Origin of the sequence: Polaromonas sp. YR568, assembly GCF_943369675.1 — a bacterium.
Taxonomy (GTDB): Bacteria; Pseudomonadota; Gammaproteobacteria; order Burkholderiales; family Burkholderiaceae_C; genus Polaromonas.
In genome coordinates, this window is record NZ_CALROB020000007.1 from 1 (window position 1) to 57671 (window position 57671).

The window sequence follows — 57671 nt, forward strand, 5'->3', positions numbered from 1 at the left end:
GCCGTCGCCGCTCTTGATCTGCTCCACATGGTAGGCGGCGCCCAGGTACCAGCTACTCACCGTCACCTTGTCGGCCGTGCCGATGACGCTGACTTCCAGGTCGTTGCCGGCCTTGCGCAACCACAGCTGGTTGGCATCGACACCAGACAGGAACTGCAGCACGTCGGTGTTGCCGGCTGTGGCGTCGTTTTCCTGGATGGTGTCCACCCCGCCGCCGCGCCGGAAGATGTAGGTGTCCGAGCCCGTCTCACCTATCAGCGTGTCATTGCCGGCACCGCCGTCCAGCGTGTCCTTGCCCGCCCCGCCCCACAGCGTGTCGTTGTTGTTCTGCCCGCTGAGCTTGTCGTCATTGTCGTAGCCATAAAGTGCATCGTCGCCGTCCCCGCCTTCCAGCGTGTCGTTGCCCGCCATGCCCCTGAGGGTGTCCTGGTCGAGTCCACCGTACAGCAGGTCGTCGCCGATGTCGCCATCCAGCTGATCATTGCCGGCGCCGCCTTCCAGCGTGTCATTGCCCGTTTCGCCGTACAAGGTGTCGTTTCCGTCATTTCCATACAGCAGGTCTTTGCCGGCCCCGCCCCACAGCGTGTCGTTGTCGTTCTGCCCGCTGAGCTTGTCGTCATCGTCATAGCCATAAAGCGCGTCGTCGCCGTCCCCGCCTTCCAGCGTGTCGTTGCCGGCCCTGCCTCTGAGGGTGTCCTGCCCGCCCGCGCCAAACAGCTGGTCGTCACCAGCATTGCCGTCCAGTTCGTTGCTGCCGGCATTGCCCGTCAGGCTGTCGTTGTACGCGGTGCCTATGAGGTTCTCAATGCCCACCAGCGTGTCGGTGAAGCTGGCCGTGGCGAGGCCTGCCTTGAGAAACTTTTCCACCTTGCCGGTAAGCAGGTTGGCCTTGATGCCGCCAGCCATGCCGCTGTCGCTGTAGTCCGCGGTGTCTATGCCGCTTCCGCCATCGAGTTTGTCGTTGCCGGTACTGCCCCACAGCCTGTCGTTGTCCGCTTCGCCGTACAAGGTGTCGTTCCCGTCATTGCCATACAGGTTGTCATTGCCGGTCCCGCCCCACAACGTGTCGCTGCCGGCCCCGCCGTTCAAGGCGTCAGTGCCGCCTGCGCCCCACAGCATGTCATCGTCCGCTTCCCCGTAGAGCACGTCATTGCCGGCGCCGCCGTCCAAGGTGTCATTGCCGATTCCACCCCACAGCACGTCGTTGTCCGCTTCGCCGTACAGCTCGTCATTGCCGGCACCGCCGTCCAAAGTGTCATTGCCCATTCCACCCCACAGCGCGTCGTTGTCCGCCTCGCCGTACAAGGTGTCGCTCCCGTCATCTGCATACAGCCGGTCGTTGCCGGTCCCTCCCAGCAGCATATCGTCGCCGTCGCCACCGTTCAGCAAGTCATTGTCGGCCCCGCCCCTGAGGGTGTCCTTGCCGCCTGCGCCGTCCAGCACGTCGTCGCCGGCGCCGCCTTCCAGGCTGTTGTCGTTTGCGTCGCCCGTAAGAATATCGGCCAGCGCCGTGCCCACCAGATTTTCCACACTGATCAGCGTGTCGACGAAGCTCTCGCCGACATTCATGTCCACCGACCCCACGTCGACAGACTTCACGCCGGCCTTGGCCGCCAGGTCGGCATAGGCCGTGGCCGACGAGGTGAAGGGCGTGGTGGAGAAGTACACCCGCAGTTCGCTGCCGCGGCTCGTGCTGGAGAAGCTGCCGCCTTCTTCCCACAACGAGATCGAATCGATGGCCTGCCGGCTGCTCAGGTCCAACTCGATGTAGGTCTTGTACGCGGTCGTGCTGCTACTGCTAAACACCCAGGCCATATTGCTGGCCGCTCCCAATTGGCGGTTCCATGCCTCGCCTACGTAGGCATCGGTCAGCGCGGCCAGGTTGTGGTAGGAGTCATCGATGGTGTCCATGCCGCTGTCGGCGCCGATCGCGGCCGTTTTTCCGGCGGCGACGTCCTTCCCGCCCGCGTACACTTTGAGCCCCGTCAGCGCCAGGCTCGTATTCCTGTTCGAGTGGTAGATGCGGATGTACTGGGCGCTCGCGCCGACGGCAACACTGGTGCCGTAAGCGACGCCGGCCCGCACCTTGGCAACCGTGCCGGTGGCCAGGTTGGCCTTGATGCCCGCCGTGGTCTTGCCGGCCAGGCTGGTGATGCTGTAGTCCACGGTGTCCACGCCGGTCCCGCCATTGATCAGGTCACCGGCCCAGTCTATGGTCTGCCTGATCAGGTCGGCGCCGCCCAGCGCTTCGATCTGGTCGCTGCCGGCGGTGCCGGTCAGCGTGTCGTTGCCGTTGGTGCCGATAATCCAGTTGGCCCCCACGAGGACGGCGACACTGGTCACGCTTTCCAGCTTCCCCGCGCCGTCGGTGTAGCTGGCCCTGACGCTCATGACCTTGCGCGACTGGGCCTCGCCCAGGATGAATGTGGCGCCGGTGGCCCCGGCGATCGCCTCGCCGCCGGCCAGCCACTGGTAGCTCACCGTCCCCAGTCCGTCCGCATCGGCCAGGTTGTGGCTGGCGGTCAGGGTGTCGCCCTGCTTGACGGCGGAGGTGGGCGTCAGGGTTTCGTTGCCCCGCTTGAGAGCGACCGTGCCGATGGGCGCGTCGTTGACAGCCATGACCTTCACCTTGACCAGGACGGCCGTGGCCGATTCAAGCCCGCCGCCGTCCTTCGCCACGGCGGTAAATGCGCCGAGTTCGCCATTGGCGTTGGCGTCCGGCGTCCAGTAAGCGTTGTGCGTCGCATCCACCGTGTTATTGCCGGCGGCATCCCAGCCTGTGGCCGTGGCTTCCGTAGCGCCCAGGCGCAGGCTGCCGCTGTTCACCGCCTTGATGACAAAGGCCTCCACCGTGCTTTCCGCATCGGCCTCGTCACCCTGGGTTTTCATATGCACGAGCGTGATGGTGGTGACCTTGTCTTCGTCCACAGTCGTCACGGCATTCGCAAACTTCGACAGCGTGGGCGCATCATTGACGGCCTTGACCACCACCTGGGCCTGGATGGCCTTGGCCGCTTCGGTGCCTCCCGCGTCCTTGGCCACGGCGGTGAACGCACCGAGCGTGCCGTTGGCATTGGCCGCGGCAAGCCAATAGGCGTTGCGCTTGGCGTCCACCGTGTTGTTGCTCACCAGGTCCCAGGGCGTGGCGGTCTCCTGCGTCTTGCCTATCCACAGGAAGCCGCTGCTCACGGACTTGATGACGAAGCGGAAGGACGCGGCGCCTGCGGCGTCGCGGTCGGCCTGATCGCCCCGGGCCAGCAGGTTATCCAGCGTGATGGTGGCCAGCTGGTCTTCGTCCACGCTCGCCACGGCCGCGGCAAACTTCGACAGCGTGGGCGCCTCGTTGACGTTCGTAACGTTGAACGTCAGCGTGTTGGGCGCGGCGTCATAGCCGCCGTACTGGTCCTTGACCGAGAAGGTGACGCGCGCATAGCCGTTGCCGTTGGCATCGGCGGCGGGGCTGAACACCAGCAGGCCGGCGGCCAGGTCGGCGGCGCTGATCTCCTGCGTGGCCGCGACGTTGACGCCCTTGAGCTTGAGGGTCCCGGTCTTGGCCACGGGCAGGCTGTCGATGCGCACGAAACTCAGGCTGTCGCCCGCATTGGCGTCGGCATAGCCCAGGTCGGCGGCGGTGATCGCATAGCTGCCGTCTTCGAGCAAAGTCAGGGTTTTGTCGGCGCCAGTGGGCGCCTTGTTGGCCAGGCCGTTGAGCCAGGCAATGTCTTTCACCTTGCCGTCCGCGAACACGAACTGCTCGATCGCGTAGCTGAAGGAGTTCGGTGCGGCAAAGCCCATGCTCTCACCCGTGGCCAAAGACAGCGTGACCTGCCCGTTGGCCAGGCTGGCCTTGACATCGGCAACGTTGATGCCCGCGCCGAAAACGATGCGGTCGGCGCCGCTGATGTCCGTGATGGTGTCCTGCCCGCCGCCCCGGTTGAAGCGGTAACTGTCGTCGCCGGTGCCGCCATCGAGTGCGTCGTTGCCGGCCCCACCGTCCAGGATGTCGTTTTTTGCACTGCCATAGAGGAAGTCATTGCCGCCCAGGCCGAACAGCGTGTCGTCATCGTCACCGCCGTCGAGCACGTCGTTGCCGGCACCGCCGGTCAGGACGTCGTTGCCGGCCCGCCCGTTCAGGCGGCCCGCGAAAATGCCCGGCCCAGCCCAGCTGTCGGAGCTTGCCGTGCCGTTCGAGGGCGTCAGATTCAAAGCCGCCATGACATTGGCATAAGCCCATTCGGTGTTGTCGCTAAAGACGATTTTTTCGATCAGGTCGCCGGCGTTGCCGCTGAAGTAGTTTTTAAGCGTGACCGAGTCGGTGCTGTTGCCCACCCACGTGAGCTTGAGGTCCTTGCCGACCTGGCTGAACAGCGTGTCGCTCATGGCCAGGCCCGCACCCAGCCTGAGGACGTCCACCGGGCCGCTGCTTTGCTCGAAGTCCAGCACGGTGTCGGCGCCCCAGCCCAGGTTAAAAAGGTAAGTGTCCGCGCCAGCGCCGCCGTCCAGCGTGTCGTTGCCCTTGCCGCCGTCCAGCGTGTCGTTACCGCCACCGCCGCTCAGCGCATTGGCGGCGTCGCTGCCGGTGAGCCTGTCGGCCATCGCCGTGCCGACCAGGTTCTCTATGGAGATCAGCGTGTCGGTGAAAGCGGTATTGACGCTGGCCGTATCCACGGCCGCCACGTCCACCTGCGCCACGTCCGGATTTCCCGCCAGGCTGAGGTAGCTGCTGGCGGCATCGAAGGCAGTGCTGGAGACGTACACCCGCAGGTTGTTGCCCTCGGCAGGCACGCCGTTGCGCCCCCACAGGACGATCGAGTCCATGCTCCACAATTTCGTGGCGTCGCCGGCGTTCTCTCCCAGGTCCAGCTCGAAATAAGCCTTGCTGCCGGTGACCCAGGCCAGGTTGCTGGCGTCGCCTTTCTCGTTGTTCCACGCGACGCCTACCGCGGCATCGGTCAGTGCCTTTTTGTTGAAGTAGAGGCGGTCCGCGCTCTCGGCATCATCGGCGCCGGCCTTGCTCAACAAGCCGGCGGCAACATCGACACCGCCCACGTACACCTTCATTCCCGTCAGCGTCAGGATGCTGGTCTCGGCCACGGCATCGGTGTGGTAGATGCGGATGTAGCGCCCCGTGGTTCCACCCATGCTGGTGGAGGTGCCGGCCAGGTTCTTGACGGCCTTGCCGGTGAGCAGGTTGGCGTCGACGCCGCCGGCCATGGCGCTGTCCATGTAGCTGACGGTGTCGATGTCGGCCCCCCCGTCCAGCACGTCGGCCCCACCTTCCAGGTCCTGCTGGATAAGGTCGTCGCCAATACCGCCCTTGATGCTGTCCGCGCCGGCGCCGCCGGCCAGGGTGTCGTTGCCTTTGCCGCCGTCCAGCGTGTCGTTGCCGGCGCCGCCGCGCAGCACGTTGCCGACGTCGCTGCCGGTGAGGCGGTCGTCCATGGCCGTGCCGGTGAGGCTCTCGATACTGACCAGCATGTCGGTAAACGCCGTGACCGTGTTGGCATCGACCGTGCCGACGTCTATCCAGCCCACAGCGGAGTTGTCCACCAGATCGTCGTAGCCCAGGCTTTCGCTGCGCGCCGACACCATGGGATCTTCCGAGATGAAGATGCGCAGGTTGCTGCTGTCGGCGGGCTTGGTGCCGGCCAGGACGACCAGCGAGCTGATGTCGCGCACGCCGCCCAGGTCCAGCGTGAGGTATTTTCTTCCGGCGCTGCCGAAGCTGACGTCGGTGCCGCCAATCAATTTCTTGCCGCTCGCCACGTCCATGCCGCCTGCATACACCTTCAGCCCGGCCAGCGAAACGTTGAGCGTGTCGTCGCCGTGGTAGATGCGGATAAAGCGCCCCCGGGCATTGATGCTCATGGCGGTGCCGGCCATGAGTTTCTCAACGATGCCGGTGGCCAGGTTGCCGTTGATGCCGCCTGCCATGTCGGCGTCACTGAGGCTGTAGTTCAGCAGGTCGATGCCTGTGCCGCCGTCCAGCGTCTCGTTGAGGCGCTCCATGACCTGCAGGATGATGTCGTCTTCGCCGCCGCCCCGGACGATGTCTTTGCCCAGGCCGCCGGACAGCACGTCCTTGCCGGCGCCGCCATCAATCGTGTCGTTGCCGAGGTCGCCGGCCAGGAAGTCGTCGCCGCCCATGCCCCAGAGCGTGTCGTCGCCCTCATTGCCGAACAGGGCGTTGTTGTTGCCGTCGCCCTTGAGGCTGTCGGCCAGCGCGGTGCCTATGAGGTTCTCGATGTTGTTGAGCCTGTCGGCCATGCTGACGTTGGCCGTCACGTCCACCGCCCCCACCTCCATCAGCGCCACGGCAGGGTCGGCCAGCAGGCTGGCATAGGTCGCGGAAGCGCCAAACGCGCTGTCCGACACATAGATGCGCAGGTTGTCGCTCTCGCTGGCGCCGTCCGCGCGTCCCCACAGCGCGAGCGTGTCAATGGCCTGGGCACTGCCCAGGTCCAGCTCGATGTAGCCCTTGTTGCCCGATACCCAGGCCAGGTTGCTTTCCTGGCCGTTTTTCCCGTTCCAGCTTCCTCCCAGCACCGCGTCCGTCAGCGCCGACTTGCTGTGCGCGTAGTTCTGCAGCGCACCGCTGTCCGCGTTAACCACGGCCTTAAGCCCCGCGGCGATGTCCACCCCGTCCCGGCTAAACACCTTCAGACCGGTCAGCGCGAGTTCTTTCGTGGCCTCCGCATCGTCATTGTGGTAGATGCGGATGTAGCGTCCCCACACCGAGGTGCCGGCCGCCGCGACGGTGCCGGCAAAATATTTGATGACCAGCTGGATGCCTTCCGGGTTGAGGGTCAGGTCGGCCGTGATGCCCTGGCTGGCGATGCCGGTCAAATCGGTGACGCTGTAGTCCACAGTGTCGTTGTCGGCCTGGCCGTCGATGGCGTCGCTGACGCCGCGCTCGATGTCCTGCAGGATACGGTCGTCGCCACTGCCGCCCTTGATGTTGTCGCTGCCGGCGCCGCCGGCCAGCATGTCCTTGCCGGCGCCGCCGTCCAGGCTGTCGTTGCCCAGGTCGCCCATCAGGCTGTCGTCGCCGCCCATCCCCTTCAGCCTGTCATTGCCGATTCCGCCGGACAGTGCATTGGCATTGCCGTCGCCCGTCAGGCTGTCGGCCAGCGCCGTGCCCACCAGGTTCTCTATGTTTTTCAGCACGTCATAAACACTCGTGGTGTCCATGACCTCTACCGTGCGCAGGTCCACATGGCCGATGGACGCCGCGTCGTACGGGTCGGCCGCTTTGGCGGCCAGGCTGGCATAGGTGGCGGAGGCTTCGAAGGCCGTGTCCGATATATAGACCCTGAGGTTGTTGCCGTGGCCAAAGCCGTCCGGAACTCCCCACAAGGCGAACGAGTCAATGCTCCACAAGGCCTTGGGGTCGCTGGCGCTTGCGCTGCCCAGGTCCAGTTCGATATAGGGCTTGGTCCCCACTGCCTTGGCAATCAAGCCGCCGTTACTACCCACGTTCTTATCAGTCAATGCGGTCGGGTTGTATGCTTCTCCACCATAAGTTCCGGCCTGGCTTGATTTTCCCGCGGCAATATCCTCCCCGCCCGAAAACACCTTGAGTCCCGTCAACGCCAGGGTCGTTTTCGCGTCCACCGCATCGTTGTGGTAGATGCGGATGTAGCGGCCCTGCATGCCGACGCCGACGGACGTACCGGCAAAGTACTTGATGACCTGCTGGACGCCCATCGTGTTGAGGTTCAGGTCGGCCTCAATGCCCCTGTTTGCCTGGCCGATCAGGTTGGTGTTGCTGTAATCCACGGTGTCGATTCCGGCGCCGCCGTCCAGCGTGTCGGTGGTCTTTTTCACGCGTTGCAGGATCTGGTCGTCACCGCCGCCGCCGCGGACCTGGTCGGCGCCGGTCCCGCCGGACAGCACGTCGTTACCGGCGGCACCGTCGACGATGTCGTCACCATCGCCGCCTGACAGTGTGTTGGCATTGCCGTCACCGATTAGGGTGTCGTTCAGTTCGGTGCCGATCAGGTTTTCGATGCTGGTCAGGACGTCGGTGAAAGCCGAGTTGGGGGTCGTCGCCACCTTCTGGACATCAACACTCGTCACATCGCCGTTGCCCGCCAGGTCGTCGTAGGACGGATTGAATTCTTCGTTCAGGCCCAGCGGGGCCAGAGACACCTTGAAGGACGTTTCCGACACGTACACGCGCAGGTTGCTGCTCAGCGCCTCGGTCCCGTAGTGCAGCGCACCCCACAGTGCGATCGAGTCGATGTCCTGCACGCTCCCCAGGTTCAGTTCGAAATAGGGCGAAGCGTAAAAACCCGGGTCTCCTGCAGGGGGGTCGACCTGCACAATGGCATAGTCGCCGGAAGCGGTATCGTTGTCGGTCAACCGTTGCAGGTGCTGGTCGGGATCGAGCGGCTTGCTTTTGTCATTGCCGCCCGTGGGGACCACACCCCTGGCTATATTTTTCCCGCCGGAAAACACCTTCAGCTCGGTGAGGGCGAGGAACAGGTCGCCACTCCTGGCATCCCCCAGTGCGTAGATGCGGATGTACTGGCCCTTGGCCCCGACGGCCGCATAGGTGCCGTCCAGGGTCTTGACGGCGGTACCATTGCCTTGGCCGGTGCCGTCGGCGTCCAGTTTGACCACGATGCCGGTCGTGGCCAGCCCGCCCAGGCCGGTGACACTGTAGTCCAGCGTGTCGTTGCCGTCGCCACCGTCCAGCGTGTCGCTGGCCGCCTCGATATCCTGCAGGATCAAATCGTTGCCGCCACCGGCATAAACGCCGTCCGTGCCCGCTTCGCCGGCCAGGATGTCCTGGCCGGCGCCGCCGGTGATGGTGTCGTTGCCGTCGCCCCCAAACAGCGTATCGTCGCCACCGTTGCCTGCCAGCGCATCCCTGCCGTCGCCGCCGTCCATCGTGTTCGCGGCCTTGTCTCCGGTAAGGCTGTCGTTGAGATTGGTGCCGACCAGGTTCTCAATGCCGATCAGCGTGTCATAGACGCTGAAACCAACCCCGTTTTTCGTCCCCCGGTACTTGACGGCCTGGCCGGTCAGCAGGTTGGCGTCAATGCCGACATCCGTGCTCTTGCCGTCCGCCCCTTCACGCACCGAGTCCGGAAACACGGTAAAGCTGTAGTCCGCCATGTCGGTGCCGTCGCCGCCGTCCAGGATGTCCCAGAGGCCGGAAGTCCCGGATACATAAGCCTCGATGTCCTGCTGGATCACGTCGTTTCCGTCGCCCCCGCGCACGGTGTCCCGGCCCTCCTCGCCGAACAAGGTGTCGTCGCCGGCGCCGCCGTCCAGCGCATCCTGGCCATAGCCCGCATACAACACATCGGTGCCGCCCTTGCCGATGAGCACGTCGTCACCTTCGAGACCTTCGAGCTGGTTGTCCCTGTCGTCACCTATCAAGGTGTCGCTGAACCTCGTGCCGATCACGTTCTCGATGCCGATGAGCGTATCGACGATTGTTGTGGTGGCGGTCAGGGCCGCCGTCGGCATGTCGATTTGCACCACGTCGGGATCGGCCTCCATGTCGGCATAGGCGGTGGGTGAATACACGGCCGGCTTGGTGTTTGACACGTAGACCCGCAGGTTGTCGTTCGTGCCGGTGTAGCCGGAGACGGAGCCCCCCCACAAGGAGATCGCGTCGATGGCATAGGCGTTGCCCAGGTCCACGTCGATATAGGCCTTGACGCCGGCCTTCAGGCTTGTGACGAAGGTGACGGGCGCCGATCCCCCTGCCTTGCCATCCGTCAGCGCTGACGGATTGAAAGCGCCGCCGCCGAAGGGAGAGCCACCTGTCCCGACGTCGTTGAACAGGCTGTCGCCGCCAAACCAGCTGGCCTTGCCCGCGGCCACGTTGTCCCCGTTCGAAAACACCTTCAACTCGGTCAGGGCAAGGGCCGGCGTCGTGTCCGAGTGGTAGATGCGGATGTACCGGTAGCGGGGGGGATTTGTGACCGGCATCGCCAAATTGACGGACGTTCCCTCGAAGACCTTGGACGCCGTCCCCGCGCCCAGGTCGACCGTCAGCGTCATGGCGACACCTGTCAGGTCCTTGATGCTGTAGTCCACCGTGTCGGTGCCGGCGCCGCCATCCACTGTCTCGCTGGCCGCCTCCAGGTCCTGGCCTATCCTGTCGTCACCATCCCCACCGCTCACGTAATCGCGGCCTGTGCCGCCGGACAGGAGGTCTTCTCCGTCCCCGCCCTCCAGGCGGTCATCGCCGGCGTCGCCCAGCAAGGTGTCGTCGCCGCCAAGGCCGCGGATCCAGTCGTTGCCGGCGCCGCCGAGCAGCACGTTGGCCTGTTCGTTGCCCGTGAGGGTGTTGTCGTAGGTGCCGGATGACGACAGGCTCGCGGTGGAAAGGCGCCGGTATTTCCCGCCGCCCGCGCCGCTGCTTGTGCCGCTGCTCATGTCGTCGATAGCACCGCCGTTGATCAGCACATTCCCGATGCCGACCAAAGTGTCGGTGAACGTCGTGCTGGGGCTTGTGTCCACCACCGCCACATCGATGGTTGTCACGGCGGGATTCGCTGCCAGGCCGGCATAGGTGTTGGAAGAACCGAACGGCGTGTCGGACAGGTACACCCGCAGGTTGTTGCTCTCGGCGGCCGCGCCCGCGCGGGCCCACAGCGAGATCGAGTCGATGATCCGCCCCTCGGGCTGCGCTCCCAGGTCCAATTCGATGAAAGGCCTGTTGCCGGCCGCGTAGGCCAGATTGCTTTTCCCATTGACAGATTCGTAGGCGCCGCCCAGGCTGCCGTCGGTCAGGGCCGCAGGGTTGTTCAGGGCGCTGAAAATGGCCCCGCTGTCGGCGCCCGACCCGCTTGTGAGCCCGCCCGTGGCAGTTTGGGTGATGTCCACCCCGCCAGCAAACACTTTCAGCCCCGTCAGCGAAAGCGCCTGTGTCACGGCTGCCGCGTCGTTGTGGTAAATCCGGATGTAGCGGGCTGACTTGCCCACCCTGAGGTTGGTCCCGTTAAAGATCTTGAAGACCTTCTGCCCCGGCAGATCGACATTGATGCTGTAGACCAGCTTGTCGATGGCGAGGATCTGGTAGTCCGCGGTGTTGTTGCCGGACCCGCCATCGAGGGTTTCCTCGAGCCGCTCCATGATCTGCACGATTTTGTCGTTGCCCGCGCCGGCACGCACCACGTCCAGGCCCCTGCCGCCCGTCAGGACATTGTCTTTGTCATCCCCCAGCAACACGTCGGCCATGGCCGTGCCCACCAGGTTCTCAAAGCGCCTGGCGATGTCGTTGAGGCTCGTGCTGGCTTTGGTGTCCACTTGGGCCACGTCGATGCTTGTCACGCCCAGATTGGACTCCAGGGTGGCATAGGCCGTGACCGAACTCGCGAACGGCTCGTTCGACACATACAGCCGCAGGTTGTTGCTTTCGGCCATTTCGGCCGGCGTTCCGTCGCGCCCCCACAGGGCGATGGAATCAATGTCCTGCACACTGCCCAGGTCCAATTCGATGTAGGGCTTGAGGCCGAAAGCCTTCACCCAGGCCAGATTACTGAGCGCCCCTTGCAGTCCGTTCCAGGCACCGCCCACGACCGTATCGGTTAACGCCGCCGGACTGTTGGAGTACTCATTCTTCCCTCCGGTGTCCGTGCCTGTCACGCTGGACTTGCCGGCCGCCAGGTCCTTCCCGTCGGCGTAGACCTTCAGTCCGGTGAGGGAGAGGATTTGCGTCGCATCCGTGTGATAGATGCGGATATAACGCCCCCTCGCCCCCACCCTGACCGACGTGCCGGCCAATACCTTGGTGACCGTACCCCCCGCGAGGCTGGCTACAACGCCGCCGAACATGGCGTCCATGCCGTAGTCCAGCGTGTCGCCGCCGTACATCGGGTTCAGCAAAAGATTGTCGGCGCCGCCATCGAGCGTGTCCTGGCTGCGCCCCATGTCCTGCAGGACAAGGTCGTCGCCGTCGCCGCCCTCGATGCTGTCCGCCCCCTCGCCCCCCTGCAGAATGTCGTTGTCCTCGTCACCGCTGATGCGGTCCGTGCCCGCGCCTCCGATCAGCAGGTCGCGGCCCCCGGCTCCGTACAGGCCGTCATCACCCGCGCCGCCACTGAAGGTTTCATCGCGGGCGCCGCCCTTTATGGTGTCATCGCCGTTTCCCCCGTAGATGCGCTCTACGTTGATCAGGACATCCGGATTCCCCCTCGAATACGTGACGAGTGTGGCAGCCCGGGTCATGATGGTCTCGATCCGGGTGCCGACGTCGAACTCCTTCGGGGCATCCACCTCGGCGTAAGCCTGGACGTTGTACATGTTCTTGACGACTTTCGCCTCATCCGCATTTGCGCCCTGCTCGACGAAGATGGACACACGGCCGCTCATTTGCCCATAATCGATGGTGTCGCTTCCAGACCCCCCATCGAAGCGGAGATCGTTCACGCCGGCAATGACCGTGTCGTCCCCGCCGTTGCCATTGACCGCCACTTTCACCTGGAGCCTGGACATGGAACCCGCGAGGTCGGGATTCTTGTCATCCACATAGGCGACCACATTTCGCAGATCCATGGTGCTTGACGCATCTCCATCGTTGATGGTCCAGGTGGTGAACGGAGGTGTCGTACCGGTGAGGCCGAAGCCGGTGAAATAATTGCTGGCCTTCTTCTCTACGCGGTACAGGGTTTCTTTGCCAGCCGCAAGGAGCGGGAGCATGAACGTCACAAGCTGGGTTTTCCCCGCCTCGCCGCCAACGGTGATCAGGCCCTTGTCCTGGTCAATGACCGGTTCGTCACCCGGCAGCGCCTTGCCGTCTTTGCCGAAGCGGTTGCCGTAGGTTTTTGCGAGCACCATCGACGTGGTTTGCTGGGTGGTCGCCGCCAGGGCCAGGGCCTGGTCGGTGGCGGAATACGAGGCGATGCCCACGACGCTGTCCACGTTGAAGTAGGCCCGCAGCTGCTTGATGTAGTCCTGGGCCTCCTTGTTGGCGATCAGCATCGAGCGCTGCCCGGACAGGTTCTTCTCAAAAAAAGCCTGGAGGTTGCCCCCCGCTTCGGTGATCAGCTTGTTTCTCACATCCTTCGCGGATTTTTCAATCATGGCCTGCATCGAAGCATAGAGAGCGAGGTTGACGATTGACAACGCAATGCCGACAACAAGGGCAATCGGGGCCAGCACACCGCCGCTGGCGATCGCAACGCCCGCGAGCACGAGGCCGGCAATATCCAGTGCGGAGGAAACCGCGAAGACCACCGCCTCCGTGATCATTTTTTTCCGGTAGAAGTCCGCCAGCAGGCTGTTGCCCTGGTAGCCGTGCAGTGCCGTCTCCTTGTGCAGGTCTTCGAGCTGGCCGACATACTTGCCTTGCTGGACCAGGCCGTATATCTGCAGCGGGCTGGACAACAACAGGGCCGCCGACCCTATGGCAAGCCCCGCCGGGCCGGCCAGGCGCGCGAACCTGGCGAATTTGCCGACGCCTTGGGCCGCCTGCGCCACATACCTGGGATTGGCCACCGCGCGCGCAAGCCAGACCTCGGCGCCAAATTGTCCAAGCCCGCTCAGCAGCTGCACGCTCATTTCCGCGGCGATCAACCCTTTTTGTTCACCGCTCAGCTTGCTGCTGAACAGATAGGGGGCCAGCGACGCCATGCCGGCTATCCCGTTGACCAGGCCGAAGGTGCTGCCTGTATAGCCCAGCCGCTTGCTGGTGTCGCGACCCTCCCACCGGGCTACCTTTAAGGGGGGGGCCGGGCGTGTCTTTCCGTAGAATTGGGCATCAAGGGTACGTTCGCTGTGCAACTGGTTCCCGTTCAACACGGCGCCACGTGGAAGATGAGCAAAGTCGGCGTCAAGGTCGGCAGCAGCGAGCTGCCCCACAGGGTTCTTCACCAGGATCTTCCCCCAACTGTCAGCGGCCTTGGTGGCATTGGCCAGGACGTTGAAGATGGCGCCCGTCAGCGAAATAGAGGCCGCGAGGATGTTGGCGGCAGCGTCACTCCCGTCTTTGTAGGGTCCGTCGTTGGCATAAATGGCGTTGTGCAGGTTGTGTGCCTGCACGGCCACCGACGCCATGGCGTTCAAGGCAAAGCCGGTACTGCCCGCGACACCGCCGTAGGTACGCAAATTTTTGATGAGGGGGCGAAATCTCACAAAATGCTGGGCGAACCTGCCCGCATGTGGATTGAGCGCTGAGCCCTGCGTCGCGGCGCTTACATAGCTGTCCACATCGCCCGCCCGGGTTGATGGCACGGGGTCACTGGGGGCGGGTGCGTCAAGGTGGTCTACTATCACTCCATCCCCTGCATTCCCCGGCAAATAGTACTGGATGTTGTCACCCGTATCTACCAATGCGTCAAGCGGAGCCATCCCTATGTCGGGCGCCAGCGCCGAGCGAAAGGGATCGCCCGGGTCGTCAAACATTTGGTTCGCCCGATGATCACCCGGAACCCTGGGCGTATAAGTCCCGGTTCCAAACAAAGGTTTATTCCATCGGGGGATGTTTGCGATCAGCAGTGACGTTTCGATGATGGCATTGATGATCGAGCGGGCCAAAACGACTTTGGCCCAGTCGCTTGTATCGGATGAGGTGGCATTCAGGCTGGCCCGGTTCAGGTTGTAGCCCATACCGAGAAGAGACCGGGTGGCCCAGAAGTATTGGGACAGGTTGTTGGTTTGGGCATCGAACTGGAATTCAGTCCGCAGCCTCAGGTGCAGCTGGTTGTTGTTTCTGTAGAGCGCCTCCAGGTGTCCCGTGGTGTACCAGCGGTACGCTATGTTCAAAAAGCGGTCCGTGTTGTTATAGGCCGGGTAGGGATCCAGCGGCTCCATGAACTTTTTGTACTGCTCGATTCCGGCGGCTTTTTGGCTGTTGTAGTTGAGGTTGGTTGTGGGGCTGGTCGTGGGCATTTTTGTCTCCTGCTGTGTGTGGGGTGCGGGGGTCTCAGGCGGCTATGCGGCCATGCCGCTTGCCTGGGCCGTCTCGGCGGTATGCCCGGCTTTTTTCTCGCCATCGCCAGGCGAGGTTTCCGGGCACGGTGAAGTTGCCGGCGGCATGGCGGTGCTGTCCTGCGTTATGGCTGGTTTCCTTGGGGAGTTTTGGAGCCCTTGATGGGCGGGGCGCGCACTGGCGCTGCAAGCGTGGCAAGCGTGGCGGGCATCAGGCCGGGCGGCCTGTGCCAAATGGCTTGCGGGGTGGGAGCCGCCCCGCGGCGGGATCGATGCCAAAGCTTGCACGCCGGTTCACTCGCTGCTTCATCGGTGGCGCCTCGTGGTGCAAGCCCGGCGCTGTGAACCCGCCGTGTTTGCCTGCACCTTGTCTCTGCTTCAACTTTTTACTTAAGTTGTATATTTTTTGAAATACGAGACGCCTTTTGAATTAATAGTCCCCTGGACATGCACGAATTTGTAATCTCTTGGTGCTACATGTCTTGGGTCTGAGCTTAGGCAAGCCCTGCAAAAACAGCGAGTTCACATTGTCTTTTGGCGGGCATTTATGTGACGATTTATTGAAAATAGTTGGCCGTTGCTTCGGGAATCGTGGTGGGTTGTCATGGGTTTGTGAGAAGGCTCATGAGGGCTGGCGGCGACTGATGTTTCGCTGTGCGTGCTCGACGGCCGCTAGCCCCCACCCCACCCTCCCCAGCGGGGGAGGGAGTTAAAACAGAAAGGGGCGGTTAAAAAGCGGCCATTGTTTCCATGGGTAAATCAGGGTGGATAACTGTATGAATACACAGTAGCATTGCCTCACCCAAATACCCAAACCCATGAGAACAAAGGACCGAGATGCAGCTGTCAAACCACCCCTCTCCGCCCCGGGCGCGCGTCACGCCGCAAACCCGGCCGCAACCGGCGCGCGTGTCTGCGCCCTGGCCTTTTTATGTGCAGGCGCCGCGCCGGCCCTGCGGTGATATGGAGATGAATGCGCGGCGTGTGCTGGAGGTTTCGGCGCGTTATTTTTCGGCGCCTATGGCTGAGCCGGTAGTTCTTGCTCCTTCTCCCTCTGGGAGATGAAGCTAAATCGGAAGCGGGTTTTGCTCCTTCCCCCGCTGGGGGGAAGGTTGGGATGGGGGCTGGCGGCGCTTGATGTGTCGCTGCGCCTGTTCGAAGGCTGCTGGCCCCGTCTTGCAGACCGCAGCCCAGGCTGAGCCTGGGCTTCTTCGCGCTGTCCAGATGCGCGCAGGCGCATCTGGAGCCGCAGCACTCAGCCCCTACCCTCCCCCAGCGGGGGAGGGAGTTATGTCAGAAAGCGACCGACGCCTGCATCCACAGCGTGGGCCGTTTGGCCGCCGATGCCGGGATGGACGTCGGCAAACCGCCGTCGGTGCGCCAGGCCAGCGACGAGCGCAGTTGCACCGGGCCCAGGCTGGCGTTGACGCCCACGCCCACACCGGCCAGGTTGCGGCTGTTCGAGGCCGCGGCACCAAAGGGCTTGCGGTTGATGGTGACCTTGCCCACGTCGTAAAACACCGTGGCCTGCACGTTGGGGATCACGTTGTGGCGCAGTTCCACGGTGGCGCGGTAGCCCTCGTCGCCGCTGGCCTCGCCTTGCGGGTAGGCGCGCACGCCGTTGATGCCGCCCAGCGAAAACTTCTCGGACGAGTCCAGGTTCTTGCTGGCGGTCTGGCCGCTTACTGAAAGCGCCAGGAAGGTGCTGTCGGTGAAACGCTGCAGGCGATTCGCGCCATAGCTGAAGCGCGTGTAGCTGCCGTTGGACTGGGCCGAGGCATTGTCGATGGCCAGCGCCGTGGGCGAGTTGATGCTCAGGCTGCCGAAGGCCACCGACAGATCAAGGCCGGTGATGCCGCCGCCGCCCAGCGCGTCCTGCAGGCTGCCCGACAAGCCAAGGGTGGTGACGCCGACTTTTTTGGGCGTGTAGGTGTTCGTGCCGTCCACATAGTCCTTCAGGTTCTTGTCTTCGTACGAGACCGTTCCGCTGAGGTTCTTGAACTGGCTGCGAATGAAGGGGTAGGCGGCGAACACGCTGGCGCTGGTGGCGGTGCCGTGGGCCTGCAGCACTTCAAACTCCTTGCCGAGCTTGTAGTGGATGTCGGAATAGGCGGCGCCCAGGCGCAGGCCGTCGCTGCCTATGGGCAACTGGTAGGCCAGGCGGGCAAAGCTCAGGTTGTCGCCGGAGGTCAGCAGGTTGGCGGTGACCTGGTCGCCGATTTTCAGCGGGCTGGCCACGTTGAAGGTGCCGGCCAGGCGGTATTCGCCGGTGTAGCGGCTGCCGTAGTTGTCGGCCACCACGCTGGCGCTGTAGGGCTTGGCGGGGTTCACTTCTATCAGCAGCTCGGAGGTACCCACGCTGGCGCCAGGCTGCAGCGTGGCGCGCGAGCTGCTCACGCCGGGCGTGTCCTGCAGCAGCAGCAGGCCGCGGTCTATCTGCTCGCTCTTGATGACGTCGCCGTCCTTGACCTGGCCCAGGTAGGCCTGGGCGCGCTCGTCGCTGAGCAGCGACTGGTTGTTGATCTTGTGGCTGGAGATGCGGCCTTCGATGATGCTGATGGTGACGGCGCCGTCGGTGATGTCTTGCGCGGGCAGGTAGGCGCGGGCCACCGCAAAACCCTGGCGGCGGTAATAGGCAGTGATGCGCCGGGCGGCGGCGTTGAGCTGGCTCAGCGACTGCTGGTCGCCTATGAGGCCAGCGACCAGGGGTTGCAGTTCAGCGCTGGGGATTTCCTGGTTGCCGGTGATGGCGATGGACTTCACCAGCACACTGGCCTCGCCCTTCTGGCTCAGGTCGGCCGATTCCTCGATGCGCTGCAGCGGCGCGGCTTGCGGCGGCACGGGCCGCGCCTGGCGCAGGTCGCGCAGCACCTGGCCGGCGTCGGGCACGGGCGGCGTCTGGGCCCAGGCGCCGCCGTGGATGGCCAGCAACAGCGCCGAAGTCAGGGTGGAAAGGGGCAAGGAATTGAATTTCATTGTTCTCATTTCGGTGGTACCGGCTGGTACTTTTCAGGCGGCAAAGCGATTGGCTCTGCCGGTTTTCTGGTTCACGTGATTGTCTGTATCTGTCGGTTACCTGCCCATACTACAAATGTACTAGGCCGAAAGTTTGGCAATGGCAGGAATGTCGCAGAGGCTGATGGGCTTGTATGTCCCTAGTTTTAGGGACAGTTCCGGGGGCAATCCACTTCATGCCACTCGCCTAGTTACCGCCGTCCTGCCCGGCCGCCTCCGCCGCCGCGTTGAGGGCCCCTGCTGCGGCATCGCCATCACCTTTGCCTTTGCTGTCGTCCAGCGACACGCGAGACAGAACGCCGTCGCTGGAAAGACTGTTGAGGGAGCCTTGGTAGGCACCCACCAGCGCCGCGCCGCCCAACGCAACCGAAGCGGCGTCCCCACCGCTCAAGGTCAGCCGGCCCTGCACAAAGCGCAGGCTGTAGTTGCCATTGGCCAGCAGCCCGCCCGGGGTGATGTCGTATTCACCGGCCAGGTACGCGCCCTGCGCGCTCCCGCCGTAGGCCAGGTTGCCGGCCAGCACCGCAGTGGCCGTGTCGCCGGTCACGAGGCCGTTGTAACTGACGCCGTTGCCGCCGCTGTAGGGCGCGCCGCTCATCTGCGTGTCGTTGTTGGCCGTCACGGTCAACTGTTTCGGTGTGATGTCCGCCGTGGTGGCGGCCGTGCTGCCGCTGATGAGGTTGTAGTTGCCGGCATCCGCGCCGCCGACGGCAATGCCGGTGACGCTGACGGTTTTGTTGAGGCCGGCGTTGCTGTCGGCAAAGCTGGCGCTGCTGCTCACGTTGAGCACGTCGCCCGCCAGCGCGTTGTTGCTGAACGCGACGTTAGCCACCGTGGTGCCGTCATAGACCTTGCTGGTGCCTGTTGCCTGAACCGTGAGGTCGGCCTTGTTGATGGTGGCCGTCGTGCCGGTCTGGCTGCTGATGGCGTAGTTGCCTGCATCGGCGCCGCTGTAGCTGCTGCTCAGGTTGACTGTCTTGCCGGTGCCGGCGTTCTTGTCGCTGAACACACCGGTGGCCGACACGTTCACCGCGTCGCCGGCAAACAGGCCGGTATAGCTGGCGCCCGACGTGTTGACGGTGGCGGCCGTGCCGGCGTCATAAGTCTTGTCGGCAGCGGTGATGCCCGTGATGGTCAACGCAGCCTGGCTGATGCTGGCGGTCGTTGTCGCCTGGCCGGTGATTACATAGTTGCCCGCATCAGCGCCGCTGTAGCTGCTGCTCAGGTTGACGGTTTTATTGACGCCGGCATTCTTGTCGCTGAACAGGCCGGTGGCCGCCACGCTCACCACATCGCCGGCGACCAGGCCGCTGTAGCTGGCACTCGCTGTGTTGACAGTCGCCGCATCGCTGGCGTTGTAGGTCTTGTCGCTCGCCGTGATGCCGCTGATGCTCAGGGCCGCCCGGTTGATGTCGGCCGTGGTGGTGCCGCCGGCCGATGCCAGCACGTAATTGCCCGCGTCGGCGCCCGAAAGGCTGTTGGTGTAGCTCACGGTCTTGCCGGCGGCGGCGTTCTTGTCGCTAAAGCTGCCGCTCTGGCTGAGTGCCACGGTGTCGCCGCTGACCAGGCCGCTCAAGCTGCCGCTGAGGGTGGCAGTTGCCGTGCCGTCGTAGGTCTTGTTCGAGGCCGCGGTGCCGCTCACCGTCAGTGTGGCTGCGGTGATGTCGGCGGTGCCGCCCACATAGCTGATGTCGTAGCCCCGTTGGCCGGAGTACAGGCCGCTGGTGCTCACGGCGTAGCTGCCCACGTTCTTGCTGCTGGTGCTGTAGGCGGCGGTGCCCAGGATCAGGCTGGTGTCGGCGCTGCTGTCGCTCAAGCTGTAGCCAATGTTACTGAGGACGGTGTTGCCGTCGTAGGTTTTACTGACGTTGTTGCTGGTGACCGTCAGCGCGGTCATGAAGCTGCGCAGCAGCGGCGTGGTGGAGCCTTCGTAAATGCGCCAGATTGAGGAGGAGCCGCCGGTGCTGGCCACATCCCAGCCCGCAGCGGTATAGATGCTTGCCGTGCTGGCCTCGATGTCGGTCAGGCCTCGGGTGTAGCTATCCACCAGACCACTTCCACCACCGATGCCTGTGGTGCTGACGCTGTTCAACCAGAAGGAGGCCTTCACCCCGCCGGCGTCGGATTCCGTCACCGTGCCGGTGACGTTGTCGCCGGCCAACGCACCGACGTTGCGACTTCCCGAAACGCGGCCTGTGGCATAGGTGGTGTCGATGATGCCCCAGAAGTTGCTGCCCACCAGCCCGCCGACATAGATGTTGCCGGTTACTGCGCCGGTGGCATAGGCATTGGTGATGCTGCCGGCGTACTGGTTGTAGCCCACCAGCCCACCGACGGCGTTATTGCCCGTTACTGCGCCTGTGGCATAGGAGTTGGTGATGTTGGCGTGGTAGTTGGTGCCCACCAGCCCGCCGACAGAGTTGCTACTGCTACTGCCCGTTACCGTGCCTGTGGCATAGGAGTTGGTGATGCTGCCTTGGTAGTTGGTTCCTACCAGCCCGCCGAGATAATAGCCACTTCCCGAAACGCTGACGGTGGCATAGGAGTTGGTGATGCTGCCTTGGTAGCTGCTGCCCACCAGTCCGCCGATGTTAAAGCCACTTCCTCCCGAAACGCTGCCGGTGGCATAGGCGTTGCTGATGCTGCCGCCAATGTTGAAGCCCACCAGCCCGCCGATATGAAAGCCACTTCCCGAAACGCTGCCGCCCACCAGACCCAGGTCACGGATCGTCCCGCTGTTCCGGCTGAACAGACCAACGCTGTATTGCGAGCCGGCATTGATAGTCAGATGCGAGACCGTATGCCCCAGCCCGGCAAAGGTGCCGGCGAAGGCGTTGTTGCTGTCGCCCACCAGCGCACCGGTGTAGGTGGTGCCACTGGCATCCAGATCCCCGGCCAGCGCGTAGCGGCCGCTCAGCCCCGTGCTGTCGATCGCGTCCAGCTCGGCCATGCTGTGGATCAGCGTGTAGCTGGTGCCGTTGATGGCCAGCGTGGCGTTGGCACCGCTGAGCGTGATCGGGGCCTTGACCTTGTAGTCACCGCCGTAGTTGAGCACCAGGCCGCCGCTCGCACCCGTTGCGGTAATGGCCCGGCTGATGTTGATGTCGCGGCCTGCCGCCAAGGTCAGCACGCTGTTGGAACTCCAGCTCACGGCGTCGTTGACGTTGATGTCTCCGGCGGTGCCGCTCGCGCCCTGGGTGTTCAGGATGGTGACCGTGCCGTTGTTGGCCAGCTGCGCGGAGAGCGCCGCACCCGTCATGTCGCCGCCGCTGGCGGCAATCGTGAAATCGGTCGGGTCTATCAGCCAACTGCCGCTCTGCCCGCCCAGGCCGTCGGCCGCCTTGGTGGTGATCACCGCGCTGTCGGCGATCTTGACGTGGGCCGCGCTGGTTTCGATGAAGCCGCCGTCACCACCGGTCGGCGCGCTGGCATCCAGCGTGCCCGCGACGTTCACCGTGCCATAACTCATGTCGCCCATCAGCAAGATCCGGCCGGCTTTATTCTGCAGGGTCTTCGCTTCAATGACACCCGTGTTGTTGACGGTGGCCGTGGTCAGGCTGTCCAGTGCTTTTGCGCCCAGCAGCACCTGGCCGCCATCGGCTTTGATCAGCTGCTTGTTCTCGGCCAGGGCGTTGATCGCGCCCTGGTCGATGCTGTAGCCCAGCAGGCTGCCGTTGTCGAGGTTGAGCGTGACCTTGTTGCCGGCTGCGAGAAGTGCGGTCCCCAGCGAGGCCGTCATCACACCTTCGTTACGCACTTCGGGCGCCAGCAGCGCGAGATAACCGCCCTGCCCTGCATTCAGCGTTCCCTGGTTCACCACGGAGCCGCTGCCGGAACCCGTGAACTTGTAGTTGCCCGCTTCAAAGTCCGCATTGCTCATGCTGAGCGTCGAAGCGACCAAGCCGCCTACGTTGACCTGCGACCCAGCGCCAAACAGCACGCCATTCGGGTTCAGAATAAAAACCTGGCCGTTGGCCGTCAGGCTGCCCAGCAGTTCACTCGGGCTGGAGCCCGTGATCCGGTTCAGCGCAATCGCCTGCGCGTTGGGCTGGTTGAAGATAAGCGCCTCGTTGGCACGCGTGGACAAACTGGTCCAGTCGATCGCCGCGCGCTGGCTGCTCTGGTTGACGGTGGTGGTGTTGCCCACGGTCGTTACGCCAGCGGCACCGGCGGACACCGTCGCATTCGCCGCGTCGGCCGCCCTGGCCTGATGCATCAACCCCGCCAGCGGCACCAGCATCAGCAGCGCTGCCTTGTTGCGTGCCGAACCGCCTTTACCCTGCCCTTTGGCGTTTTCCGCCACCGCGACCCACAGGTTTAAAGCGACATTCCACACCAGCCGGTAGATGCGGTTCATGCTGGCGTGGCTTTTCATATCGGGCTTTAGAGGATGGTGAGTTGGCGACGGATAAAACAGGCAGCTGTTTGCCCGGTTTTTCAGTCAATTGAAATCACAGAATTCGCTGTAGAAATCTTTGCCGCGATCGTACGAATTGCAGGCGCCCATGTCTGTAGCGCATATGCGCTACAGACATGGGCCTAGTTGCCGCCGTCTTGCCCGCCTGAGTCCTCCGCCGCCGCGGCATTGAGAGCCGCAGCCGCGGCGTCGCCATCCCCCGTCCCCTTGCTATCGCCCAGGAACACGCTGGACACCAAGCCGTCGCCGGAAACGCTGTTGAGCGAGGTCTCGTAGGCGCCAACCAGCGCCGTTCCGCCCAGCGCAACTGAGGCCGCGTCTCCGCCGCTCAAGGTCAGCTTGCCCTGCACAAAGCGCAGGCTGTAGTTGCCATTGGCCAGCAGGCCGCCCGGAGTGATGTCGTAGTCACCTGCCAGGTACGCGCCCTGCGCGCTCCCGCCGTAGGCTACATGGCCGGCCAGCACCGTGGCAGCCGCGTCACCGGTGACCAGGCCGTTGTAGCTCAAGCCGTTGCCGCCGCTGTAGGGCGCGCCGCTCATCTGCGTGTCGTTGTTGGCCGTCACGGTCAGCTGTTTTGGTGTAATGTCTGCCGTGGTGCTGGCCGTGCTGCCGCTGATGAGGTTGTAGTTGCCGGCATCCGCGCCGCCGACGGCAATGCCACGGACGCTGACGGCCTTGTTCAGCCCTGCGTTCGCGTCGGCAAAGCTGGCATTGCCCGTCAGGGTGAGCACATCGCCCGCCATGCCGTTGGCGCTGAGCGCAACGGTGGCGGCCGTGCTGCCGTCATAGACCTTGCTGCCGCCTGCGGCCTGCACCGTCAGGTCCGCCTTGTTGATGGTGGCGGTGGTGCTTGCCTGGCTGGTGATGGCGTAGTTGCCCACGTCGGCGCCGCTGTAGCTGCTGCCCAGGGTGACGGTTTTTCCGGCGCCCGCGTTTTTGTCGCTGAAGACGCCCGCGACGTTCACATTCACCACGTCACCCGCAAACAGGCCGCTGTGGCTGGCGCCCGCCGTGTTGACGGTGGCCGCCGTGCCGGCATCGTAGGTCTTGTCGCTGGCCGTGATGCCACTGATGGTCAGCGTCGCCTGACTGATGCTGGCGGTCGTTGTCGCCTGGCCGGTGATGGCGTAGTTGCCCACGTCAGCGCCGCTGTAGCTGCTGCTCAGGTTCACGGTCTTGTTGGTACCGGCGTTTTTGTCGCTGAACAAACCGGTCGCCGCCACGGTCACCACATCACCTGCAAACAATCCGTTATAACTCGCACTCGCTGTGTTCACGGTGGCTGCGTCGCTGGCGTTGTAGGTCTTGTCGCTCGCCGTGATGCCGCTGATGCTCAGGGCCGCCCGGTTGATGTCGGCCGTGGTGGTACCGCCGGCCGATGCCAGCACGTAATTGCCCGCGTCGCTGCCCGAGAGGCTGTTGGTGTAGCTCACGGTCTTGCCGGTGGCGGCGTTCTTGTCGCTGAAGCTGCCGCTCTGGCCCAGCGCCACGCTGTCACCGCTGACCAGGCCGTTCAGGTTGCCGCTGAGGGTGGCGCTGGCCGTGCCGTCGTAAGTCTTGTTCGCGGCAGTGGTGCCGCTGACTGTCAGCGTGGCCGCCGCGATGTCGGCCGTGGCGCTGCCCGCGGCCACGACGTAGTTGCCCGCGTCAATGCCGCTCAGGCTGTTGGTGATCGTCACCGCCTTGCCGGTGGCTGCATTCCTGTCACTGAAGGCGCCGCTCTGGCCCAAAGCCACGACGTCGCCGCTGACCACGCCGCCCAGTGCGCCGCCGGTGACGGTGGCGGAGGCCGTGCCATCGTAGGTCTTGTTCGCGGCGCTGCTGCCGCTCACCGTCAAGATCGCGGCCGTGATGTCGGCCGTGGTCGTGCCGCCGGCCGATGCCAGCACGTAGTTGCCCGCATCGCCGCCCGAGATGCTGCTGGTGTAGCTGACGGTCTTGCCGGTGCCGGCGTTCTTGTCGCTGAAGCTGCCGCTCTGGCTCAGTGTCACGTTTTCGCCGCTGACCACACCGCTCAGGCTGTCGACCAGCGTGGCGGCCGTCGTGCCGTCGTACACCTTGCCAGCGGCGGTGGTGCCGCTTGTCGTCAGCACGGCGGCCGTGACCGTGGCGGTACCGCCGGCAAAACTCAGGTCATAGCCCTGCTGGCCCGTGTACAAGCCGCTGATGCCGATGCTGTAGCTGCCCACGTTCTTGCTGCTGGTGCTGGCGGCGGCGGTGCCCAGAATCAGGCTGCCGTTGGCGCTGCTGCTGCTCAGGGTATAGCTGCCGGCCAGGGTCGTGCTGCCGTCGTAAGTCTTGTTGACGTTGCTGGCCGTCACCGTCAACGCGCCCATAAAGCTGCGCAGCAGCGGCGCGGTGTAGCCCTCATAGATGCGCCATACCGCGGTGCTGCCGCCGCTGCCGGCGATGCTCCAGCCCGCGCCGCTGAAGGTGCCGGCCTGCAGCATCTGCGCCGTGCCGACACCGCTGCCGCCGTCGCTGCCGGGCTGGCCCGAGGTATCGGTGTTCCAGAAGCTGTTGCCGACCGTGCCACCGCTGTTGAAGCCCACCAGGCCGCCGGCGTTGCTCCCGCCGCTGACGCTGCCGCCCGCGTAACTGCCGTTGATGCTGCCGGTGTCGTTGTAGCCGACCAGCCCGCCCGCATACGCACCCGTGGCCGACACCGCGCCGCTTGCATAGCTGTCGGCAATACTTCCCAGGTTGTCGCCCGCCAGGCCGCCCACCCTGCCGGCGCCCGCCACCGCCGCACTGGCGTAGCTGTTGCTGATGCTGCCGCCGTTCTCGCCCGCCAGCGCGCCCACATGGTTGCCGCCCGACACACTGCCGCCGGCCAGGCCGAGGTTGCTGATCACGCTGGTGCTGCCGGTGCGGCCGAACAAGCCGACGTAGTCCGTGCCCGGGCGGTTGATGTTCAGGTCCGAGATGCTGTGGCTCTGGCCGTCCAGGCTGCCGGTGAACGCGGCCGTGCCGTTGCCCACCGGCACAAAGCCGGCAGTGCCCCACATGCCGCCGGCGTTGCCGCTACTGGTTTCGCCGGCATTGATGTTGGCGGCCAGCGTGTAGCTCGCGCTGGTGTCCAGGGCCATCAGCTGCAGTTGATGCGCATTCTGGATGTTGGTGCTGTACTCGCTGTACAGGAAGGGCCGGGTGCTGCCTTCAATCATCACCCAAGTCTTTGCGCCGGTGCCGGTGTCGGTGACCATCCAGATACCCGAGCCGGTGGCGGTCTCGCTCCAGGTGCCCAGGTAGGCGTAGCGGTTGTGGCTGAAGACGCTGGCAAGCGTGGTGGGAAAGACGAAGGTGGGGCCGCTGCCCTCGTAAACGCCGACCCCGCGGGTCTGGCCCGTGCCGTTGAGATCCCAGAGGCCTTCTGCGGAACTTTGGCCGTTAAAGTAGCCCACGAAGCCGCCTACGCGGCTGACACCACTGACACGCCCCGAGGCGTAGCCCTTGGCGACATAGCCGGTCTCATTGGCGCCCAGCAGTCCGCCCACGGCATCATTGCCGGTCACACTGCCGCTGGCATTGGCGTTGGTGATGGTGGCCTGGTTGTTGTTGCCCACCAGTCCGCCCACATAGTTACGGCCGCTCACGCTGCCGCTGGCATTGGCGTTGCTGATGGTGGCCGTGGAGTTGCCGCCCGCCAGCCCCCCCACATAGTCGACGCCGCTCACGTTGCCGGTGGCATAGGCGTTGCTGATGGTGGAGCCCCCGAAGTTGTAGCCCACCAGGCCGCCCGCATAGTTGCCCGTTGCTGTCACGGAACCACCGGCATAGCTGTTGCTGATGCTGCCGGCATTCCATCCCACCAGTCCGCCAACGGTGCCAGGCCCCGAAATGCTGCCGGTCGCATAAGAGTTGCCGATGCTGCCGCTGTTCAAGCCCGCCAGCCCGCCGGCGGGGCCTCCCGAAACGCTGCCTGTGGCATAGGCCTTGTCAATGTTGGCGGAGTTCCATCCCACCAGCCCGCCGGCGTAGAGGACGCTCGAAACGGTGCCCATGGCATAGCTGCCGCTGATGAGGGCGTTGCCGCTGTTCTCGCCCACCAGCCCGCCCGCATAGTTCACCGTGGCCGCCACCGCGCCGCTGGCGTAGCTGTTGCCAATGCTGCCGGCGTTGAGGCCCACCAGCCCGCCCACGTCGGTGCCGCCGTTGACACTGCCGCTGGCATAGGCGTTGCTGATATTGCCGCCACTGCTGCCCACCAGCCCGCCCACATAGGTACGGCCGCTCACGCTGCCGGTGGCATAGGCATTGCTGATGCTGCCGCTGTTGCCGCCCACCAGCCCACCAACGCCAATGCCATCGATGGGCTGGCCGGTGTCGATGCCGGTAACGGCGCCCGTGGCGTAGCTGCCGCTGATGCTGCCGGCGTTGGAACCGGCCAGCCCGCCGACGTTGCGCAGTGCCGAGACACTGCCGGTGGTATAGGCATTGCTGATGCTGCCGGCGTTGCTGCCAACCAGCCCGCCGACAGTACCAGCGCCAACGACGCTGCCGCCCACCAGGCCGATGTCGCGCAGCACGCTGCCGGCAGCGGTGCTGCCGAACAGGCCCACGTTAGTCGAACTGCCCGCGTTGATGACCAGCTTGCTGATGGTGTGCCCCAGCCCGGTGAAGGTGCCGGCAAAGGCGCCGCTCACCAGCGCGCTGGTGTAAGTGCTGCCGCCGGCATCCAGGTCCTGGGCCAGCGCGTAGCTGCCGCCCAGCCCGGTGCTGTCAATGGCATCCAGTGCGGCCATGCTGTGGATCAGTGTGTAGTTGGCGCCGTTGATAGCCAGCGTGGCATTGGCGCCGCTGAGCGTGATCGGGGCCTTGACCTTGTAGTCACCGCCGTAGTTGAGCACCAGGCCGCCGCTGGCGCCGGTGGCCGTGATGGCCCGGTTGATGTTGATGTAGCGGTTTGCCGCCAAGATCAACACGCTGTTCGAACTCCAGCTCACGGCGTCGTTGACGTTGATGTCTCCGGCCGTTCCACTCGCGCCCTGGGTGTTGAGGATGGTGACCGCACCGTTGTTGGCCAGCTGCGTGGAGAGCGCCGCGCCCGTCATGTCGCCGCCGCTGGCGGCAATCGTGAAATCGGTCGGGTCTATCAGCCAGCTGCCGCTCTGCCCGCCCAGGCCCTCAGCTGCCTTGGTCGTAATTACCGCGCTGTCGGCGATCTTGACGTGGGCCGCGCTGGTTTCAATAAAACCGCCATCGCCGCCGGTAGGTGCGCTGGCATCCAGCGTGCCCGCAACGTTCACCGTGCCATAGCTCATGTCACCCATCAGCAGGATGCGGCCGGCTTTGTTCTGCAGCGTCTTTGCTTCGATGATGCCGGTGTTGTTCACCGTGGCGCTGGTCAGGCTGTCGAGCGCTTTTGCGCCCAGCAGCACCTGCCCGCCATCGGCTTTGATCAGCTGTTTGTTCTCGGCCAAGGCGTTGATCGCGCCCTGGTCGATGCTGTAGCCCAGCAGGCTGCCGTTGTCGAGGTTCAGCGTGACCTTGTTCCCGGCTGCGAGGAGTGCCGTGCCGAGACTTGCGGTCATCACGCCTTCGTTGCGCACCTCGGGCGCCAGCAGCGCGAGATAACCGCCGGACGCGGCGTTCAGTGTTCCCTGGTTGACGACCGAGCCCGAGCCGCCCGAACCGGTGAACACATGCTTGCCGTCCATGAAGTCGGCATTGCTCATGCTCAAGGTCGAAGCGACAAGGCCGCCGACGTTGACTTGCGAGCCCGCGCCAAACAGCACGCCATTCGGGTTCAGGATAAACACCTGGCCGTTGGCCGTCAGGCTTCCGAGCAATTCGCTCGGGCTGCTGCCGGTGATGCGGTTCAGTGCAATCGCCTGCGCATTGGGCTGGTTGAAGATAAGCGCCTCGTTGGCACGCGTGGACAAACTGGTCCAGTCAATCGCCGCGCGCTGGGTGCTCTGGTTGACGGTGGTGGTGTTGCCCACGGTCGTTACGCCAGCGGCACCGGCGGACATCGTCGCATTCGCCGCATCGGCGGCTTGCGCCCCATGCATCAACGCCGCCAGCGGCACCAGCATCAGCAGCGCGGCCCTGTTACGTGCCGAGCCGCTTTTGCCCTGCCCTTTGGCGTTCTCGGCCACCGCGACCCACAGGTTTAAAGCGGCATTCCACACCAGGCGGTAGATGCGGTTCATGCTGGCGTGGCTTTTCATATCGGGCTTTAGGGTGGCAGCTTGGCGACAGCGTAAACAGGCAGTTGTTTGCCCGCTTTTTCAATCAAATGAAATTCGCAGAAGCTGCTACAGGTGAAAAAGTTCTGCCGTGATCGTACGAATTGCAGACGCCGGTGTCTGTAGCGCATATGCGCTACAGGCAAGGCCTAGTTGCCACCGTCCTGCCCGGCGCCCTCTGCGGCGGCGGCATTGAGGGCGCCCGCCGCGGCGCCGCCCCCACCCGTTCCCTTGCTGTCGTCCGCCGATACCCGGGGCACCAGGCCGCCGCCTGAAACGCTGTTGAGGGAGGTCTGGTAAGCGCCAACCAGCGCCGTTCCGCCCAGTGCCGCCGAGGCGGCGTCACCACTGCTGAGGGTCAGCCGGCCCTGCACAAAGCGCAGGCTGTAGTTGCCATTGGCCAGCAGCCCGCCCGGGGTGATGTCGTAGTCACCCGCCAGGTAAGCGCCCTGTGCACTGCCGCCGTAGGCCAGGCTGCCGGCCAGCACCGCGGCGGCCGTGTCACCGGTGGCCAAGCCGTTGTAGCTCACGCCATTGCCGCCGCTGTAGGCCGTGCCGTCGGCGGTCTTGCTGTCGTTGTTGGCAGTGACGGTCAATGCAGCGGCGGTGATGTCGGCTGTGGTCGTGCCGCTGCCGGACGCGAGCACGTAGTTGCCCGCATCGGCACCCGACAGGCTGTTCGTGTAGCTCACCGTCTTGCCGGTGGCTGCATTCTTGTCGCTGAAGGTTCCGCTCTGGCCCAGGCTGACGGTGTCGCCGTTGACCAGTCCGGTAAAGCTGCCGCCACTGACGGTAGCCACCGTCGTGCCGTCATAGGTCTTGTTGGCGGCGCTGCCGCCGCTGACCGTCAATGTGGCCGCCGTGATGTCGGCCGTGGTGCTACCGCTGGCGGACACCAGCACGTAGTTGCCGGCATCGGTGCCAGAAACACTGCTGGTGTAAGTGACCGTCTTGCCTGTGGCCGCGTTCTTGTCGCTGAAGGTTCCGCTTTGGCTGAGCGTCACGGTGTCGCCGCTGATGAGGCCACTCAAACTGCCGCTGAGTGTGGCAACCGTCGTGCCGTCGTAGGTCTTGTTGGCGGCCGTCGTGCCGCTGACCGTCAGCGTGGCCGCCGTGATGTCGGCCGTGGTGCTGGCTGCGACGACGACGTAGTTGCCGGCATCGGTGCCGCTCAGGCTGCTGGCGATGGTGACCGTCTTGCCGGTGGCGGCGTTCTTGTCGCTGAACGTGCCGCTCTGGCTGCTCAGTGCCACGCTGTCACCGCTGATCACGCCGCTCAAGGCGCCGCCGCTGACCGTGGCGGCGGTCGTACCGTCATAGGTCTTGTTGTCGGCCGTCGTGCCGCTGACCGTCAGCGTGGCGGCGGTGATGTCAGCCGTGGTCGTGCCGCTGGCGGACGCGAGCACGTAGTTGCCAGCATCGGTACCCGAAACGCTGCTGGTGTAGTTGACCGTCTTGCCGGTGGCGGTGTTCTTGTCGCTGAACGTGCCGCTTTGGCTCAACGCCACGGTGTCGCCGCTGATCAGGCCTGTCAAGCTGCCGCTAAGCGTGGCGGCCGTCGTGCCGTCGTAGGTTTTGTTCGCGGCGCTGGTTCCACTCACCGTCAACGTCGCGGCGGTGATGTCAGCCGTGGTGCTGGCCGCTGCTACGACATAGTTGCCGGCGTCGCTGCCGCTCAGGCTGTTAGCAATGGTCACCATCTTGCCGGTGGCGGCGTTCTTGTCGCTGAACGTGCCGCTCTGGCTGCTCAGCGCCACCGTGTCGCCACTGATGACGCCGCTCAACGCGCCGCCGCTGACCGTGGCGGCCGTCGTACCGTCATAGGTCTTGTTTGCGGCGGTGGTGCCGTTGACCGTCAACGTGGCGGCGGTAATCGTGGCGGTGCCGTCCACATAGAGAATGTCGTAGCCCTGTTGGCCGGAGTACAGCCCGCTGATGCCGAAGCTGTAGCTGCCCACGTTCTTGCTGCTGACGTTACCGTAGGCGGCGGTACCCAGGATCAGGCTACTGTCGGCGCTGGCATCGCCAAGGCTGTAGCTGCTGCTGACGCTGGTCGTGCCGTCATAGGTTTTGCTGGTGTCGCCGGCTGTCACCGTCAGCGCGGTCATGAAGCTGCGCAGCAGCGGTGCGGTATAGCCTTCGTAGACGCGCCACACCGCCGTGCTGCCGCCGCTGGTAGCAATATCCCAACCACTGAAGCTGCTGGCCTGCAGCATTTGCGCGCTGGTCAGCCCGGTGCCGCCAGCGCTGCTGCTCTGGCCTGAGGTGTCGGTGTTCCAGTAGCTGCTGGTGACAATGCCTGCGTTGTCTCCACCGACCATGCCGCCAACCAGACTGCTACCTGTGACCGCGCCGCTAGCGTAACTGTTGGCGATGGTGCCGTAGTTGAAACCCACTAGCCCGCCCACGTAGTTGGTGCCAGCCACATTGCCTGTGGCGTAGGCATTGCCGATGATGCCACCGTCGTTCTGGCCCACCAGCCCACCGACGTAGGTGCTTCCCGAAACACTGCTGGTGGCGTAGGCGTTGCTGATGCTGCCGCCGTAGCTAGAGCCCACCAGCCCGCCGACGTAGTTGCCACTTCCCGTCACACTGCCGGTGGCATAGGCGTTGCTGATGCTGCCATAGTTGTCGCCCACTAGCCCGCCGACGTCGTTGCTTCCCGAAACGCTGCCGGTGGCATAGGCATTGCTGATGTTGCCGTAGTTGTTGCCCACCAGCCCGCCGACGTAACTGCTACCTCCTAAAACGCTGCCAGTGGCATAGGCGTTGCTGATGCTGCCGCCGTAGCTAGAGCCCACCAGCCCGCCGACGTAGTTGTTTCCCGAAACGCTACCGGTGGCATAGGCGTTGCTGATGCTGCCGGAGTTGTTGCCCGCCAGCGCTCCCACCTCGTTACTGCCGCTGACGCTGCCTCCCAGCAGGCCGATATCGCGGATCACGCTGCTGGTGTTGGTGTAGCCGAACAGACCCACGTCATCGGTTCCGTCGGCATTGATGGTCAGGTTGCTGATGATGTGCCCCAGCCCGGCAAAGGTGCCGGTGAAGGGGGTGCCGCTGTCGATACCCACCAGCGCACTGCTGTAGGTGGTGCCGCTGGCATCCAGGTCCCCGGCTAGCGCGTAGCTGCCGCTCAAGCCCGTGCTGTCGATGGCATCCAGTTGGGTCATGCTGTGGATCAACGTGTAGCTCGTGCCGTTGATGGCCAGCGTGGCATTGGCACCGCTGAGCGTGATAGGTGCGCTGACCTTGTAGTTGGTGCCGCTGGTGGTTGTTCCTGCCGTGGCGTAGTTGCCATAGTTCAGCACCAGCCCGGCACTGCTGCCCGTGGCGGTGATGGCGGCGTTGATGTTGATGTTGATGTTGTTGTAGGCGTTCAGCGTCAGCGTAGTGTTGGCGCTCCAGCTGACGGCGGCGTTGACGTTGATGTCGCCGCTGTCGCTGCCTGTGCTGGCGTCGGTGGCCAGCGTGACGCTGGTGGTGGCCAGGTTGGCCGACAGCGTGTTGGCGCCGATGCCGCTGCTGGTCTGGCTGCCGCTGCCGGATGAGATGGTGAAGTCGGTTGGGTCGATCAGCCAGGTGCCGGTCTTGCCGCTGTCGGACAAGGTGGTGACGCGGGTGCCCGCTGCCACCTTGACATGGGCCGCGGATGTTTCGATGAAGCCGCCATCGCCGCCTACCGGGGCGCTGGCATCAAGCGTGCCGCCTACGTTGACGGTGCCGTAGCGCATGTCGCCCATCAGCAGGATGCGGCCGGACTTGTTCTGGATCGTTTTGGCTTCAATCACGCCAGTGTTGTTGACGGTCGCGGTCGTCAGGCTGTCCATGGCCTTGGCGGAAAGCAGCACCTGCCCGCCATCGGCTTTGATCAGCTGTTTGTTCTCGGCCAGGGCGTTGATGGCGCCCTGGTCGATGCTGTAGCCCAGCAGGCTGCCGTTGTCGAGGTTCAGCGTGACCTTGTTGCCGGCTGCGAGGAGTGCAGTTCCGAGACTGGCCGTCATCACGCCTTCATTGCGCACCTCGGGCGCCAGCAGCGCGAGATAACCGCCGGACGCGGCGTTCAGTGTTCCCTGGTTGACGACCGAACCCGAAGCACCCGTTCCCGTGAACACATGCTTGCCGTCCATGAAGTCGGCATTGCTCATGCTCAGGGTCGATGCAACAAGGCCGCCCACGTTCACCTGTGAGCCCGCGCCAAACAGCACGCCGTTCGGGTTCAGGATAAACACCTGGCCGTTGGCCGTCAGGCTCCCGAGCAATTCACTCGGGCTGCTGCCCGTGATGCGGTTCAGTGCAATCGCCTGCGCATTCGGCTGGTTAAAGATGAGCGCCTCGTTGGCACGCGTCGACAAACTGGTCCAGTCAATCGCCGCGCGCTGGGTGCTCTGGTTGACGGTGGTGGTGTTGCCCACGGTCGTTACGCCAGCGGCACCGGCGGAAACCGTCGCATTCGCCGCATCGGCGGCTTGCGCCCCATGCATCAACGCCGCCAGCGGCACCAGCATCAGCAGCGCGGCCGTGTTGCGCGCCGAGCCGGCCTTACCGCACCCTTTGGCGTTCTCCGCCACCGCCACCCACAGGTTTAAAGCGGCATTCCACACCAGGCGGTAGATGCGGTTCATGCTGGCGTGGTTTTTCATATCGGGCTTTATGGGGTGGCGTGACTGGCCCGGGGCCGTAGCAGGGCAGGCAGCTGTCTGCCTGCTTTCAATCAACGGGAATTCAGGGAAGGTGTGCCGATGGCAAGGTGTTTTGCCGTGATCGTACGAACTGCGGGCGCCTGTGTCTGTAGCGCATATGCGCTACAGCTCATACCTAGTTGCCGCCGCCCTGGTCCGCACCCTCCGCCGCCGCGGCATTGAGGGCCGTAGCCGCGGCGCCGCCTTCACCCGTTCCCTTGCTGTCATCCACGGACACGCGAGGCACCAGGCTGCCGACGGAAAGCGTGTTGAGCGAGGTCTGGTAGGCGCCCACCAGCGCCGTGCCGCCCAAAGCGGCAGAGGCCGCGTCTCCGCCGCTCAAAGTCAGCTTGCCCTGCACAAAGCGCAGGCTGTAGTTGCCGTTGGCCAGCAAGCCGCCCGGGGTGATGTCGTATTCACCCGCCAGGTAAGCGCCCTGTGCACTCCCGCCGTAGGCCAGGCTGCCGGCCAGCACGGTGGCGGCTGTATCCCCGGTAACGAGGCCGCTGTAACTGACGCCATTGCCGCCGCTGTAAGGGCTGCCGCCCATCTGCGTGTCGTTGTTGGCTGTCACGGTCAGTTGCTTCGGTGTGATGCTCGCCGTGGTGGAAGCGATGCCGCCGCCGATAAGGTTGTAGTTGCCGGCATCCGTGCCGCCGACGGCGACGCCGGTGACACTGACGGCCTTGTTGAGTCCGGCATTGCTGTCGGCGAAGCTGGCGCTCCCGGTCACGGTGAGCACGTCACCCACGAGGCCGTTGTTGCTGAGCGCGACGGTGGCCGCCTTATTGCCGTCATAGACCTTGCTGCTGCCGGTGGCCTGGACCGTCAGGTCGGCCTTGTTGATAGTGGCCGTGGTGCCCGCCTGGCTGGTGATGGCGTAGTTGCCAGCGTCGACGCCTGTATAGCTGCTGCTGAGGTTGACGGTTTTGCCGGCACCCGCGTTTTTGTCGCTGAACAGGCCGGTTGCCGCCACGTTCACCACGTCACCGGCAAACAGGCCGCCGTAACTGGCGCCCGCAGTGCTGACGGTGGCTACGGTGCCGGCGTCATAGATCTTGTCGCCGGCTGTGATGCCGCTGACGGTCAACGCGGCCTGGCCAATGGTGGCCGTCGTTGTCGCCTGGCCGGTGATCACATAGTTACCCGCATCAGCACCGCTGTAGCTGCTGCTGAGGTTCACCGTCTTGCCGGTGCCTGCGTTTTTGTCACTGAACAGGCCGGTGGCCGCCACGCTGACCACGTCTCCGGCGAACAGGCCGTTGTAGGCCGCACCCGCCGTGTTGATGGTGGCCGCATCGCTGGCGTTGTAGGTCTTGTCGGCGGCGGTGATGCCGCTGATGGTCAGCGAGGCCTGGCTGATGCTGGCCGTGGTGCTGCCCTGGCCGGTGATGCTGTAGTTGCCCGCATCGGCGCCGCCGTAGCTGCTGCCCAAAGTCACCGTCTTGCCGGCGCCCACGTTTTTGTCACTGAAAACGCCGGTGGCATTCACGCTCACCACGTCACCCGCAAACAGGCCGCTGTAACTCGCACCCGCCGTGCTGATGGTAGCCGCATCGCTGGCGTTGTAGGTTTTGTCGGCGGCGGTGATGCCGCTGATGTTCAATGCGGCCTGGCTGATGCTGGCCGTCGTCGTCGCCTGGCCGGTGATGATGTAGTTGCCAGCGTCGGCGCCTGTATAGCTGCTGCTGAGGTTGACGGTTTTGCCGGCACCCGCGTTTTTGTCGCTGAACAAACCGGTGGCTGCCACATTCACCACGTCGCCGGCGAACAGGCCGTTGTAGGCCGCACCCGCGGTGTTGACGGTCGCCGCGTCGCTGGCGTTGTAGGTCTTGTCGCCGGCCGTGATGCCGCTGATGGTCAACGCGGCCTGGCCAATGCTGGCCGTCGTTGTCGCCTGGTTGGTGATGGCGTAGTTGCCGACGTCGGCGCCGCTGTAGCTGCTGCTCAGGTTCACCGTCTTGCCGGCGCCCGCGTTTTTATCGCTGAACAAACCTGTGGCCGCCACGCTCACCACGTCACCTGCGAACAGGCCGTTGTAACTGGCGCCGGCCGTGTTCACGGTGGCCGCATCGCTGGCGTTGTAGGTCTTGTCGCCGGCCGTGATGCCGCTGATGGTCAATGCAGCCTGGCTGATGCTGGCCGTCGTGCTGGCCTGGCTGGTGACGAGGTAGTTGCCCGCGTCGGCGCCGCTGTAACTGCTGCTCAACGTGACCGTCTTGCCGACGCCCGCGTTTTTGTCGCTGAACTGGCCTGTGGCATTGACGGCGACCACATCGCCGGCAAACAGGCCGCTATAGCTGGCACCCGTCGTATTCACGGTGGCGGCATCACTGGCGTTGTAGGTTTTGTCGGCGGCGGTGATGCCGCTCACTGTCAACGCGGCCTGGTTGATTGTGGCCGTGGTGCTGGCCTGGCTGGTGATGGCGTAATTGCCCGCGTCAGCGCCGGTGTAGCTGCTGCTCAGGTTGACGGTTTTGTTGGCACCCGCGTTTTTGTCGCTGAAGAGGCCGGTGGCCGCCACGCTCACCACGTCGCCGGCGAACAGGCCGTTGTAGGCCGCACCAGCCGTGTTGACGGTCGCCGCGTCGCTGGCGTTGTAGGTCTTGTCGCCGGCCGTGATGCCGCTGATGGTCAAGGCGGCCTGGCTGATGCTGGCCGTCGTCGTCGCCTGGCCGGTGATGGTGTAGTTGCCTGCGTCGGCGCCGCTGTAGCTGCTGCCCAAAGTCACCGTCTTGCCTGTGCCCACGTTTTTGTCGGCAAACAAGCCTGTGGCGCTCACCGTCACCACATCACCGGCGAACAATCCGTTGTAGGCCACACCTGTCGTATTCACGGTAGCCGCGTCGCTGGCGTTGTAGGTCTTGTCGGCGGCGGTGATGCCGGTCACCGTCAACGAAGCCTGGCTGATGCTGGCGGTCGTTGTCGCCTGGTTGGTGATCGCGTAGTTGCCGGCGTCGGCGCCGGCGTAACTGCTGCTCAGGTTGACGGTTTTGTTGGCGCCCGCATTCTTGTCAGTGAACAAACCGGTGGCGGCCACGCTCACCACGTCGCCTGCGAATAATCCGTTGTAGGCCGCACCTGTCGTATTCACGGTCGCCGCATCGCTGGCGTTGTAGGTCTTGTCGGCAGCCGTGATGCCGCTGACGGTCAATGCCGCCTGGCTGATGCTGGCCGTCGTTGTCGCCTGGCCGGTGATGGCGTAATTACCCACGTCGGCGCCGCTGTAGCTGCTGTTCAGGTTCACCGTCTTGCCGGCGCCTGCGTTTTTGTCGCTGAACAAACCCGTGGCGACCACGTTCACCACGTCGCCGGCAATCAAGCCGTTGTATGAAGCACCCGACGTGTTCACAGTCACCGCGTCGCTGGCGTTGTAGGTCTTGTCGGCGGCGGTGATGCCGCTGATGCTCAGGCTGGCCTGGCGGATGTCCGCCGTGGTTGTGCCGCTGGCCGATGCCAGCACGTAATTGCCGGCGTCGGCGCCCGAGAGGCTGCTGGTGTAGCTCACGGTCTTTCCGGTGGCGGCGTTCTTGTCGCTGAAGCTGCCGCTCTGGTTGAGCGCCACGGCGTCGCCGACGACGAGGCCGCCCAGGCTGCCGCTGAGGGTGGCGCCGGTCGTGCCGTCATAGGTCTTGTTCGCGGCCGTGGTTCCGTTGACCGTCAACGTGGCCGCCGTGATGTCGGCCGTGGTACTGCCCGCGGCGATGACGTAGTTGCCGGCATCGGTGCCCAAGAGGCCCAGCGTCACGGTCTTGCCGCTGCCGACGTTCTTGTTGTCAAAAGCGCCGCCTAGGCTCACGCTGTCGCCGCCGATGACACCGTCCAGGGCGGCGCCGCTCACGCTGGCCGCGGTGCTGCCGTTGTAGGTCTTGTTCGCGGCCGTGGCCGTGCCGTTGACCGTCAGCGTGGCGGCCGTGATGTCGGCCGTGGTGCTGCCGGCGCCCGATGCAACGAGAAAATAGTTGCCGGCGTCGGCGCCGGAGAGGCTGCTGGAGTAGTTGACGGTCTTGCCGGCGGCGGCGTTCTTGTCCGTGAAGCTGCCGCTCTGGCTCAGGCCTACCGTGTCCCCGGCAATGAGGCCGGAGAGCGTGCCGCCGCTGACGGCGGCGCCGGTGGTGCCGTCGTAGGTCTTGCCGGCGGCCGTGGTGCCGCTGACCGTCAACGCCGCGCTAGAGATGAAACCGTTGGTGGCGGCGATGGTGTTGCCTGCGGCCATGACATAGTTACCGGCGTCGACGCCGGAGACGCCGAAGCGCACGGTCTTGTTGCTGCCGGCGTTCTTGCTGTCAAAGTTGGCGATCAGGGTGACCCTGTCGCCGCCGAAAACGCCGCTCAGGCCGCTGCCGATGCTGCCGATGAGGAAGAAAGAGGCCGCCGTCGTGCCGTCGTAAGTCTTGCTGAGGATCTGATAAGGATCGCTGACGGTCAAGGTGGCAACGGTGATGTCCGCCGTGGTGCCGCCCGCGGCCACGACGTAGTTGCCGCCGTCCGCGCCGGAGAGGCCGGCGATCACGGTCTTGCCGCTGCCCACGTTCTTGTTGTCGAAGGCGCCGCTTCCGCTCAGGGTCACGGTATCGCCGCTGAGAACGCCGCCCAGCGTCCCGCCGGTGACGGTGGCCGCCGTTGTGCCGTCATAGACCTTGCCGGCCGCGGTGGCGCCGCTCAGCGTCAGCGTGACGGGGGTGATCGTGGCGGTTCCGTTGAGAATGTTCAGGTCATAGCCCTGCTGGCTGGAATACAGCCCGCTGATGCCGACGCTGTAACTGCCCACGTTCTGGCTGCCGGTGCTGCCGTAGGCGGCGGTGCCGAAGATGAGGCTGCTGTCCGCGCCGCTGCCGAGGGTGTAGCTGCCGCCGCTGAGGGCGGTGGTGCGGTCATAGGTCTTGGAGACGTCATCGGCCGTGACCGCCAGCGCGGTCATGAGGCTGCGCAGCAACGGCGCGGTATGGCCTTCGTAGATGCGCCAGACCGAAGCGCTGCCGCCGCCGGTGGCCAGGTCCCAGCCGCTGAAGCTGGCGGCCTGCATCATCTGGGCGCTGCTCAGGCCGGTGCCGCCGGCGCTGCCGGCCTGGCCGGTGGTGCCGATATCCCAGAGGCTGTTCGTGAAGCTGCCTGCGTTGCTGCCCGCCAGGCCGCCGACATTGGCGGCGCCGCTGACGCTGCCGACGGCATAAACGTTGCGATAACTTCCCTGGACAGTGGAGCCCACCAGCCCGCCGACGTAGCGGTTGCCGCTCACGCTGCCGGTGGCGTAGGCGTTGCTGACGGTGCCGCCCAGGTCCTCGCCCACCAGGCCGCCGACCTTGTCGCTGCTGTAGGTACCGAAGTAAGGGCTGTTGGAATCGCTGTTGTCGTAACTGCCGTTCACGCTGCCGCTGGCGTAGGCATTGCTGATGATGCCGTAGAGGTTGTAGCCCACCAGGCCGCCCAGGGAGGCGCTGGAGCCTCCCGGAACATTGCTGCTGACGCTGCCGGTGGCGTAAACGTTGGTGAGGGTGCTGGCGGCGTTGGTGCCGACCAGGCCGCCGACGTGGGTCCAGCCGCCTACGCTGCCTGCGGCATGGGCATTGCTGATCGTATCGTTCTGGCTCCAGCCCATCAGCCCGCCGACTTCGGTGCTGCCGCTGACGCCGCCGGTGGCGTACACATTGCTGAGGGTGCTGCCCTGGCTCTTTCCAATCAGTGCGCCTGTGTATCTGCCTCCGGCAAAGCTGCCGCCCACCAGGCCGACATTGCGGATCACGCTGCCGCTGGTGGAGCCGAACAGTCCCACGTAGTCGGTGAAGGGCCGATTGATGGTGAGGTTGCTGACAAGGTGGTTGCCCCCATCGAAGCTGCCGGTGAATGCGGTCGTGTCGTCACCTATCGGCTTGAAGCCCTCGCCGCCATTCCACAAGCTGGTGCCCGAGGCATCGATGTTGTTGGCCAGCGTGTAGCTTTTGCCCAGCATGCCGGCCGAGCCCGCGCCCTGCAGGCCGTAGGCATCGGCCAGCTGGTAAGGCGTGGCGCTGCTGCCGTCGCCGCCCAGGGCGCGCACAAAAGTGCCGCCGCTGATGCGGAAGTCCGCCGCGGAGAAAACCGGCAGGCTGCCCAGCTGGCTCCAGCTGCCGCCCGCCAGCGTGAAGGTGCCGACGGTGACCGCCGCCGGAGCGCCGATGCTGCCCACGGCGTTGAGCGTCAGCCCGCCGGCGGCCGCCGTGATGGCTTGGTTGATCTCGATGTTGCGCTCGGCCGTCAGGGTCAGGGTGTTGGCGCTGCTCCAGCCCAGCGCCTGGTTGACCTTGATGTCGCCGCTGCCTGCGCTGCCCATGGTCGCGGTCTGGATCTCGAAGTTGGTGTTCGCGAGGTTGGCCTCCACGGTTGCCGCATCCATATCGCCGCCGCTGGCCGCGATGGTGAAGTCATTCGGGTCTATCAGCCATTTTCCCGTCTTGCCAGTTGCGGCCCGGGTTGTCACCCGCGCGCCGGAAGCGACCTTGACATGCGCGGCGCTGGTCTCGATAAAGCCGCCGTCGCCGCCTGTGGGCGCGCTGGCATCCAGCGTGCCGCCCACATTCACCGTGCCGGTCTGCATGTCGCCCATCAGCAGGATGCGGCCGGCCTTGTTTTGCAGCGTCTTCGCTTCAATGACACCCGTGTTGTTGACGGTGGCCGTTGTCAGGCTGTCGAGTGCTTTTGCACCGAGCAGCACCTGGCCGCCGTTGGCCTGGATCAGCTGCTTGTTCTCGGCCAGCGCGTTGATCGCGCCCTGGTCGATGCTGTAGCCCAGCAGGCTGCCGTTGTCGAGATTCAGCGTGACCTTGTTGCCGGCCGCGAGGAGTGCCGTGCCCAGTGAGGCCGTCATCACGCCTTCGTTGCGCACTTCAGGGGCCAACAAGGCGAGGTAACCGCCGGGCGCAGCACTCAGCGTGCCCTGGTTGACCACCGAACCCGAACCGCCCGAGCCCGTGAATACATGGTTGCCGTTCATGAAATCCGCATTGCTCATGCTGAGCGTCGAAGCCACCAGGCCGCCGACATTGACCTGGGATCCCGCGCCAAACAACACGCCGTTCGGGTTCAGGATAAACACCTGCCCATTCGCCGTCAGGCTGCCGAGCAGCTCGCTCGGGCTGGAGCCGGTGATACGGTTCAGGGCGATGGCCTGCGCATTCGGCTGGTTGAACACTAGCGCCTCATTCGCGCGTGTGGAAAGGCTGGTCCAGTCAATCGCTGCGCGCTGGCTGGCCTGGCTGATGGTGGTGGTGTTGCCCGCCGTGGCCACGCTGGCCGCACCGGCCGACACCGTGGCGTTGGCCGCATCGGCCGCCCCCGCTTGGTGCATCAGCGCCGACAAGGGCACCAGCATCAGCAGCGCGGCCTTGTTGCGCGCCGAGCCGGCCTTGCCCCGCCCTTTGGCGTTCTCCGCCACGGCCACCCACAAATTCAGGGCCGCATTCCAGACAAGTCGGTAGATGCGGTTCATGCTGGCGTGGCTTTTCATGGGGGCTTTCTTTGCGCGAGGTGGCAAATGAGGAAAACAGCCACGTAATCACCGGCGTTTTCAGTCAATTGAACGATGCAAAGAATGGTAGTCAGGCACAAGGGGTTTGCCTGTAGCACAAATGCGCTACGCGGCCCTTCCCAATCCAAAGCACAATGGGACCCAGATGCAAGCGCCCAATACCCCATCCCCTGACTCCGACCCCACGATGCCCCCGGGCGAGAGCGCGCCGCGCATCCACGTCGCCATCGTTGAAGACGACCTCGGTTTTCGCAGCGCCCTGGCCCGCGCCCTGCTGGCCGCGCCCGACATGAAGCTGGCCGGCACGGCCGGCACCAAGGCCGAGGGCATCGCCCTGCTGCAGGGCCCGCCGGTGGACGTCTTGCTGGTGGACCTGGGCCTGCCCGACGGCTCGGGCATCGAGGTGATACGCGCCGCCGCGCGGCAGTGGCCCAGCTGCAGCATCATGGTCAGCACCAATTTCGGCGATGAGACGCACGTCATGCGCTCCATCGAGGCCGGCGCCGCCGGCTACCTGCTCAAGGACAGCTCGCAGGCCAGGATCGTCGACGAGATCCGCAGCCTGGCCAGCGGCGGCAGCCCCATCAGCCCCATCATCGCGCGCCAGGTGCTGGCACGTTTCCGGCAGGAAGCCGCCCCGGGCAACGCCGGTGGCGCGGAAGCGGCGGCGGGCGAGCCGCAGCTGCTGTCGGCCCGTGAAAAAGAAGTGCTGGACTTCATCACCAAGGGCTTCACCGCGGTGGAGATCGCCAAGCTCATGGGCCTGTCGCATTTCACGGTGCGCACCTTTGTGCGCCGCATCTACAGCAAGCTCAAGGTCACCTCCAAGGCCGAAGCCATTTACGAAGCCAGGAACCAGGGACTGCTGGCGCAATAGCGTCCCGCCCTGCCCGCTGCTTCCGTGGCTGAACAAGGCAAAATCTCGCCGTGACATCCGCACATGAACCTTCATTGAGCCCCCCGCAGCCCGCCAGCCCGCGGCGCCGGGCCTGGCGCCGGTTTGCCCTCATGGCGGCCGCCTTGCTGGCCGCCGTGGCGGCGCTGGATGTGTGGTCCGCGGGCGCGGACATGCAAGAAGGCCTGCACATCACCCAGGCCGAGTGGCAGGTGCAGGACGCGCCGGGCTTCAACGCCGCGCCGACCACGCTGGACAGCAAAACCTTACCCGACGCCTGGCAGCCTGTGCAGTTGCCTCACGCCTTGCCGGTCTCCTTGCTGCGCCAGGCCGCCGCCGCCGCGCCGGGCAGCACGCGCATCACCTGGTTCAGGGTGAGTTCGCAAGGCTTGCCCCCCACGCAGGTGCCGCTGGCGCTGTACGGCGCGCGCGTGCGCACCGACGGCACCATTGCGGTCTACGCGGACGGCCAGCTCGTTCACGCCGCCCAGCAACAGGGCCCGCTATGGAGCAGCCCGCGCGTGCCCCTGTGGATACCGCTGGATAAAACCGCCGACGGCAACCCGCCGCGCGAAATCCTGATCCGCCTGGAACACACCCGCGCCAGCCAGGTGGCGCTGTCTTCGCTGCGGCTGGGCCCGGCCGACGCCCTGAGCTGGCGCCACAGCTGGCGGCATTGGCTGCAGCTGGAGTTGCCGGCCATGTTCAGCGCGGCCTTCCTCGCCGTGGGCATCTTCGCGCTTTTTGTGTGGCTCAAGCGGCGGCACCGCACGGCCTACCTGCTGTTCTTCGTGCTGGGCGCAATCTCCTTCCTGCGCGGCCTGCACTTTTATGTGAACTTTCCGATCGCCAACGACTGGTTTGCCTGGCTGACGGTGAACTCGCTGTTCTGGCTGGTCCTGCTTGTGCATTTTTCAATGATCCTGCTGCACCGCCTCCAGCAGCCCTGGCTCACCGGCACCCTGATCGCCGTCACGGCGCTGATGGCCCTTCTGACCTTGCCGGTGACGGCCGCCCTGCCCAACACACCCAAGGTCACGCCGCTGATTTACGCGGTGGTGGCGCTCATGGGTGTCAGTGTTTCGGTGGCCGGCACCATCGCCGCCTGGCGCCGGCATTCCGGCGAAGCCATGCTGGTGGCCATGGGCACGGCCGTGTGCACCGTGTTTGGCGCCGGCGACTGGCTGCAGCAAAGCAATTTCACCAGCCCGGAAGGCTGGTACCTGGGCCCCTGGACCAACGCGATCAGCTTCAGCATCTTCGGCGCACTGCTGTACCGGCGTTATGTCGGCGCGATTGTCCAGGTCGAACAGGTCAACGCCAGCCTGGCCGAACGGCTCAAGGCCCGTGAGATCGAACTTGAAGTGAGCCACCAGCGGCTGCGCGCCGTCGAACAGCGGCAGTTGCTGAGCGAAGAGCGCCAGCGCATGATGCAGGACATGCACGACGGCCTGGGCTCCACGCTGATCAGCGCGATCCGCTCGGTGGAGCACGGCGGTATCAGCGACGCCAAGGTGTCGCAGATCCTCAAGGACTGCATGGACGACCTGAAGCTGGCCATCGACTCCATGGAGCCGGTGGAGGCCGACCTGCTGCTGTTGCTGGCCACGCTGCGCTTCCGGCTGGAGCCGCGGCTGGAGGGCTCCGGCGTCACCCTGTTTTGGGAAGTGAAGGAACTGCCCACACTGTCATGGCTGGATCCGTCGAGCGCGCTGCACATCCTGCGCATCGTGCAGGAAAGCGTGGCCAACATCCTGCGCCACACGAAGGCCACCGAGATCCACGTCGGCACCGCCTTGGCGGGCGATGGCGTGCAGGTCACCATCAACGACAACGGCCAGGGGTTTGACGTGGCCAAAGCGCTCGGCGAAGCCGCGGGCAAGGGCCTTCACAACCAGCAGCGGCGCGCGCAGATGCTGCAAGGCACGGTGGCGTGGCATTCGGGGCCGTCGGGGACGCGCTTTACCTTGTGGTTGCCGCTGCAGGCTGCTTCCCAGGCGGCCTGAGGCATCCGGGGTATCGAAGGGCTGGTCCTTCCCAAAGAGAGGCGAGGTCTTCAAGGGCCGCTGGCCCCCACCCCTGCCCTCCCCCAGCGGGGGAGGGAGCAAAAGAAGCGCTGACAGACTTTTTCCATCCCCCTGTGAGGAGGGAACCAGGGAAGCGCCGACGGACTGTCCCTTTTCCCCGATGAGGAATGCGCAGGAGAAGGCGCTGTTGGACTTTCTCCTTCCCCCGCTGGGGGAAGGTTGGGATGGGGCTCGCGGCGCTCGATACCCCCTTCCTCCTCAATCAAAAAGCTTTTACTCGCCCTCGTCCGTATTGCCAGCTTCGGCGGCGGCCGCCTTCAGTGCGTCGCTGGGGTTTTCTCCCCCGCCCGACACACCACCACCGCTGCCACCGCCACCGCCAGACCCGCCAACACCCGCCACGTGGTACATCGCGCTGAGATAGGCGTCGCTTGCCGAAATGCCGGGGCCAGTGGGTAGAACTGCGCCTCCACCACCCGGCACCACAGGTGCAGGCGTGAGGACTAGCGTGCCGTCCAGGTAGGACAGGGTGTAGTTGCCGCTGCTGTAGCCGCCTGCCATGATGGCGTAGTTGCCGGCTGTGCTTGCGCCTTGCGAATTGCCGCCGTAGGCCGGCGCGCCACCCAGCACCGCCGACGTTTCACCGGCCACAAAGCCGCTGTAGGTCACGCCGTTGCCGCCGGTGTAGGCCGCGCCGCCGGCGACCCGGCTGTCGTTGTTGGCCTTCACGGTCAGCGCGGCCTTGCCGACGTTGGCCGAGGTGGTCACGGGCGCCGCCAGCTGGTAGTTGCCGGCCAGGCCGCCCGCGCCATCGGCCAGCGTGTACGTGGAGGTCACGGTTTTGCCGATGCCGGCGTCTTTGCTGTCAAAGGTGGCGCCGGCCAGGTTGAGCACCAGCGCTTCGCCGCCAACCATGCCGTTCAACGTGCCGGCGCTGCTCAAGGTGGCCGCCGCAGTCCCGTCATAGGTCTTGTTGTCAGCCACGACGCCGGTGACGGTGAGCGTGGCCTTGTCGATGTTGGCCGTGGTCGTCACGGGCGCCGCAAACTGGTAGTTGGCGGCCAGGCCGCCCGCGCCGTCGCCCAAGGTGTATGTGGCCGTCACGGTTTTGCCGATGGCGGCGTTCGCGTCAGAGAAGGTGGCGCCTGTCGACGTCAGCGTCAAGGCCTCGCCCGCCATCGTGCCCGTCAGGGTGCCCATGTTGCCCAGGGTCGCCGTGGTGTTGCCGTTGTAGGTTTTGTTGTCGGCCACCACGCCGGTGACGGTGAGCGTCGCCTTGCCGATGTTGGCCGTGGTGGTCACCGGCGCCGCCGCCAGCTGGTAGTTGGCCGCCAGGCCGCCCGCGCCATCGGCCAGTGTGTAGGTGGACATCACGGTTTTACCGGTGCCGGCGTCTTTGTTGTCAAAGCTTGCGCCGGCCACGTTCAACACCAGCGCTTCGCCACCGACCATGCCATTCAGCGTGCCGGCGTTGCTCAAGGTGGCCGCCGTTGTCCCGTCGTAGGTCTTGTTGTCGGCCACCACGCCAGTCACAGTGAGCGTAGCCTTGTCGATGTTGGCGGTGGCGGTCACGGGCGCTGCCGCCAGCTGGTAGTTGGAAGCCAACCCACCCACTCCATTGGCCAGCGTGTACGTGGAGGTCACGGTTTTGCCGATGCCGGCGTCTTTGTTGTCAAAGGTGGCGCCGGCCAGGTTGAGCACCAGCGCTTCGCCCCCCACCATGCCGTTCAGCGTGCCGGCGTTGCTCAAGGTGGCCGTCGCATTGCCGTTGTAGGTCTTGTTGCCGGCCACGACGCCGGTGACGGTGAGCGTGGCCTTGTCGATGTTGGCCGTGGTCGTCACAGGCGCCGCAAACTGGTAGTTGGCGGCCAGGCCGCCCGCGCCGTCGCCCAAGGTGTAGGTGGCCGTCACGGTTTTGCCGATGGCGGCGTTCGCGTCAGAGAACGTGGCGCCCGTCGACGTCAGCGTCAGGGACTCGCCCGCCATCGTTCCCGTCAGCGTGCCGATGTTGCCCAGGGTGGCCGTGGCGTTGCCGTCATACGTTTTGTTATCGGCCGCCAGGCCGGTGACCGTCACTGTGGCTTTGTCGATATCGGCCGTGGCGGTGGCCGTGGCGTTGAATGTGTAGTTGCCGGCATCGCCGCCGGTGGCGCCTATGCCCGTGACGTTGACGGCCTTGCCGGTGCCGGCGTCCTTGCCGGCAAAGAGCGCCGTGCCGCTGAAGTTGACCGTGTCGCCCGCCAACACACCCGCGCTGGCCAGCGCGGTGGTGCTGGACGTGTTGCCGTCATAGGTCTTGTTGGCGGTGGTCGCGGTGACAGTGATCGCGCGCGCGTTAATGTTGGCCGTGGCGGTCACGGGCGTTGACGCCAGCTGGTAGTTGGAAGCCAGGGCGCCCGCCCAATTGCCCAGGGTGTAGGTCGACGTGACGGTTTTGCCGGTGCCGGCGTTTTTGTCGTCAAAGGTGGCGCCGGCCAGGTTGAGCACCAGTGCTTCGGTCCCCACCAGGCCGTTCAGCGTGCCGGTGTTGCTCAATGTGGCGGTCGCATTGCCGTCGTAGGTCTTGTTGTCGGCCACTACACCGGTCACGGTGAGTGTCGCCTTGTCGATGTTGGCCGTGGTGGTCACGGGCGCGGCCAACTGGTAGTTGGAGGCCTGGCCGCCCACGCCGTCGCCGAGCCCGTAGCTGGCTGTCACGGTCTTGCCGATGCCGGCATTGGCGTCGGCAAAAGTCGCGCCAAACAAGGCCAGCGTCAGGGACTCGCCCGCCACCATGCCCTGCAGGGTGCCGGTGTTGCTCAGACTTGCGTTGGCATTGCCGTTGTAGGTCTTGTTGTCGGCCGCCACGCCGCTGACCGTCACGACCGCCTTGTCGATGGTGGCAGAGCTTACCCCGCTTGAGCTGGACAGCTGGTAGTTGCCGGCCAGCCCGGTGGCGCCGTCGGCCAGGGCGTAGGTGATGGCCACAGTCCTGCTGCCGGCGTTCACGTCAAGGAAGTGGGCGCTGGTGTTCAGGGTCAGGTCTTCGCCGTAGGCCAGGCCTGCCAGCGAGCCCACATTGCTCAGGACCACCGTGGCATTGCCGTCATAGGTTTTGTTGTTCGCGACCGTGCCCGACGCGGTCAAGGTGGCTTTGTCCACCGTCAGCGTGCCGTTGGTATAGGCGATGCTGTAACCCAGGCCCGCGGCCAGCGTGCCCTGCGTGATGGCATGCGTGCCTGCGGAAGCGGCAGCGCCGGTCGGCCCGCCCAGCGCGCCCGACAACACGCTGGCCATCGTATCGCCCGCCTCGAGGCCCGAGTGCACGACATAGGTCTGGGTCGGGTCGGCCCAGCCGTAGACCTTGAACTTGTTGTCACCCGTGATGGTGAGCACCGGTGTGATGCTGTAGACCATGCGGTTGCCCAATATCGAGGTCATGGAGGCATCGGTGGGTGCGTTGGCGGCGTAGGTGCGGCCGAAAGCGTTGCCGGGGGAGAAAAAGTTGTAGAAGGTGTTGGCCGCCGGGTCGGTCGAATACAGCAGGTAGCGCCCCGCGCCCGGGTTCAGCGGCGTGGCACCGGCGTTGATGATGAAGTTGCGCCCCGCCGCCAGCACCAGCGAGTCGCTGGCGGCGCTGCCGGAAGTCACGGTGCTGGCGATGTTGATGTCGCTGGTGGCACCCGTGGTGCGCACCAGCACCTTGCCGCTGGCCGTCAGGCCCAAGGTGTTGACGTTGGCGATGTAGAGCGTTCCGGCCTGCGAATAGTCGACATTGCCGGTGTTGCCGGCCAGCAAAGACACGTTGTTCGAGGCGTGGTTCAGCGTGTGGGTTCCGGTGCCCAGCAGTTCCAGGCCGTTGGCGGTGATGGCTTGCGTCTGTGTGGCGGTTCCGGCGGTGCCCAGCGTGAGCCGGTCGGCCGTCACGGCGCCGTTGATGGCGACATTGCCGCCAGTGGACGTGAGTTTTAAATGGTCCTGGCTGTTGCCGAAGGCGCCGCCCACGGTGAGGTCCAGACCCGACGAGAGGCTGACCGTCTGCGCCGAGCCCGCGTCGGTGGTGATGGTGACGTTGCTGGTGTTCAGCGCCCCCGCCGTCGCCAGGCTGATATCGCCTGTCGTGCCGTTGGTCGTCAGGTTGTAGCTACCCGCCTGGTTGGCCGCGCCGAGGTCGATGTTGCCTCTGGCTGTGGCGCTGAGGCTTGCGGCCACAATCGCCTGGGTTTGCGCAATGCCGCCGTTCACGTTGGTAATGGTGGTGGCATTGGTGCCGGAGTTGATGCCGACGACACCGTCCACTGTGCCGACCGTGAGCGGGGACGCCTTGCTGCTGGTCACGGCAAAGCTGCCGGCGGTAGACCGGCCGCTCACCTCGTCGATCCAGTTGTCGGCATGGGTCAGGGCAACGCTGGCGCCGACCGCATTGAGTTTGTCCACGGCCAAGGCGCCAGAGCCCTGCGTGATGTTGCCGGTGGTCAGCAGGCTGAGAACTCTGTTGACCGTGGTGGGCGAGCCCGAGCCGCCAACAGTAATGTTGCCGCTGTAGGCGCCGCCGCCCACCTGCAGCCCCCCCGCCGTGATGTTGGCGAGCTCGGCATTGGTCAGGGTGAGCGCGTTGGCGTCGTTGCCGGCCGCGCCGCCAAGGGCGATGCCCCGGCCCGCTGTGGTGCTTGTCACCACCGTCTTGCCGGAGAATGAATTGACACTGCTGCCGATATTCATCCGGTCACCAGCCAAGGTGATCTGCCCGCCTTGCGTGCTGACCATGGTGCCCGCCACGTTGACGTCGTAAGAGGCGGAGGTCGCAGCCAAAGGAACGCCGGAGCCGGTGAGGGAGATGGCCGCCATGCCCGTGGCATCCAGCCTGCCGGCCTCCAGGCTGAGCGCCCGCACGTTGGTGGCGCTGGAAGACAGGGCATTGCCGGTGACCGCAATATTGCCCGTCGATCTCGCGGCGCCGGCCAGCCGCACGCCGGTGAGGTCGGTGGCAGGGCTGGAAGCGCCCACCGTGCCGGTGATGTCCAGCCCGCCCGTTCCGGCGATGATGAGGGACGGGCCGCCGGTAGACAGGCCCGCGCCGGAGGTGGCGCTGCCGGTGAGCGTGATCTTGCCGGCCGCGCCGGACTCCACCCTGCCCTCAATCGACAGGCCGGCGCCGTCAAGATGCGCCTGGTTGGTCATCGTGCCCGACAGCGTCACGTTGCCGCCCGTGCTGGTCACCGACCCGCCGTTGTGCATCTCGCCGCCCATGCTGCTGGGCTTGCCGGTAGGCGCAATGGCCTGGCTGCCGCTGACCGTGCCCGTCACGGTGATGTCGCCGGCGCCGCTGACCCGGCCGCCTGGGCCCAGGTAAAAGCCGCGCTCGGCCTGGCCGCCGTTCGAGGCGGTCGCGTTGCCGGTGATCGTGATGGCGCCAGTGCCGCCGGTGACGCTGGAGTTGGTCAGCACCACGCCGCCGGCATAGCCTACATTGACATCGGCGACCGCGATGGCGCCGCCGCCTGTCAGGTTGCCGCTCAGGGTGATGGTGCCCGCGCCGGTGGTGCTGACCGTGGATTGCGTGCCGCCGCTGTTGACAATTTCGAGCGAATGCGTGTCGCTGGTTCCCGCCGCCGCCATGGCAATGTTGCCTCCATTTGCCGCCACGTTCGCACCCGACAGCACCATCGAATTGCCCCTGAAGGCGATGTCACCGCCGTTACTGGCAACTGATGAACCACTGCCCAGGCTGATGACACCGCCGGCCGTACTTCCCGCCGTCGGGCCACCTAACACCACCGACAGAGAACCCGTGCCGGTGGAGGCAACTGCCACACCCGCACCCACGGCGATGTTACGCGCGGCTTGCGCAGTCAAGCCCGCCGCCCCAGTGCCGGAATACGTCACATTGGCGTTGAAGTTGATGTCGCGGTGCGCTGTCAAGGTCAAGGTGCCGGGGTTTGCCGACCAACTGACCGCGCTGTTGACGTTGATGTCGCCATTGCCAGCCGTTGATCCGTCAGTCGCAATGCTCACGTTGCCCAGGTCGAGTGCGGCGGACAAAGTGCTCGCGCCCATTCCCGATGGGGTCTGCGCCGCGTTGCCTGCCGCGATGGTGAAGTCCACCGGGTCGATCAACCAGGTGCCGCTTTGGCCATCTGTTGCCTTGGTCGTGACCCGCGTGCCGGCCGCAACGTTCACATTGGCGGCACTGGTTTCGATGAACCCGCCGTTGCCGCCATCGGGGGCAGAGGCATCGAGCGTACCCGCCACATTGACCGTACCCGTCTGCATGTCGCCCATCAGCAGGATGCGGCCGGCCTTTTTGGCGATGGTCTTCGCTTCAATAATGCCGGAATTGTTCACCGTCGCCGTGGTCAGGCTGTCCAGCGCTTTCGCGCCGAGGAGCACCTGGCCCCCGTCGGCTTTGAGCAGTTGTTTATTCTCCGCCAGCGCATTGATCGCACCCTGATCGATGCTGTAGCCGAGCAGGCTGCCGTTGTCGAGGTTGAGGGTGACCTTGTTGCCGGCCGCGAGCAAGGCGGTTCCCAGGCTGGCGGTCATCACGCCCTCGTTGCGCACTTCCGGCGCCAGCAAGGCCAAGTAGCCGCCTGGAGCCGCTGTCAACGTGCCCTGATTGACCACAGAGCCACTTGTTCCACCCGCGCCGTTGTTGCTGAACACGTGGTTGCCGGCCATGAAGTCGGCATTGCTCATGTTCAAGGTCGAGGCGACCAGGCCGCCCACATTGACCTGCGAGCCTGCGCCAAACAGCACGCCGTTGGGGTTCAGGACAAAGACCTGGCCGTTGGCCGTCAGGCTGCCCAGCAACTCACTCGGGCTGCTGCCGGTGATGCGGTTCAGCGCAATCGCCTGCGCATTCGGCTGGTTAAAGACCAGTGACTCGTTGGCCCGGGTTGACAAACTCGTCCAATCAATCGCCGCGCGCTGGCTGGCCTGGTTAATGGTGGTGGTGTTGCCCACCGTGTTGACGCTGGCTGCGCCCGCGCTCACCGTCGCGTTGGCGGCGTCCGCCGCCTGCACCTGAAACGGCACCAGCAGCAGCGAGGCCAGCAAGGCCAGCGCCGCGCGACAACTGGCACGCAGGGTAAAACCACCGCCCGATGACTCGCCGGCGTCCGCCACCGTGACGCTGGAGCGTGACGAGCCGCCCTTACCGGCGCCTTTGGCGTTTTCCGCCACCGCCACCCACAGGTTTAACGCATCATTCCAGACAAGGCGGTAGATGCGGTTCATGCTGGCATGGCTCTTCATGGAGGGCTTTCACGGAGGGCCGGCGGGTGGCGCGTGGCCATCCGTCAAATGCCGGCAAAAAGGCTGGGAGCGCCGGGATTTTTCACGGGCGCGAAGACGTTGTCTACCGGTCTTGATGTTACCCAGAGTGGCTGTATTTCCACACTCCCGAAGCGATGGAGCGTGTAGTCCGTTTGAGCGACAAGACGCTGCAAATTTCGCTGGACAACACCGCCTGGAGCGAATAGGAACTGCCCTTGGCGGCGCTGGTGGCCGCTATCGCTCGCCCTCGCTGCCCGCTTCCGCCGCCGCGGCGGACAGCGCATCGGCCAAGGCATCCGGGCCTGGGCGCGGCTGCGCGTTGGCGGACCGGCCCACGCCCGCCAGGTAGACCATGGCGCTGCGGTAGGCCTCGTCGTCCATGAAGGCGGGCGTGGGTGCGGGTGAAGGCGTGGGTGTTGGCGCCGGACCCACGGGCCGTATCACCAGCCGGCCGCCCGTGATGTCATAGCCCTCCTGGCCCGACCACGCAAAGTAGCTGCCGATGCTGCTGCCGCTGGCGGCCGTGACGCCCGCCGCGCTGGCACCCGACTGCTGCGCGCCGTTGAAGGCCACGCTGGTGTCGGGCAGCGTAAGCAGCAACATGAAGCCGCGCAGCAGCGGCGCGGTCTGGCCCTCATAGATGCGCCACACGGCCGTGGAGCCGCCCTGCGTGGCCATGTCCCAGCCGCTGAAGGTGGCCGCCTGCATCATCTGGGCGCTGGTCTTGCCGACGCCCAGCGCGCTGGTGGCCTGGCCTGAGGTGGTGATGTTCCAGTAGCTGTCGGTCGCCACGCTGGGCCCAAACTCTTCGCCGACCAGGCCGCCCGCGCTGCCGGTGGAGCTGACGAGGCCGCTGCTGTAGGCGCGCGTGATGGTGCCGAAAATCGACAAGCCGACCAGGCCGCCCACCTGGTCCGTGCCCGTCACGGCGCCGGTGGCATACGAGTCGATGATGTTGCCGTCGCTCAGTTCACCCACCAGGCCGCCGACCTCCTGGTTGCCGCGCACCGCCGCCGTGCTGTAGACGTTGGTGAAGGTGGTGCAGCAGCCCTGCCCCGCGATGGCGCCGACGACGTTGTCGCCGGTGATGCTGCCGCCCACCAGCCCGAGGTTGCGGATGCTGGTGCTTTCCGCGATACCGAACAGGCCCACGAAGTTGTCGCCCGGCCGGTTGATGAAAAGATTGCTGATCTTGTGATTGAGGCCGTCGAAGCGGCCTTCAAAAACGGCAAACGCCCCGATGCCGCCCAGCGGGTCAAAACCCGCCCCGGCGTTCCAGTTCACCGTGTCGCCGGCGTCGATGTCGGCGCCCAGCACGTAGTTGCGGACCAGGTCGCCGTTGATGCCCTGCAGGTCGGTGCTGCTGGTGCTGCCCGCCGCGCCCAGGCTGGTGATGACCCTGTAGGGCTCGGTCGCGCCGTCGCTGCCCAGTTTGGTGCTGAAGTTGTCGCCGGCCCGCAGGTTGACCGGCGCGCGCACGTTGTAGCTCGCCGTGTTGCCCGCGTTCAGCGCGCCCAGACCGTATTCCAGCGCCAGCTTGCCGTTGGCATGCTGCGAGGTGATGGAGGCGTTGATGTTGATGTTGCGCCAGGCGCTCAGGGTCAGCGTGGTGCCGGCGTTCCAGGTGACGGCCGCGTTCACGTGGATATCGCCGGCATCGCTGCCGCCCGCGTTGTTGGTGGCCAGTGCGACGTTGCCCAGGTTGAGGTTGTTGCCCAGTGTGGTCGCGCCTATGCCGCTGCCGGTCGGCCCGCCGCCGCCCGCGGCAATGGTGAAGTCGGTCGGGTCTATCAGCCAGGTGCCGTGGTTTCCGTTGGCCGCCAGCGTGGTGATGACGGCGCCGTCGGCCACCTGGACGTGGGCCGCGCTGGTTTCAATAAAACCGCCGTTGCCGCCGTTGGGTGCCGATGCGTCCAGTGTGCCGGCGACGTTGACCGTGCCGCTGTCCATGTCGCCCATCAGCAGGATGCGGCCGGCCTGGTTCTGGAGGGTTTTGGCTTCGATGATGCCTGTGTTGTTGACGGTGGCCGTGGTCAGGCTGTCCATGGCTTTGGCCGAGAGCAGCACTTGCCCGCCGTTGGCCTGGATCAGGTGCTTGTTCTCCGCCAGCGCGTTGATCGCGCCCTGGTCGATGCTGTAGCCCAGCAGTGAACCGTTGTCCAGGTTCAGCGTCACCTTGTTGCCGGCGGCGAGCAAGGCCGTTCCCAGCGAGGCCGTCATCACGCCTTCATTGCGCACCTCGGGCGCCAGCAACGCGAGGTAGCCGCCCTGCCCCGCGTTCAAATTGCCCTGGTTGACGACCGATCCGCCCGAACCGGTGAATACATGGCGGCCAGCCATGAAGTCGGCATTGCTCATGCTCAAAGTCGAAGCGACAAGGCCACCGACGTTCACTTGCGAGCCCGCGCCAAACAGCACGCCGTTGGGGTTCAGGATAAACACCTGGCCGTTGGCGGTGAGGCTTCCGAGCAGTTCACTGGCACTGCTGCCGGTGATGCGGTTCAGCGCAATCGCGAATGCATTGGGCTGGTTGAAGACAAGCGCTTCGTTGGCGCGCGTCGACAAGCTTGTCCAGTCAATCGCCGCGCGCTGGCTGCTTTGATTGATGGTGGTGGTGTTGCCCACGGTTGCGACACTGGCCGCACCGGCCGACACCGTCGCATTCACTGCATCGGCAGCCCGCGCCTGCGACGCAAGGCAGGCGGCGGCCACACAACAACTGGAAACCGGACTCCAGACGAGCCGGTAAATGCGGTTGATGCTGGCGTGGCTTTTCATGAGTTTCTCTCCTTGCCTGCCCGCGATCGTATGCCGTTTGGGACGGTTCGCCCATGGGCGCCACATTACAAATGCAACGCTGCGGGTGCTTATGGTGGGAGAAAGAGTGGCATGTACTCCTTCCCCCGCTGGGGAAAGGTTGGGATGGGGGCTGGCGGCGATTGAAGTTTCGCCGAGGGGTGTTTTGAGCGCCGCTGGCCCCCACCCCCGCCCTCCCCCAGCGGGGGAGGGAGCAAGAATGGAGCCCTGCGATAGCGCGGAGGGTCTGGATTTACTCCTTCCCCCGCTGGGGGAAGGCTGGGATGGGGGCTAGCGGCGCTTGAAGTTTTGCCGAAGATGCTTTGAGCCCAGCATCTCTCGAACTTACTCCCCGGCGGCATCCGCCGCGGCTGCATTCAGGGCCGTGGCCGCGCCATCACCGCCACCAGTGCCCTTGCCGTCGTCAACCGACACGCTCGGCAAGAGGCCGGAAGCGCCCAGGGTATTGAGCGAGCCGCGGTAAGCGCCCACCAGCTCCGTGCCGCCCAGCGCGGACGACTCGGCCCCGCCCGGCGTGAGTGTCAGCCTGCCCGGCACAAACCGCAGCTTGTAGTTGCCATTGGCCGAGAGCCCGCCCGGCGTGATGTCGTAGCTGCCGACGGTGCTGGCGCCCTGTGAAGAACCGCCATAAGACAAGCTTCCCGCCAGCGCGGCAGCGGTATCGCCGCCCACCAGGCCCACATAGCTCACACCGTTGCCGCCCGTGTAAGCCGTGCCGTCCGCCATGCGGGTGGCATCGCCGGCCACGACAGCCAGGCTGGCCCGGTTGATGTCGGCCGTGGTGCCGGCCGTGGTGTTCAGCAGGTTGTAGTTGCCGGCGTCGGCGCCCGACAGGCTGATTCCGCCGACGTTGACCGCTTTGCCGGCGCCGGCGTTTTTGTCGGCAAAGCTGCCGGAACCGCTAATGCCCAGCACATCGCCCGCCACCCGGTTGTCGCCGTAGCTCACGGTGGCAGCGGTGCTGCCGTCGTAGACCTTGTTGGTGCCGCTGGCAGTGACTGTCAGGTCGGCCTTGGTGATGGTGGCTGCCAGCCCGGCCGGCTGAGCCAAGGTGTAGTTCAGTGCATCAGTGCCGGTGAGCGTAAAGCCCGTGACCGTAACGCCCTTGCCCGACGCGGCGTTCTTGTCGGCAAAGACACCAGCGCCGGCGCCGGTCACGTTCACCACGTCGCTGCCCAGCGCCGACACACCGGCCGTGCCGCCCAGCGTGGCCGAGGTGCTGCCGTCATAGACCTTGTTTTGCGCCGTGACGCCCGTCACCGCCAGGTTGGCCTGGCTGATGTTGGCGGTGACCGCCGTGGGCTGGACGATGGCGTAGTTGGCGGCGTCTGTGCCGCTCAGCGTGTAGCCGCTGACCGTGACTGCTTTGCCACTACCGGCGTTTTTGTCGGCAAAGACACCTGAGCCGGTACCGACGAGGTTCACCACGTCACCGCCCAAGGCCGCCACTGCCGCCGTGCCGCCCAAAGTGGCCGACGTGCTGGTGTCATAAACCTTGTCCTGCGCCGTGACGCCCGTCACCGCCAGGCTCGCCTGGCTGATGTTGGCCGCCACCGAAGCGGGCTGAAGCAGGGTGTAGTTCAGCGCATCCGTGCCGCCCAGCGTGTAGCCCGTGACGGTGACACCCTTGCCCATGCCCACATTCTTGTCACCAAAAGCGCCTGTGCCTGTTCCACCCACCGATACCACGTCGCTGCCCATCGCCATGACAGTCGCCGTGCCGCCCAGTGTGGCCGACGTGCTGGTGTCATACACCTTGTTTTGTGCCGTCACACCGGTAACCGTCAAGGTTGCCTGGCTGATGTTGGCCGTCACACCTGCGGGTTGAACCAGGGTGTAGTTGAGCGCATCGGTGCCGGTGAGCGTGTAGCCCGTAACGATGACACCCTTGCCGGTGCCGGCGTTCTTGTCGCCAAAGACGCCTGCGCCAATGCCGTTCAGGTTCACCACGTCGCTGCCCAACGCCGCCACCGCCGCGCTTCCACCCAACGTGGCCGACGTCGTGGTGTCATAGACCTTGTTTTGCGCCGTCACACCCGTCACCGCCAGGCTGGCCTGGCTGATGTTGGCCGACAGACCCTGCGGCTGGACCAGGTTGTAGTTCAGCGCATCGGTGCCGCTGAGCGTGTAGCCGTTGACAGTGACGCCCTTCCCGTTGCCCGCATTCTTGTCGCCAAAGACGCCCGTGCCGGTGCCGGTCACGCTCAACACGTCGCTGCCCAGCGCCGTCACCACCGCCGTGCCGCCCAGCGCGGCCGACGTCGTGGTGTCATAGACCTTGTTTTGCGCGGTGACGCCGGTGACCGCCAGGTTGGCCTGGGTGATGGTGGCCGTTACCGAGGCCGGCTGGACGATGGCGTAGTTGGCCGCATCGGTGCCGCCCAGCGTGTAGCCTGTGACGGTGACACCCTTGCCCGTGCCCACGTTCTTGTCGCCAAAGACGCCCGTGCCGGTGCCCCCCACCCATACCGCGTCGCTGCCCAGCGCCATCACAGTCGCCATGCCGCCCAGTGTGGCCGAGGTGCTGGTGTCATAGACCTTGCTTTGCGCCGTGATGCCCGTCACCGCCAGGCTGGCCTGGCTGATGTTGGCCGTCACACCTGTGGGCTGAACCAGGTTGTAGTTGAGGGCATCGACGCCGGCAAGCGTATAGCCCGTGACGGTGACGCCTTTGCCGGTGCCCGCGTTTTTGTCGGCAAACACACCCGCGCCGGCACCGCTCAGGCTCAGAAGGTCGCTGCCCAGGGCGGCCACGCTTGCGGTGCCGCCCAGCGTGACCGACGTGCCGGTGTCATAGACCTTGTCTTGCGCGATGACCCCGGTGACCGCCAGGTCGGCTTTGGTGATGTTGGCCGTCACCGACGCCGGCTGGACGATGGCGTAGTTCAGCGCATCGGCGCCGGTGAGCGTAAAGCCCGTGACCGTGACCGCCTTGCCGTTGCCTGCGTTCTTGTCGACGAACAGGCCGGCACCGGTGCCGGACAGGGTGACCACATCGCTGCCCAGCGCTGCCGCCAGGGCCGCTGTGCCGCCCAGCGTTGCCGCGAGGCCGGCGTCATACACCTTGTCCTGCGCGGTGACACCCATCACCGCCAGGCTGGCCTGGGTGATGGTGCTGCTGGTGTTGGCGGCATAGGTGATGTTGTAATTGCCGCCGCCGTTCCCGTCGTTGACGGTCACGCCGCTGGTGAGGACTGTTTTACCGGTGCCGGCGTTCTTGTCCGCGAATGCAAAGCTGCCGCCATCCAGGACATCGCCCGTGAAGATGGTGCCGGACACCACGGCCACGGAACTGTTTGCCCCCAGCCCGCCGTCATAGGTTTTTGTGACATCGGCGGCCTGGACGGTCAGCCCGGCCTGCGTGATGGTGCCGGCCTGGCTGACGCCATAGGTCACCGTGTAATTGGCCCCGCCATTGCCGTCATTGACCGTGACGCCGCTGGTGTAAACGAGTTTGCCCGCGCCGGCATTCCTGTCGTCAAAGGTGAAGGTCCCACCTGCCAGGGTGTCCGGCCCGTACAAGCCGCTGCGCCCGACGACGTAGGCGCTTGTATTGGCGCCGGTGGTGCCGTCATAGGTTTTGCTCACCGAGATTGCGGCAAGCGTGACGGCCATGGGCGTGATGCTCAGTGAGCCGCCGCTGAAGTCATAACCCTGCTGGTTTGAATACAGGCCGGAGGCATACGTGCCCACGTTGCGGCCGCTGGACGCGGTACCGATGGCACCGAACGATGCGCCGGTTTGCGCCGCGCCGTTGTAAATGACGGCGGTGTCGGCAAGGGCTTTGGCCGTCAGGAAACTTCGCAGCAGCGGCGCGGTCTGGCCTTCGTAAATGCGCCAGACGGCAGAGCTTGCACCGGTGCTGGCGATGCTCCAGCCTGCAAAGCTTGACGAAGTTTTCATGCCCGCGGCGGAAAGGCCGGTCGCACCACCTGCTCCAGAGTAAACGCCATTGGCCTGGAGGGAGGTGTCTGTATTCC

At 65.2% G+C, this 57671-nt stretch carries 11 protein-coding genes (1 of these 11 running past the window's edge); 2 read left to right on the forward strand and 9 right to left on the reverse strand.

Translation table 11 applies throughout. The annotated features are described in order from the left end of the window. The 6 genes from ACLV8F_RS05115 to ACLV8F_RS05140 form a co-directional block, all read right to left on the reverse strand. Window positions 1–14853: calcium-binding protein (locus ACLV8F_RS05115; RefSeq protein WP_411883167.1), on the reverse strand; the 14853-nt coding region annotated here is incomplete at its 3' end. A 1332-nt stretch (window positions 14854–16185) separates the two neighbouring features. Then, window positions 16186–17868: a ShlB/FhaC/HecB family hemolysin secretion/activation protein gene (locus tag ACLV8F_RS05120; protein WP_411883168.1), complete on the reverse strand. Its 1683-nt coding sequence runs from the start codon at window positions 17866–17868 to the stop codon at window positions 16186–16188. Between the two features lie 226 nt (window positions 17869–18094). Further along, on the reverse strand, window positions 18095–22282 hold the full coding sequence (locus ACLV8F_RS05125) for a YDG domain-containing protein (RefSeq protein WP_411883169.1): 4188 nt from the start codon (window positions 22280–22282) through the stop codon (window positions 18095–18097). Window positions 22283–22446: 164 nt separating this feature from the next. Further along, complete coding sequence (locus tag ACLV8F_RS05130; RefSeq protein ID WP_411883170.1) at window positions 22447–28497, reverse strand: YDG domain-containing protein; 6051 nt, start codon at window positions 28495–28497, stop codon at window positions 22447–22449. A gap of 167 nt (window positions 28498–28664) precedes the next feature. Next, on the reverse strand, window positions 28665–33155 hold the full coding sequence (locus ACLV8F_RS05135) for a beta strand repeat-containing protein (protein ID WP_411883171.1): 4491 nt from the start codon (window positions 33153–33155) through the stop codon (window positions 28665–28667). 175 nt (window positions 33156–33330) lie between these two features. Next, window positions 33331–40677 carry a YDG domain-containing protein gene (locus ACLV8F_RS05140; protein WP_411883172.1) on the reverse strand — a complete coding sequence of 2449 codons (7347 nt, stop codon included), beginning with the start codon at window positions 40675–40677 and terminating at the stop codon, window positions 33331–33333. Between the two features lie 208 nt (window positions 40678–40885). Between ACLV8F_RS05140 and ACLV8F_RS05145 the strand changes: the two genes are divergently transcribed. After that, complete coding sequence (locus ACLV8F_RS05145) at window positions 40886–41575, forward strand: response regulator (protein WP_411883173.1); 690 nt, start codon at window positions 40886–40888, stop codon at window positions 41573–41575. Between the two features lie 131 nt (window positions 41576–41706). After that, window positions 41707–43599: an ATP-binding protein gene (locus ACLV8F_RS05150; RefSeq protein ID WP_411883261.1), complete on the forward strand. Its 1893-nt coding sequence runs from the start codon at window positions 41707–41709 to the stop codon at window positions 43597–43599. 294 nt (window positions 43600–43893) lie between these two features. On the opposite strand, the gene ACLV8F_RS05155 is transcribed toward ACLV8F_RS05150, so the two are convergent. From ACLV8F_RS05155 to ACLV8F_RS05165, 3 genes are all read right to left on the reverse strand, one after another. Next, on the reverse strand, window positions 43894–50853 hold the full coding sequence (locus ACLV8F_RS05155; protein ID WP_411883174.1) for a YDG domain-containing protein: 6960 nt from the start codon (window positions 50851–50853) through the stop codon (window positions 43894–43896). 255 nt (window positions 50854–51108) lie between these two features. Next, window positions 51109–53652: a filamentous hemagglutinin N-terminal domain-containing protein gene (locus tag ACLV8F_RS05160; protein WP_411883175.1), complete on the reverse strand. Its 2544-nt coding sequence runs from the start codon at window positions 53650–53652 to the stop codon at window positions 51109–51111. 363 nt (window positions 53653–54015) lie between these two features. Then, a protein-coding gene (locus ACLV8F_RS05165; protein ID WP_411883176.1) for a YDG domain-containing protein crosses the window boundary here: on the reverse strand, window positions 54016–57671 show its 3' portion. It continues 2482 nt past the right edge of the window; 3656 of the gene's 6138 nt are visible here — the last part of the coding sequence; its start codon lies off the right edge, out of view; its stop codon occupies window positions 54016–54018.

Bases quoted from the DNA above. Each gene is read 5' to 3' on its own strand.
- ACLV8F_RS05125 (WP_411883169.1), bottom strand. From the start codon at position 22,282: ATGAAAAGCCACGCCAGCATGAACCGCATCTACCGGCTGGTGTGGAAT.
- ACLV8F_RS05155 (WP_411883174.1), bottom strand. From the start codon at position 50,853: ATGAAGAGCCATGCCAGCATGAACCGCATCTACCGCCTTGTCTGGAAT.
- ACLV8F_RS05130 (WP_411883170.1), bottom strand. From the start codon at position 28,497: ATGAAAAGCCACGCCAGCATGAACCGCATCTACCGCCTGGTGTGGAAT.
- ACLV8F_RS05120 (WP_411883168.1), bottom strand. From the start codon at position 17,868: ATGAAATTCAATTCCTTGCCCCTTTCCACCCTGACTTCGGCGCTGTTG.
- ACLV8F_RS05150 (WP_411883261.1), top strand. From the start codon at position 41,707: ATGGCGGCCGCCTTGCTGGCCGCCGTGGCGGCGCTGGATGTGTGGTCC.
- ACLV8F_RS05160 (WP_411883175.1), bottom strand. From the start codon at position 53,652: ATGAAAAGCCACGCCAGCATCAACCGCATTTACCGGCTCGTCTGGAGT.
- ACLV8F_RS05140 (WP_411883172.1), bottom strand. From the start codon at position 40,677: ATGAAAAGCCACGCCAGCATGAACCGCATCTACCGACTTGTCTGGAAT.
- ACLV8F_RS05135 (WP_411883171.1), bottom strand. From the start codon at position 33,155: ATGAAAAACCACGCCAGCATGAACCGCATCTACCGCCTGGTGTGGAAT.
- ACLV8F_RS05145 (WP_411883173.1), top strand. From the start codon at position 40,886: ATGCCCCCGGGCGAGAGCGCGCCGCGCATCCACGTCGCCATCGTTGAA.